The sequence below is a fragment of the Acinetobacter sp. YH12128 genome (assembly GCF_013418655.1).
GTDB classification, from domain to species: Bacteria; Pseudomonadota; Gammaproteobacteria; order Pseudomonadales; family Moraxellaceae; genus Acinetobacter; species Acinetobacter amyesii.
On record NZ_VPBO01000011.1, the window covers coordinates 1 to 41,738 of the forward strand.

Genomic DNA, 41,738 nt, shown 5'->3' on the forward strand with positions numbered 1-41,738 from the left:
TAGAGGAATTGCCACAAGATACGATAAGCTAAAACGTAACTATCAAAGCGCTGTTGCTTTAGCTTGTATATTTATATGGTTGCCTCTTTAGCTCAATTTATCGGCTGTAAATGTCAACACACCCTAAGCTTAAACCCTCCATATTTCATTAATCCAACATCTTCAAATAACCAAATTTCAATGACCTTGCCCATGCTAATCAATCTAGTTAATTCAAAATTATTTCGAATATTTGTAGTTTGGGTACGACCTGGCTTTAGATAACCTTTAAACCTATTATCTAAATTTTGTGTAGTTTTACCAATATAGAGCAATTCATTATTCTCTATAAACGCATACAGTATATTTTCTACACCAGATGAATAATTTAACTTATAAATTAATTCCTTACTGCTCCCAATATTCCAGAACCCCACATTTTTAAAACCAACATCAATAAGTTTTTGCCTAATATTCATACAACCCTTTTGATTTTATATTGTTTATTTACAATAGATTACCACGAAATAATATTTGTTTTTTTGATTAAAACATAAGCACTTTTTAAATTATATATTCATTTCCTAATAAAAAAACCCGCCTTGCGGCGGGTCTTTTTTAAATCAATTCAATCTATTATAGACGAACCAACTCAACAATTTTCTCAGCAACTTCTTCAGCAGTCTCGAATGCATAAGTCACATCAGTACCTTCAGCACTATCTGTAATCACAACCACACCTGTTTCACGTACAAGTGCAACTTGCTCTACAGTTAAACCAGCTTTCGCAATCGCAACTACACCTTGCTGAATCAACAAACTTTCGATCGCTTGCGCATTTTCAAGTGCTTTCGCAGTTACAGTTACAGCAGCAGGTTTTTGACCTAAACGTGCAGCACGCGCTTCAGCAGTTACAGGCTCGTTGTGTGCAGTCCATTCCACTGCAGACTCAACCATACCCGCACCAACAGTCACGTTGCTTAAACGGTCAATAAATATAAATGAACCTGTGTAACGGCTGTCTTTATAACGGTCAAATACCACTGGCGCATCAAACTCAATCGTTACATCTGCAATCGCATTCAGTTCAAGCTGTTCAACTTCCGTTTTTTCCAATGTGTTTACATTGGTACGGTAGTTGATTTTCGCAACTTTCGCAGGAATGGTTTGTGTACCAAACTTCACGTTATACAGTTTACCAACCACTAAAGGCGCATCTGTCATCCATACCACAGAGGCACGTGCAGAACGTGAAATTAATGGCTGTTCGCCTGCTTTAACTAAAACGTTACCACGTGAAATATCAATTTCATCATTTAGCGTAAGTGTTACCGCTTGACCTGCAACAGCATGGTCTAAGTTACCGTCAAAAGTCACGATTTCTTTAACAGTCGAAGACTTACCAGATGGTAATGCAGTAATGGTATCGCCAACTTTCACTTCACCAAGTGCAATCGTACCGCAGAAGCCACGGAAATCGAGGTTCGGACGGTTGACATATTGAACTGGGAAACGGAATTCGTGCTTGCTCGTATCATGCGAAATTTCAACAGTTTCCAAAGTCTCCATTAAAGTCTGACCTTGGTACCACGGTGTATTTGGCGATTTGTTTACAACGTTATCACCATTCAACGCAGAAATAGGCGTGAAGATAATGTTCGCAGGTTTACGGTCGCCCAATTGGTTTACGAACTCATTGTACTCTGCTTGAATTTCATTGAAGCGCGCTTCAGAGAATTCAACCAAGTCCATTTTGTTCACTGCAACCACGATATTACGAATACCCAAAAGACTCGCAATAAATGAGTGACGACGAGTCTGGGTTTGAACGCCATAACGCGCATCAATCAAGATGATCGCTAAATCGGCAGTCGACGCACCAGTTGCCATGTTACGTGTGTACTGCTCATGCCCCGGGGTGTCAGCAATGATGAACTTACGTTTTTCAGTAGAGAAATAACGGTAAGCCACGTCAATGGTAATACCCTGCTCACGTTCCGCTTGCAGACCATCTACAAGTAAAGCCAAGTCAGGCGCATCACCCGTAGTACCGACTTTTTTAGAGTCACGAGTCACGGCTTGCAATTGATCTTCATAAATCAATTTTGAATCGTAAAGCAAACGGCCGATTAAAGTCGATTTACCGTCATCAACGTTACCGCAAGTGAGGAAACGTAGAAGGTCTTTATTTTCGTGTTGTTTTAAATACGCCAAGATGTCTTGGCTAATTAAATCTGATTGATGAGACATTGCTCAAAGCTCCACATATTCTTTTGAAATCGGTTTCTGAATCTTTTTAATCCCTCTAAATCTCCCTTTAAGAAAGGGAGACTTTGCTCCGTTATTTCTCGGGAGTTCCCCCTCTTTCGTAAAGAGGGTGAGCAGCACTGCTGCGCAAGGGAGATTATGAGATTCTTAGAAGTAACCTTCCTGCTTTTTCTTTTCCATCGAACCTGCTTCGTCATGGTCGATCATACGGCCTTGACGTTCAGATGTTGTGGCTAAAAGCATCTCTTGGATAATTTCCGGTAAAGTTGTTGCAGTTGATTCAACCGCACCTGTAAGTGGGTAACAACCTAAGGTACGGAAACGCACCGATTTCATTTGTGGTACTTCACCTTCGTTCAAACGCATACGCTCATCATCAACCATGATCAGAGTACCGTTACGCTCAACCACTGGACGTTCAGCAGCCAAGTACAAAGGAACCAATTTAATATTTTCAAGGTAGATGTATTGCCAAATATCCAACTCAGTCCAGTTAGACAATGGGAACACACGAATACTTTCGCCTTTGTTCACTTTACCGTTGTAAAGATTCCAAAGTTCAGGACGTTGGTTTTTAGGGTCCCAACGGTGTTTAGTATCACGGAATGAGTAAACACGCTCTTTGGCACGAGATTTCTCTTCGTCACGGCGCGCACCACCGAAAGCCGCATCAAACTGATATTTATCAAGCGCTTGTTTTAAGCCTTGAGTTTTCATAATGTCAGTATATTTTGAGCTACCGTAATCGAACGGATTCACGCCTGCGTCTTTACCTTCTTTGTTTTGATGCACGATCAAATCAAAGCCATGCTCTTTTGCCATGTTGTCACGGAAATTAATCATGTCTTTAAATTTCCAACCCGTGTCTACATGCAGTAGTGGGAATGGAAGTTTGGCAGGATAGAATGCTTTTAAAGCAAGATGCAGCATGACCGCTGAATCTTTACCGATTGAATACAGCATGACTGGGTTTTCGAACTCAGCAGCAACTTCACGGATGATATGAATACTCTCAGCTTCAAGCTGTTTAAGATGAGTAAGTCTTTCCTCATTTAATGACATGGACAACACCAGCTTAGAATATGTGTACTTATTACACTTTTAAAGATATATATACATTATAGTGATTAAGCTTTCATAACGATTGCTTGTTTTGTGATATTGATATTCTTATTCGTCATATACAAATTGTCTGATACTGCTTATCAATTTTAATTAATTTAATACGATAGACTTATCAATTTCATTATTATTCTAGTCCGAGATCCCTAAGTTTACGCAATTTTTTATCAATTAACTAATCGCTAAATCCTCTAAACAATCGGTATTCAAACTCGCTCAAAGTACCTAAAGTAGCTATATCACTCTCCAATAGTTATTGATATGCCATATAGTCACTATACGCTTGAAACCTTAAAGTCGCTGATTGAAGCAGCAGGTCTTGCTGGCTATATTTATCAGCATTCTTCACACATGCTCGTGCTCCAAGAAGCCTTGAATGATGACGGCAGCCCACTGAATAACTTTATCCAACATGAGCTGAGTGCAGACCAAATTGGCCTTCAGTTCGGCCTACGACTTTTGGACAATAAACTCGAGTTTTTGATTGGGGTGACTCACAGTAACCAAGATCGCGGCTACGAAATTGGCGCTGGCAATTTAAAGGCCGATCAACGTGCATTTAATCTGCTCTATGCTTTTTATAATTTCCCCAAAGCATTTCACTTAATCCACTTCCCGCTGGCAGCCAATAGCACCCAGTTAGAAGAAGAAATCGAAAAACAACTGTTCCAACTTGAAAGCATGGGCTTTTTAGACACCGCGATTAAAACCAATCCGATGGGCGAACAAGTGAAGTGGATGAAAACCTTTATTGTTCAAGCGGTATTAGATATGAAAGTACGCATTCAAACTTCATTGTTATAAAAACGGTTAAAGCCACCTAAAAAGCGCTCTATTGAACGCCAGTTCAAATCTCCATATGACATCGAAAGTCACGGCAAAGCCCTCAGCACTGCCGTGACGCTTATAAATTTACATTACCTAACATTGTTTTCTGTGCCCTTTAACAGGCCATTTCTCTCCCTTGAGCACGACCACTTATATATCTGCAATTAGATTTAAAATTTGATTGATCACAATGACTTAAATCTTAAATGTATAAACGTAGATGCGCCATCCTCTTTGGATTTAGTTCATCCAAATTAACTGATAAACTATTTTTGAAGAAAAACTTAGTAATAGCTCACATAAAAGCCGACTTTTTGTTAATCTGATCTGTAATTTTTTTACACAATTTCGACAGATAATGTTATTTTATTTACTGAAAAAAATTCAGCCAGAATTATTTTTTTTGATTTTTTATAAGCATAAATATAGAGATAAATATAATGTGGGAATTGTTTACTCACCCGTCTAATATCGTGTTTAGCATCAGTCTCTGCTTAATGTTCTTGTTTGGACTTTTTGAGATTGTGTTAACAATTTTAGGGGGTGGTTCTCAAGGCTTCTTAGATCAATTCCTACCTGAGGATGTTGGTCATAATGCAGAGCTAGGTGTAGATGCCGATGCAGGTATCGTGACACGTGTGCTCGATTGGTTGTATTTGGGTCGTATTCCACTGTTTGTATGGCTCATCATTTTCTTATGTGTCTATAGTTTGTTGGGCTTTGCTATTCAAGCCATCGTTAACCAAATGACCAGTATGATGTTCAGTGCATGGATTATTGCACCAGCCTGTATTTTTCTGTGCATGCCCTTCGTACGTTTTAGCGCAATGCTCATTGCCCGTATTTTACCGCAAGATGAAACAACCGCCATTTATAGTGATGAATTGATCGGTAGAACGGCCACGATCATTTTGGGTGATGCACGACCACAGTCTCCTGCTCAAGCCAAAGTCAAAGATCAACACGGATTGACCCATTATATTTTGGTTGAACCTGAACAAGATGAAATTTTCAGCCAAGGTCAATCAGTGGTTTTAACCCAAAAAACAAATGTAGGCTTTCAAGCCACCATGCTCTAAATTTTGAATGAATTGATGCTCGATCAGTTCTTTTAACACCATATAAATACATTTAACGCGTCATACGTTCAGCAAATCTCGAAGTCATGATGAGTCAACAAAATACTGATTTTTAAACCAAACTTGTTAGCACTTTAGAGGGTTAACTTGAACTACAACAAAAGAGATAAACGTCCATGTTAGACATTATTCCAAGCGGTATCCTTGTTTCAGTCGGGATAATTTTTGCCGCACTTATTTTTATTGGTTTTATTATTGCTCGACTTTATCGTCGCTCAAGTAAAGAAATTTCATTTGTGCGTACAGGCTTCGGCGGTGAAAAAGTGATTTTAGGTGGCGGTGCTATTGTGCTTCCGGTGCTGCATGAAATTATCCCTGTCAATATGAACACCCTACGTCTTGAAGTTCGCCGTGCAGATGACCAAGCGCTGATTACACGTGACCGTATGCGTGTCGACGTGATGGCGGAGTTCTATGTCCGTGTGAAACCAACCGCAGATTCGATTGCTACAGCAGCACAAACGTTAGGTCAAAAGACCATGTCACCAAATGAGCTTAAAAATTTGGTCGAAGGTAAATTCGTTGACTCTCTACGTGCAGTTGCCGCAGAAATGGCGATGGAAGAATTGCATGAAAAACGTGTCGACTTCGTTCAAAAAGTTCAGCAAGTGGTGTCTGAAGATTTACATAAAAACGGTTTGGAACTTGAAACCGTTTCATTAACTGGCTTAGACCAAACAGGCTTTAAATACTTCAACCCACAAAATGCGTTCGATGCTGAAGGTTTAACTAAACTGACAGAAACCATTGAAGACCGTCGTCGTAAACGTAATGCGATTGAGCAAGATGCAGATCTTGCAATCAAGACCAAGAACTTAGAAGCAGAACAAGCACGTCTACAAATTTTGCGTGAAGAAGAATATGCAAAACTGCAACAAGAACGTGAAATTTCAGTTCGTCGTGCAGAACAGCTTGCAGAAATTGCATCACAAGAAGCTTCGAAAAAACGTGAAGCCGAAGAAGCGCGTATTGCTGCTGAACGTGAAGTTGACTTAAAGCGTATTACTGCTGCACGTGACGTTGAAAATCAAAATATTCAAAAGTCACAAATTATTCAGCAAGCCCAAGTGGAACAAAAGAAAACCATTGAACTCGCTGAGCAAGACCGTGCTATTGCCATTGCTGAAAAATCTCGTGCTGAATCTGAAGCTAAAGCGCATGCCGATCAAGCCCGTGCTCAAGCGGTAAAAGCCGAAGAAGAAGTAATTACCGTGCGTCAAATCCAACAAGCTGAACGTCAAAAAGCTGTTGAATTGGTTTCTGCGAAAGAAAAAGCAGAGAAAGATGCGATTGCCATTACTGTCGCGGCTGAAGCGGGTAAACAAGCAGCAGCAGATGATGCAGAAGCTATCCGTATTGCAGCTGAAGCCGAAGCTGAAAAAGTTCGCTTAAAAGCCAAAGGTGAAGCTGACGCAAAAGTTCTCTTGGCTCAAGCGATGGAAAAACAATACCAAGTTGATGCTGAAGGTACACGTGCAGTGAACGAAGCAAACAACGTATTGTCATCTGAACAGGTTGAAATGCAAATTCGTTTAGCGATGCTGAAATACTTACCTGAAATCATTCGCGAAAGTGTGAAACCAATGGAAAACATTGATGACATTAAGATTTTGCAAGTGAATGGCCTAAATGGTGGTCATGCAGGTTCTTGCCAAGGTGATGCTCACCACGAAGGCAGCGGCAATGTTGCCTTGTCAGACCAAGTGGTGAATAGTGCCCTACGCTACCGCAGCCAGGCCCCACTGATTGATAGCTTGATGAGTGAGCTTGGTATCCAAGGTGGCGATATTAACGGTTTAACTCAGAGCTTAAAAACCAGCAAAAACTAAGTTTTTGATTGAGATAGGGCTCCATCAAATCTCTTTATTCAGAAGTGATTGCTTGAGCAACACATTCTAAATGAATTAAAAAAGCAGTGTCCGCACTGCTTTTTTTTATGGCTTAGATACTTGTACTTATGGGCATACAATCTCCCAAAGAAATGAACAACATTTTCTGTCTTATCAGAGCGCTTTTAATGGTTTCTGACATTTATATTTCGCATCACAGCCTGATGTTAAATCAATGAACAAATGGCGTATTTCATAAAAATACTCATTTAGAAGCTATAGAGCAAACAGCATAAAATTATGAAACAAAATATTTAAAATCAATTAATTGATATATCCTTCTCATCTTACAGAATAAGATATTTACTTCTATATATTCAGCTCGATAACATTTTGTTCTATCTATTGTTTTTATAAAACTTGGAAATTGCTTATTAAATTGAAAATAGGGCCTAACAAGGTTTTTGCACTTCAAACCATCAACTAAAAAATAATAGCTGACTATAGATGTATATGCTCATGTAGATTTTCTTAAAAAAATTTCATCACTGAGATAGCAAATTTCACCAATTTTAAAGCTCCCCCTTCTCATATTCCTGATCTACCATCCTTTGTATAAGGCTTGAGAAAATTACAAATAAAATAATTTCTATTGAAAATATTAGGCTTCATCCAAGTAAAAAAGCTCTTTGATGATAAAGATCCATTAAAAATCTCAATTAAATTAGTTATTTTCCCTAAAATCAATATACTGCACGCTATACGAAATTATTTTTAAAAATCATAAACCTATGACCATCCCCGCAATCATCACATATTCGGATTATTATGTGTTCTTTACATTTCATAGTTATTGAACAACCAATATTCCATCCGTTTATGCAGCGTCACTGCACCCCAAAGCAGAACACATAGCCATGCCCTTATGGCTTTTGCATAGCGGCTGAAATACGCTTTTTTTTGCGTAAAAAAAAAAAGAGAATCCGAAGATTCTCTTTTGATGTTTAAGTATGGCGATTAAACCAAACCTTTGCCTTTCAGCACTTCGTACATGGTCGAACCTAATTCAGCAGGACTACGGGTATAGGCCATACCGGCTTTTTCAAAAGCAGCAAATTTCTCTTCTGCTGTACCTTTACCGCCCGAAATGATCGCGCCTGCATGTCCCATACGTTTACCTTTAGGTGCAGTCACACCCGCGATATAACCGACAACAGGCTTAGTTACATTCGACTGGATATATTCAGCCGCTTCTTCTTCTGCTGTACCACCAATCTCACCAATCATGATGATCGCTTCAGTTTGCGGGTCGTCTTGGAACAGCTTTAAGCAATCAATTTGGTTCATGCCCGGAATTGGATCTCCCCCAATACCGATACACGTCGACTGACCTAGACCCAGCTTGGTGGTTTGCGCTACAGCTTCATAGGTCAGAGTCCCTGATCGCGAGATAATGCCGATTTTACCCGGCTGATGAATATGCCCCGGCATAATACCGATCTTACATTCACCCGGAGTAATAATCCCTGGACAGTTCGGACCAATTAGACGTGCATTATTACCATAGGTTTCTAGGTAACGTTTAGCTTTTAGCATATCGAGTGTAGGCACACCTTCCGTAATCACAACGATCAGCTCAACACCTGAATCAATCGATTCAATAATTGAATCTAGGACAAATGGTGCCGGTACATAAATCGAGGTTGCTGTTGCACCCGTTTCACGTACAGCTTCTTTCATGGTATTAAATACGGGCAGATTCAAATGTTGTGTGCCGCCTTTGCCCGGAGTCACCCCACCGACCACTTTTGTGCCGTAAGCAATTGACTGTTCAGAATGGAATGTGCCGTTTTTACCGGTAAAACCTTGTACCAATACTTTGGTGTCTTTATTAACTAATACGCTCATGATCTCTACTCCCTTAGCCTTTTACCGCAGCAACAATTTTTTCTGCAGCATCAGCCAAGCCATTTGCAGAAATCAATTTCAAACCTGATTCATCAAGTAATTTTGCACCCAACTCTGCATTGTTCCCTTCTAGACGAACAACCACAGGTACAGTCACATTTACTTCTTGAACCGCTGCAATAATTGCTTCAGCAATCATGTCACAACGTACAATTCCGCCAAAAATATTAATTAATACACCCTGCACAAAACTATCCGCCAAAATGATTTTAAAGGCTTCAATTACGCGTTCTTTGGTCGCGCCGCCTCCTACATCTAGGAAGTTTGCAGGTTGACCACCATATAGCTTGATGATGTCCATGGTTGCCATCGCTAGGCCAGCACCATTGACCATACAACCAATATTGCCTTCTAAGGCAACATAGTTCAGATCAAACTCAGAGGCTTTCAGCTCACGCTCATTTTCTTGCGTTTTATCGCGTAGTGCTGCGATTTCTGGTAAGCGATATAAAGCATTTGAGTCGATACCAATTTTTGCATCCACACATAAAATCTCGCCATTTTCACGTACGGATAACGGGTTAATTTCAAATAAAGCAAAATCATTTTCAATGAATGCTTGATAAGCCGCAGACATGATTTTGACAAATTGATTCACTTGACCATCTTTTAGGTTTAAAGCAAACGCCACTTCACGTGCTTGGAATGGTAACAATCCCACTAGAGGATCTACTTCAACTTTAATAATTTTTTCAGGCGTTTCTTCTGCAACTTTCTCAATTTCAACACCGCCTTCAGTCGATGCCATAAAGGTCACACGACGGCTAGAACGGTCAACTACAGCACCTAGGTACAATTCACGCTCTACTGGATAAACATCTTCAGATACCAAAATACCGCTGACGGGTTGACCTAATGCATCTGTTTGATAAGTGACTAAGCGTGAGCCGACCATTTGGTTCACATAATCAGTGGCTTCTTGTGCAGATTTTACGACTTTAACGCCGCCCGCTTTACCACGACCACCTGCATGGACTTGGGCTTTTAAAACTGCAAACTTACCACCCAATTGCTCAAAAGCTTTGACTGCTTCTTCTGCGGTTGTTACAAATACGCCTTCTTGGACTGGCATACCATATTTTTTTAATAACGCTTTAGCTTGATATTCGTGTAGATTCATTGAACAACCTTTTACTCTTTTTTCGCTTTGTTATGACCCATTAAAGCCCAGACATCCGTCAAAGCAGCTTTAACCTTTTTAAATCTTAAAATATTTCTTATCTTTATTTTTAGATGATTATTCAAATTAAAACAACCATCTGAAACAAAAAAGAGCGGCCTAAGCCGCTCTTTTTACATCTTATTTACGTTTACGCTGAATCGCGTGAATTGCACGTCCATCGACTGCAAGTGCAGCTTCGTGAACGACTTCGGAGAATGTCGGGTGACCGAAAGTCATTAACTGTAGGTCTTCAACACTTGATACAAACTCAAGTGCGATCATACCTTGGTGTACGATGTCAGACGCTGCAGGTCCAATCACGTGCATACCGAGTAGACGATCTGTCTTCGCATCAGCAACAAACTTAACAAAGCCTGCGTTTTCACCAGCAGCCATTGCACGACCATTTGCAGCGAAACCAAATTGACCTGTTTTAACTTCGTGGCCTTTTTCTTTCGCTTGCTCTTCTGTTAAACCAACCCACGCCGCTTCTGGGTGTGTGTAAATTACAGAGATAATAGTGTCATAGTTCACTTGAGCTGCATGACCGTGGATACGCTCAACAGCCATTACGCCTTCTTCCATTGCTTTATGTGCAAGCATTGGACCACGTACCAAGTCACCAATTGCGTATACGCCTTCAACTGAAGTTGCACACCAATCGTTTACTTCAACTAGACCGCGCTCAGTGAGTTTAATGCCTGAATCTTCAGCCAATAAACCTTCTGCATATGCTTTACGGCCCACACAAACGATCAATTTATCGAAAGTTTGAGTTTTATCTTCGCCACCTTGCGTGTACTTAACAGTAACTTCACGGCCATTGACTTCTGTACCAGCAACTTTAGCGCCAACACGGATATCAAGGCCTTGTTTAGTCAATACTTTTTGGTAGTCTTTTGCCAAAGCTTTATCAGCCATTGGCAAGAATGCATCCATTGCTTCAAATACAACAACTTCAGAACCAAGACGACGCCATACTGAACCAAGTTCAAGACCAATTACACCCGCGCCGATTACTCCAAGACGTTTAGGCACTTCTGGGAACTCAAGCGCACCAGTAGAGTCAACAATAATGTCTTGGTCTACAGGAGCAACTGGAATATTGACTGGCACAGAACCCGATGCAAGGATTACATATTTAGGTTCTAAAATTTGAGTTTCACCTTCGTGAGATACAAACTCAACTTTCTTACCTGCAAGTAATTTACCTGTACCTTTTAACCATTCGATACCATTGCCTTTAAGTAGGCCATCGATACCCATTGTGAGTTGGTTAACAATTTTGTCTTTACGATCAAGCAGTTTTGCAAGATCAAATTTCACTTCACCAGTCGTAATACCGTGGTCATCTAAGTGATGAACGGTATCTTCATAGCGGTGAGATGAATCAAGTAATGCTTTAGATGGGATACAACCCACGTTTAAGCAAGTACCACCTAAAGATGGTTTACCTTTATGAATACGTTTTTCAATACAAGCTACTTTAAAGCCTAATTGAGCAGCGCGGATAGCAGCTTCATAACCACCAGGACCGCCACCAATAACAACTAAATCAAATTGAGACATGTGTATCTCCAAAAATGGGCTTAAGAGGATCGCTCTAAGCCCATTGCATTATTCTGAAGTATTAAAGATCAAGGATTAGCTTAGCTGGTTCTTCTAACAATTCTTTGATTGTTACAAGGAAGCCTACTGCTTCTTTACCATCGATTAGACGGTGGTCATAAGAAAGCGCTAAGTACATCATTGGCAAGATTTCAACTTGACCATTTACAGCCATAGGACGTTCTTGGATTTTATGCATACCCAAAATCGCAGTTTGTGGCGTATTTAAGATAGGTGTAGAAAGCAAAGAACCGAAAGTACCACCATTAGTAATAGTGAATGTACCGCCAGTCATATCTTCGATACCCAATTTACCATCACGCGCTTTACCAGCGTATGCACGGATACCATTTTCAACTTCAGCATAGTTCATGCGGTCAGTATCACGAAGAACTGGAACTACTAGACCACGGTCGCTTGATACAGCAACACCGATGTCGTAGAAACCGTGGTAAACGATGTCATTGCCATCAATCGAAGCGTTTACAGCTGGGTAGCGTTTAAGTGCTTCAGTTGCTGCTTTAACGAAGAATGACATGAAGCCAAGACGTGCACCATGACGCTTTTCAAAAGCATCTTTGTATTGCGCACGCATTTCCATGATTGGTTTCATGTTTACTTCGTTGAACGTAGTCAACATTGCAGTTTCTTGAGTTGCAGCAAGTAGACGTTCAGCAACACGCTTACGAAGACGAGTCATAGGAACACGTTTTTCGATACGTTCACCAACAGCAACGCTTAATGGCGCAGCAGCAGGAGCAGCTGGTTTAGCTTGATGGTTTGCAACATCTTCTTTAGTGATGCGACCGCCACGGCCAGTGCCAGCAACGTCAGCAGCAGCAATGCCAGACTCAGTCAATGCTTTACGCACTGCAGGAGCTTGATCAGCAACAGGTTGAGCACGTTCAACAACAGGAGCAGCGCCCGCTTGAGTTTGCGCAGCAGCTTGTTCTACTTTCTCTTCTGATTGAACAGCTTGAGTTTGAGCAGCGCCAGAAGCAGCACCTTCTTCAAAAGTCGCAATCACTTCGTTCGATAAAACTGTATCGCCTTCGTTTTTAACGATTGCAGAAATCGTACCGTCAGCAGGAGCTACAACTTCTAAAACAACTTTATCTGTTTCAATATCACAAATCACTTCGTCACGTGATACTGCTTCACCTGGTTGTTTGTGCCAAGTTGCAACTGTACCGTCAGCAACTGACTCTGGGAATACCGGTGCTTTAATTTCGGTTGCCATTATTAAGAATCTCCTGTTATTCAGCTACGATAGCTAAAGCATCATTTACGAGCTGAGCTTGTTGTTTTGCGTGCAAATATGGTGAACCACAAGCCGGTGCAGCAGAAGCTTCACGACCTGCATAACTAATACGAACTTGTTTGCCCGCTTTCATCACGTCGTCATAAAGACGCGGAGCGATGAATAACCATGCACCTTGGTTCTTCGGTTCTTCTTGAGCCCAAACCAATTCTTTAACGTTTGGATATTGTGCCAGAACTTCAGCAAGACGTGCTTCTGGATACGGATACAATTGTTCAATACGAACGATTGCTGTGTTGTTCAATTCTTTTTCACGACGTTTTTCAAGTAAGTCGTAGTAAACCTTACCACCACAAAGCACTAGACGAGTTACGTCTGACTTGTTGATATTGTCGATTTCATCAATCACAGTTTGGAATGTACCATTTGCAAGTTCTTCTAATGTAGACGTTGCGAGTTTGTGACGAAGAAGAGACTTCGGTGAAGTCACGATCATTGGTTTACGGATTGGACGAAGTGCTTGACGACGCATCGCATGGTAAATCTGCGCTGGTGTAGTCGGTGTGATCACTTGCATGTTTTCTTCAGCACATAGCTGTAAGAAACGCTCTAAACGAGCTGATGAATGCTCAGGACCTTGACCTTCAAAGCCGTGTGGAAGAAGCATAGTCAAACCGCATACACGTTCCCACTTAGTTTCGCCAGACGCGATGAACTGATCGATTACAACTTGTGCACAGTTTGCGAAGTCACCAAATTGCGCTTCCCAAATCACAAGGCTCTTTGGAAGAGTCGTTGCATAACCGTATTCGAATGCAAGAACCGCCATTTCTGACAATAATGAGTCATAAATAGCTGTACGTGGTTGGTTTTCTTTCAAGTTACATAATGGAATGTAAGTTGAACCGTCTACTTGGTTATGAAGTTTTGCATGACGGTGTGAGAATGTACCACGACCTACGTCTTCACCTGTTAAACGAACAAGGAAACCTTCATCTAGAAGAGACGCGTAAGCTAATGTTTCAGCAGCACCCCAGTTCAATGGCATTTCACCAGTCTGCATTTTCAGACGGTCATCAATCACTTTAGCAACCTGACGTTGCATCACGAAGCCTTCTGGAAGCTCGCGCATTTTCGCACCAAGCTCTTTTAGACGTTCGATTGGGAAAGTGGTATCCCATTTGTCTGTGTATTCGTGGCCTAGGTAAGGTTTCCAGTCCACAAACATTTTTGTATTTGGCTCAAGTACCAACGCATTTGCAACGTGTTTACCTGCTTCAAGGTCAGAACGATACTGTTCAACCATTGCATCAGCAGAAGCACGATCAAGAACACCTTCTTGTACAAGCTTGTCAGCATAAAGCGTACGTGTAGTCGCTTTTTTATTGATGATTTGATACATCATTGGCTGAGTTGCAGCTGGCTCGTCGGCTTCGTTATGACCACGACGACGGTAGCAGAACATATCGATTACAACGTCTTTACGGAATGTATGACGGAAATCGTGTGCCAATTGAGAAACAAATAATACAGATTCAGGATCATCACCGTTCACATGGAAGATCGGTGCTTGGATCATTTTCGCGATGTCAGTACAGTATTCTGTAGAACGCGCATCACGTGGGTCAGACGTTGTGAAACCAACTTGGTTGTTCACGACGATATGAACTGTACCACCCACGGTATAACCGCGAGTTTGTGACATTTGGAAGGTTTCTTGGTTTACACCTTGACCTGCAAATGCAGCATCACCGTGAACGATGATTGGTAATACATCATCACCACCGATATCTTTACGACGTACTTGACGTGCGCGTACAGAACCTTCTACTACAGGTCCAACGATTTCTAAGTGTGATGGGTTAAACGCTAATGCCAAGTGAACTTCGCCACCCGGAGTCATGACGTTTGAAGAGAAACCTTGGTGGTATTTAACGTCACCAGAGCCTTTTTTATGCAGAGATTTGCCTTCGAACTCACCAAATAGATCAGCTGGGTTTTTACCCATGATGTTTACAAGAAGGTTTAAACGGCCACGGTGAGGCATACCGATAACCACTTCTTTACAACCTACCGAACCCGCACGTTGAATAAGTTCATTCACCATAGGAATGAAAGATTCACCACCTTCAACACCGAAACGTTTCGCACCAACGAATTTGTTACCAAGGTATTTTTCTAGGCCTTCAGCTGCAGTTAGACGTTCAAGGATATGTTTTTTCTGGTCTGCAGTGTAGCCAAATTGACCACGAGTACCTTCAAGGCGTTGTTGAATCCAACGTTTTTCTTTTGTATCAACAATGTGCATGTATTCAACACCAATCGAAGCAGTATAAGTTGCTTCCATTGCTTGAACCATTTCACCAAGTGTTGCTTCAGATTTACCGATTGCAAGGTTACCTGTATTAAATACAGTGTCTAAGTCAGACTGAGTTAAACCATGCGCAGCAAGATCTAGATCAGGCACGATTTCACGTTTTGCAAGACCTAGTGGATCTAATTTTGCGTTTTGATGACCACGGTTACGGTATGCAGCGATCAACTGTAATACACCGATTTGACGGCGTTCATGCTCAGAACTTACTGCACTTTGCACTACAGGCTGAACACGGCTTGAATTACGGCCTAATAATAGGAATTGCTCACGTACATTGCTGTGTGGTTGATCACCTTTCGGGAATTTATCGAAGTATTCACGCCAATCAGCCTCTACTGAGTCTGGAGCCGTTAGATACTGCTCATAAAGTTCTTCAATATACGCTGCACTGTCAGCGCTAAGTTCAGTGTCAAGACGCAGTGCGTCAGCAACTTCTTGCATTTGTGGACCCATTTCCTATTGCAAAACATTTCAGGATGCTTTTTAAGCGAACCCATGATTAGTAATGTCAAATTGGTAATATGACATTAGTCCCCATTAGGCTTAAGCCTTGAGGCGTTATCACTACATTAGGATTACCCAATGTGATTAATGAACAATAACGCCCTCAGCGGCATCATTACTCATTGAGAAATACCCGACATAAATCGGGCAATTTTTGCAAATCATCTTAGAAAAAATAAATTTTTCGCAATTATCTTTTCTAAAGCGACTTTATTAACATTTATATACCGTCTACAGCGCTTAAATTGTAGAAAAAATGTACCCAATTCAAAGTCATTTTTTACATATAGTGATACTTTAAATGCTAACACGTTCGAGCATTTTCAATTGATTTTTTTGACACATACCTCTCATAAATTAGCGAAATACACTGTTTGTATTTTCATCTATGATATGGTGCTACATATAAAATGATCTTTCAATTAAGACAAAAGTCTACGTTCGATTTTTACCTCATCTCATATACAAAAACAAAAGAGAGCTGACATTCCTATCCTCTCTCTTTTTACTACGTTACATAATAACATCTTCTAATCCTTTTGACAGACTTGAACGAGCGTTTCATCAATAAATAACCATTTATCTATCACTTTATACTTTTAATTCACTACGTTTCTATGAAATCCATTTATAGCACTCTGCAATGACAGCGAATAACTTTCACTATCATCATTTTTATATATGACAAAAAAAGCGCACCCAATGGTGCGCTTTTTTTTACTGCTAAATCTATTAACCAAGATCTAAAAGCATATTACGGATGTGACCGATTGCTTTAGTTGGGTTAAGACCCTTAGGACATACAGATACACAGTTCATGATACCTTTACAACGGAACAATGAGAATGGGTCGTCAAGACGAGCCAAACGCTCTTGAGTTGCTGTATCACGAGAGTCAATGATGAAGCGATATGCGTTCAACAATGCTGAAGGACCCAAGAACTTGTCTGGGTTCCACCAGAATGATGGACATGAAGTTGAACAACATGCACAAAGAATACATTCGTACAAACCATCTAAATGTTCACGCTCTTCAGGAGACTGCAAACGCTCTTTAGGAGGCGCAGGCTGATTGTTGATTAGGAACGGATGGATTTTGTTGTACTGATCGTAGAACTGATTCATATCTACAACCAAGTCTTTAATAACTGGAAGACCTGGAAGTGGACGAATTGTAATCACTTCTGGTAAGTCGTTTAGGTTCCAAAGACACGCTAAACCATTTTTACCATTGATGTTTACACCATCAGAACCACAAATACCTTCACGACATGAACGACGGAATGTTAATGATTCGTCTTGTACTTTTAATGCTAGAAGCGCATCAAGCAACATACGGTGCTTGTCAGTCAACTCTAGTTTAAAAGTTTGCATGTACGGAGCTGCATCCTTATCAGGATCGTAGCGGTAGATATTAAATGTACGAGTACCTCTACTCATCTTACTTCTCCCAATTAGAATGTACGTGGTTTAGGTGGAATAGCATCTACAGATAAAGGCTTGTAACGTACTGGTTTGTACTCAAGACGGTTATCTACAGAGAACCATAAAGTGTGTTTCATCCACTCATCATCACGACGGCCGTATGGGTAGTCAGCATGATCAGGTGGTAATTCGAAATCTACCACTGTATGCGCACCACGACATTCTTTACGTGCAGCTGCAGAAATTAATGTCGCTTTTGCAACTTCATACAAGTTTTCAACTTCTAGAGCTTCAACACGTGCTGTGTTAAATACTTTAGATTTGTCTTTCAAGTGAATGTTGCGTACACGTGGTTCGATCGCAAGAATCTGTTTCACACCTTCTTCAAGAAGTGCAGATGTACGGAATACACCAGCATGGTCTTGAACGATGTCACGGATTGCATCAGCAACTTCTTGAGCATTTTCACCAGAAGTAGATTCATCAAGATGACGAACACGATTCAAAGTGTTTTCAAGAACAGTTGTAGGTAATGGAGCGTATTCATCACCATGGTGTTTAGTTACGTAGTCAACAATATGTTCACCAGCAGCTTTACCAAATACAACCAAGTCAAGCAATGAGTTTGTACCTAGACGGTTTGCACCATGTACAGATACACATGAACATTCACCGATTGCATAAAAACCTTTCACTGGTTTAGTGAAATCACGGTCGCCCGCGTTGTGTGAGTACACATCAGTTTCTTTGTTGTAGTTCGCAACCAAAGCTTCAGTTTCACGAGAAACAGGAACAACCACTTGACCATGAATGTTTGTAGGAATACCACCCATTTGGTAATGGATTGTAGGTACTACAGGAATTGGCTCTTTAGTGATGTCAACGTTCGCGAATTTCTTACCAATCTCGAATACAGATGGAAGACGTTTCATGATTGTTTCAGCACCAAGATGCGTCATATCAAGCAAGATGTAGTCTTTCTTAGGACCACAGCCACGACCTTCTTTAATTTCTTGGTCCATAGAGCGTGATACGAAGTCACGAGGTGCCAAGTCTTTAAGTGTCGGAGCATAACGTTCCATGAACGGCTCACCAGCATCGTTACGAAGGATCGCACCTTCACCACGACAACCTTCTGTCAACAATACGCCTGCGCCCGCAACACCTGTTGGGTGGAATTGCCAGAATTCCATATCTTGTAATGGAATACCTGCACGAGCTGCCATACCAAGACCGTCACCAGTGTTGATATAAGCGTTAGTAGATGCACGGTAAACTCGACCAGCACCACCAGTAGCAAACAATGTAGCTTTACCTTGGAATACTGCAATTTTACCCGTTTCTTGGTCAATTGCTGTCACACCAAGTACATCGCCTGCTTCGTTACGGATCAAATCAAGTGCGATCCATTCTACGAAGAATTGAGTACCCATTTTCACGTTGCTTTGATAAAGCGTGTGAAGAAGTGCGTGACCTGTACGGTCGGCAGCAGCACATGCACGTGGAACTGGCTTTTCACCATAGTTCGCAGCATGACCACCAAACGGACGTTGGTAAATTGTACCGTCAGCGTTACGGTCAAATGGCATGCCTAAGTGTTCAAGTTCATATACAACTTGAGGCGCTTCACGAGTCATGAACTCAATTGCGTCTTGGTCACCTAACCAGTCAGAACCTTTAACTGTGTCGTAGAAGTGGTAGTGCCAGTTATCTTCTTGCATGTTACCAAGAGATGCACCAATACCACCCTGCGCTGCAACAGTGTGCGAACGAGTTGGGAATACTTTAGTCAGTACAGCAACTTTCAAACCAGCTTGAGCAAGTTGGTAAGAAGCACGCATACCTGAACCACCACCACCAACGATGACTGCATCGAAAGTTTGGTGTGGAATATTTGTGTAATCTTCTTTAGGGGTTATAGCGCCCATGATATCTTCCTATCAATTTGCCCAAAAAATCTGGATCGCCCAGATCGCGTATGCAAATACTGCAACAATCACTGCAGAAGTCAGCACTAAACGCAGACCGTTTGCTGAAGGACCCATTTGACGAGTAGTCACATAGTCAGTGAATACTTGCCACATACCAATCCAAGCATGCGCAACAAGAGATAAGACAGACAATAAAGATAAAATCTTCATTGGTGTTGTCATCATAAAGCCATACCATTGCTCAAAAGTGAATCCGCTATTGCAAAGGATCCAGCCCAGTACAACAATAGTATAAACAGCCAATACAACGGCACTTACACGTTGGATAAACCAATCGCGTGAACCTGATCCTGTTAAACCTGTAGCACTTTTCATTAGAGAACAATCCATACAAATGCTGCAACAATACCGATTGCAGACAAGATCAATGAAATAGTAGCTGCGATACGACCACTTTGAAGTTCTTCAGCAACGCCAAGATCTGCAAATAGATGCTTGATACCACCGATAAGGTGATAAATTAAGCCGGCTACAAATACCCATACGACAAAACGCACAATAAAGCTATCAAACACAGCTTGAACTTGCGCAAAACCTTCAGGTGAAGATAGAGATTTGTCTAAAATCCAAAGAAGGACCGGTACGAGTAAAAATACGATAACACCTGATAGACGGTGTAAAATTGATGCAATAGCCACAGGGGATTTTAAGTTTACGTCTAAAACTTGACCCATGGACAAATTGACAGGTCTGTTGCTTTTCACAGCGGGCATCCTGTAAGTAAAAACTCCATCCGGAGTTTGTTGGAATTAATTCGTAGGAAAGCTAGCATAGTCAGACATTACAATATAATAAACTCTGCAGCTGTCTGATCTTATAAACGACGGGGAATTATAAAACGTGAACTTTCAAAACACAAACGAAGACAATTAGGAATTTTGCAAAATATCCTTAAATAAGAATCATTAATAATAACTTTTCTAAAAACAAATACCTTATTTATCTAAGAAAATCAGACTATCTTGTTGGTTTTAATCAGTTAAATGTAAATTTAACTTATTGTTTTTGTGTGTATATAGCGATTTAAACTTTTAGACTAAAGATGAACAAATCTAAATCTTTCTTTTCCCACTACATTTTAAAATCTTCCAACACATTCGCCAAGCCATAATCATAAAAATAAATGTGCATCATTTTCTCAAATGATAAAACTCAAAGATCATGAAACGAAATAAGAACTTAGTCTGTGCATAAAAATCTCAGCAACAGCAAATCTGTTTAATAAAACGCCATTTTTTACCTTTCAAATGACAAAAATGATCATTTATTAAGCTTTTAAAGGCGTTTAATTAACTATTTTTTAACCAAACGAACTTTTTTTTAAGGGCGATTAAGTCGTTTTAATTATGAATAAGAAAACAGCAATTTAGAGCCACAGATGTGTGTAAGTTACGAAAATTATAATAATTTAATGAAATAGCGGTCTTGTAATTCATATTTGTTTCAGAGTTTTTAAGAATTAAAAATTGCTTACAATTAAGGCAATAGGCTTTTTTTAATCTGCACCTCCCCTGCAATTTGACTTATTATACTGCGTCGGCACTGTGATTTTACTCATTTTTTAAGCGGATGAATTGTGCTTCATTCCAAGGAATGATCCTCAATTTATATCCATAAGTATAATTGACAAAATTTCAGTTCCCTCTAATCTTAGAGCAAATTTTTGATCTGTCTGATTCTCGCATTAAAAGATTAGTACTGAGTCAGATAAAACATTCACCAGGACAGGAGATCTATTGAATGTCTGAAGCAACTGGCAAAAAAGCCGTTTTACAGCTTGATGGCAAAGAAATTGACTTACCAATTTACAGTGGCACTCTAGGCCCAGATGTAATTGACGTTAAAGATGTGTTGGCCGCAGGTCACTTTACTTTTGATCCTGGTTTTGTCTCAACGGCTGCTTGTGAATCTAAAATCACTTTCATTGACGGCGGTAAAGGTGTTCTTCTACACCGTGGCTACCCAATCGACCAGCTTGCTACTAAAGCAGACTACTTAGAAACTTGCTACCTTCTTTTGAACGGCGAGCTTCCTACTGCTGAACAAAAACAAGAATTCGATGCTAAAGTTCGTAACCACACTATGGTTCACGATCAAGTTGGCCGTTTCTTCAATGGTTTCCGTCGTGACGCTCACCCTATGGCGATCATGTGTGGTGTTGTTGGTGCGCTTTCTGCGTTCTATCACAACGGTTTCGATGTTGAAAACATTGACCACCGCGAAATCACTGCTATTCGCTTAATCGCTAAAGTTCCTACTTTAGCTGCTTGGACTTACAAATACACAGTAGGCCAACCATTCGTTTACCCACGTAACGACTTAAGCTACGCAGAAAACTTCTTGTACATGATGTTTGCTACTCCTGCAGACCGTGATTACAAAGTTGACCCTATTCTTGCTAAAGCAATGGACCGTATCTTCACGCTTCATGCTGACCACGAACAAAACGCGTCTACTTCTACAGTACGTCTTGCTGGTTCTACTGGCGCTAACCCATACGCATGTATCGCTGCGGGTATCGCGGCTCTATGGGGACCTGCTCATGGCGGCGCGAACGAAGCTGTTCTTAAGATGCTTGATGAAATCGGCACTGTAGAAAACGTTGCTCCGTTCATGGAAAAAGTGAAAACTAAAGAAGTTAAACTTATGGGCTTCGGTCACCGAGTTTACAAAAACTTCGATCCACGTGCGAAAGTAATGAAAGAGACTTGTGACGAAGTGTTAACTGCACTTGGTATCAACGATCCACAACTTGCTTTGGCTATGGAACTTGAACGTATTGCGCTTTCTGACGAATACTTCATCAAACGTAACCTATACCCTAACGTAGACTTCTACTCAGGTATCATCCTTAAAGCGATTGGTATCCCAACAGAAATGTTTACAGTAATCTTCGCTCTTGCACGTACTGTTGGTTGGATCAGCCACTGGTTAGAAATGCACAGCGCACCTTACAAAATCGGTCGTCCTCGTCAGCTTTACACTGGCGAAACTCAACGCGATATCCAAGGTCGTTAATTCGAAAGAATTGTGCGAATCTAAAAACCGTCCCTTTGGGGCGGTTTTTTTATGCAGCTAGATTTATTTTGCACTTTAAAACAGCCCCATCTGACTGATTTTTCAACTCAATCATTAGATAAAACGATGTCTCACAAGTTATAAAGTATGCTGTTTATTGCTGAGTGTATTTTAAATCGCCATTTTCTAGAAAATCTCACACTGCTTCATCAGATATCGTCATAAAAAAGCCTAATTCCACGTAGAAATTAGGCTGTAAACAAAAGGTTTAAATATTGATGATGCTTTATTTTAGCTTATTAAGTTAAGTAACTTTTATTAAGCAACCTTCTCTAAGCAACCGACTCATAGTCTGTCAAGTCCACCTGTTTAAGACGCTGCTTTAACTGTTTCAGTGACCACGGCCAAGCTACAAAATTGCGTCCATTGGCATCTAAGTAATAGCTCTTACAGCCGCCACTATTAAAGACTGTAGTCTGTAAATGTGTCTGTACTTTTGCATTGTGATAGGCCAATACATTTGGCTTAATTTCAAGCCGTTGTATCTTCTCTTGTTTCATTTTTACCAAAGCATCAACGATATACCCAACCTGTGCTTCTACAATCCCAATGAATGGGTCATAAACCAAAATATTTGGCCCGAGCACCAAGAAGGCGTTGGGTACTTGCGCAATACTGGTACCCAAAAACGCTTCAGGAGAACTATTTTTCCAAAGTTCTGACAATAACGCCCCATTGGCATTTTTTACACGTTGTCCAATCGGCGGATGAGAAACTTCAAAACCTGTGCCCTAATAATGACATTGACTTCATGACGTTCACCATTTGCAGCGATGACAGTATTACCTTCTATTTCCACTAAACCATGTGGCACAAGTTCAACATTGGCTTGCTGCAAAGCAGGATAATAGTTATTGGCAAATAAAAGACGCTTACAACCAATAGAAAAGTTTGGTGTAACTTTTTCACGTAATTCAGCATCTTGAATTTGTGTTTTTAACAACTGACGACCCAAATAATTCACAGGCTCTAATAGTGAAGGATTACGCAGGCCTAAATTAATACTATTTAATATACCGGCCACACTTTTTCGCCAAGTTTCCTGAACGCTCGGAAAGCGGGTAATCACGCCTTTTGCACGGTCATTCAGTGGTAAATCTGCTTTTGGTAATACCCATGGTGCGGTCCGTTGAAACACCACCACATTTTTGGCAATAGGTTGAATCTGAGGAATAAACTGAATCGCAGATGCTCCCGTACCAATTACTGCAATACGTTTATCTTTTAAGTCATAGGCATGGTTCCATCGCGCAGAATGGAACATTTCACCTTCAAAGCTTTCAATACCTTTAATTTTTGGAATTTGAGGTTCAGTAATCGGCCCAGTGGAAAAAATCACCGTTCTCGCCGCATATTTACCTTTGCTCGTCTCTAATTGCCATTGCTTTAATTGCTCATTCCATTCCGCTGCAATTAATTCACAGTTGAACTGAATGTTGCGATACAGCGCATGCTGCTCCGCAACATCTTCTAAATAGTTCAGAATCTCAGGTTGCTTGGCAAATAAATGACTCCATTTATGACTCGGCGCAAATGAAAACGAATATAAAGCCGAAGGAACATCACATCCACAGCCTGGATAAGTGTTGTCGCGCCATGTTCCTCCCACGCGATTGGCTTTTTCTAAAACTACATAATCGGTATACCCTCGTTCATTCATTTGATGAACTGCGGCTAAACCTGATATCCCTGCACCAATCACAATGGTATCGTAGACACGAACTGGTTTTTCTAGACTTGGTTCTGACTTGGTTCTGACTCGGTTTGCCCTGATTGGTTTTGTTCCGCTTTTTTAGCTTTTGCAGAAGACGATGCAGAACGTCGCGCATTGGTTTTATTGCTTGTTGGCTTTTTAGTTTGAGTTTTCTCTTGATCCAAGGCTTTTACATCTTCGTCATGTAATTGTGTCGGCATGTTCATGCTTTTGCTCCCGACTTTTTAATATAGTTGTTAAATATGGGATAACCCACCCCCAATAAGCGGGTATAGGTTTGCGGGGATAAACGCTTTAACCACCAAAATAATTTGGCATCAGGTTGCGGAATGGTGTACAACTTCCCTACATCTAAATTATTCAAGGTCAAATTGACCACATCGTGACTCGTCGTAAATGCATGATTCATCAGCAATTGATCAGCCAAGCCTGAATAGCGATTGGGCAAGCGTCCATTTTTCATAATATTGGTCGGCACCAAGGTTGGGCACAGTACATTCACACGGATATTTGCCGATCGCAGCTCTGCCGATAAAGTTTCAGACAATGCCAACACACTCGACTTCGTCACGTTATATGCTGTCATTTCTGGTGCAGCAGTATATGCTGCAGCAGAAGCAACATTAATAATCGCGCCGCCCTGCTTATTTTGCTTCAGCTTGGGTACAAAATAATGGCAGCCATGCACCACACCCCACAAATTGACATGCATACACCACTGCCAGTCATCTAAACTCAGCTCATCAAATTTACCACCCAGCCCGACGCCTGCATTGTTGATCACCAAGGTCACAGCATGTCCCATCAACTGCTCAGCTTGCTCTGACAATGCTTTTACTTCTTCAGCTTTACCTACATCACACTGCACCGCATAAGCATTTGATGAGGTCATGGATTGAATTTGATCCACCGTTTCTTGCGCTGCTTCTAGATGAATATCGGCACAGACCACTGTCCCACCACGACGTGCCAACTCCAAAGCAAAGCTTCTTCCTATACCACTGCCTGCACCAGTAACCACCGCGTAGGCATTTTCACTTGGCTTATCCTTTTTTCCAAATAGACCCATGGTTGTGTCCTTTTATCGTTTTAATGCTGGGGTAAATTCTTTGACAAAATAAGGTGTTAACACGCCATCAACAGGGTTCAGCAAACGCTTTTTGTAATATTCAAGAAATGCAGAAGTGTCATGATCATTCGGGTGAAAACTTGGTCGTAGATAGTCAAAAATATGCCCGAGGCTGCTGCCATAAACACCATCTTTTAACCCAAAAATCAGCTGGAAACTGCGCGGAACATCCTTCCAGTAACTTAGGCTAATCAAATTCGACGGTTTTCTGTAGAAAGGGACAATCGAAGCACCAATTGAAATCAAACCCAAAATGGTAATTAATGCAGGGAAAAAACCAGCAATACGTAAGGCATAATTACCTGATAATTCTTGATAAACATCATAGGCAATGTCTTTGTGTTCTGACTCTTCCAACATATGCCACATCCAAATGGCGCGTTGCTTTTCATCAATTGAACTAAAGAAAATTTCTTCATGATTCATCATGTATTCCGCAAGCACTGCGGTGAAATGCTCAATTGCCGCCATTAAAGATAATTTCATTGGCTGTGGCATACGTTCAAAACCATAGGCAAAGACGTAGTGTTCTAACTTTCTAAAAAATTGCACAGGCAGATTTCTTGCGCGATACGCTTCATTCATTTCTTCATGCATACGTGAATGAATAACCTCTTGCCCAATCAACGACGTGACACGTTGTCTTAATACAGGATCTTGAATAAAGTCGCGATGATATCGAGCAGTATCAATCACCAAATCTTCGCCACGGGTTAAGAAAATAGATAAAGATGCAAAATAGGCACTGGCCAATTCTGCATTCATATAAAATTTTGGATCAATTTTTTCTGGTTCAAAATCAAATTTCATATGACGAATAGGAACAACGGCAGACTGTTTTGTTGGGTCAAAGACAGGGCCTGCAAATACGCGTGCTAAAGTTTTTTTTATCGGTTGAAAAGCGCTCATGATTTTGCTCTCAATTTGGGTGTTTCCCCTTCATTGACTTCATGTCGATTGAAGTAAAAACACATAGATTGAGGATCAAATTAAGTGAGATAGATCACTAGGCCATTAGCAAAACCGACCTCTCGATTTGCAAAAATGCTCAAATATTTTCTTTGTCAGACAATCTTTAAAACATCGGTGTTGTATGGCTCAAAAGCTTGTCATTAAAGGTCATGGCGTATTTTTTGTGAGGGACGATTATTAGATTTTTTGCACTTCGCCAGTCGCAGATTGATAGACCCATTGATGATCAAACAGGCTGTCGTCTAAATGATCCAGTTTAAAATTACCGATAGCCACAGCATAGAATCCATTGCCCTGCTGCTTAAAATGTATGATCTCTTGCATGAGTTCTTCAGTCAGTTGACCCATAATAAAGTCGGAAATCACTACCACATCGGCATGTACAAAATTCGGTTGTTTCAGCATGTCCAGGGCATGATTCATCGCAGGGATAATATCTGTTCCCCCATGAAATGACTGCCCTAAAAAGTGAATGACATCATCCAAAGCACTATTATGTTGTAAATTCAGCGCGGTTAAATTGGTCGAGAAATTTACCAAATACATCGCTCGCTTTTCTTTTAACGCTCGAATGGATAAATATAGACAAATCGCTTTGGAAATCAGTTCAGGTTGTCCATTCATTGAGCCACTGGTATCTAAGCAAACAATCATCGGGCCTTTTTGTCCGACTCGACGCTGCGTATGGCGTTGGTCTTCGATCACCCGTCCCTGTTGCTGACCTTGTCGATTAAAACTCATCAGGTTAGATTCTAAATATTTCAAATCAAATAAAACCTGCAAGTCTGGATCGGCTAACAGCGCCAACTCGCTAGGTAAAGCCATACTGAGTTCTTGTGCCAATTTAATTCCAGTAATTTCCTCTTGCGCCATCGGGGTGTGAATAAGCTGCTGTGGCTCTTGTTCTAACTGAGCAGAAATCCGCTTACGTGGCATATTCGGCTGTGCGCTTCCGATCATTTGACATAAACGTTTAAGCGCCCGATCTTGCTCGAGATAATTCGCCCATTGCTCAAAGTTCTGTACATCATGCTCAGTTAATTGCCCTTTGGAATAGTCCAGAAAAATCCCGGTTTCAAACCCGACACTGTCATGGTGCTTGACCATTTTCGACAATGTCGCGAGAAAATCTTTGATTTCATCTAAAAAGGCATCTCGTTGTAAACGGAGTTGCTCAAACTCCCAATGCGCAATAGCTTCAGTCAATTTGCGCTGCCATTTACCTTTGAATAGCTCTATTTGTAATTGACGCTGCTGCTTGGTCAGCAATGGCTGTTGGCTCTGTTGCCACATTTCAGTGAATTCTGGAATCCCCAAGGTTTGCATGAAGGCGGCATATTCAGTGTGGAATTGAACAAAATCGCCCTGTTCCCAATGCTTTATCGCAAGCCAATGTTCCAATTGCTGCCGCGCCATTGCATAGGGATGCTGCTGATCTAAACTCGACTTTGCCTGAAAGGCCCATTCCTGAATTTTTTGATCGAGCTTTTTTGCAACTTTATGATCTTCCAACCAATGTTTTAAACTGGATTGTTTTAATTCATCATATAGTTGTGAACTTAATTCATCGAGTGCCGATTGAGTTTGATGTCGTGTCAGTTTTAATTGCGACATAACTGTTCCAAGCGCTCACAATCTTGTAACTGCAACTGATATCTCGCCAATTGCTGCTCAATAGATTGAATTAATTGTTGAATATCCTGTTCAGTGACAAAGACCGATTTAAACTGATGTTTTTGACTGTTAAAGCGTTCCGTCAACAGATCCAATTCTGTTTGAAACAGTGCTTTGAGCTGTTGAACTTCGTGTAACAGCTCATATTGGCTTTGTGCTGAAAGAGAGCTGCGTGGACTACCTTTGGTATGTTTTATATACGGCGTCACCACTTCTTCTAAGCCGTAATAACCACCTTTTAACGTACATACTCTTGAACCATTAAAATTACATACAATGCCACGCACTTCTTCACCAGTATCATCTAAGGCAAAGAAGTCCTTTTTCGTATCCATTTTATCCAGTTCGAGATACAACAGTTTATCTTTATAGTGTCGATCTAGATTGGTCACTGCACGCAAGTAATCAGTGCCATGAATTAAATAACTCTCATACACATCATCGGTATAATAAAAATGATTGAGCACCCGCTGTTCAAGTGCATCCTTCTCTGCCACATGTTGTTCGAATTGCAAACCGTAATTTAAGCCATTTTCAGCCAATACTTCATCTATCTGCTGCGAAACAAAAGCAATGTCTTCAGGCTGATTCCATAAGCAATGTTTTAAAATTAATAGATCACTCAAAATCACTGATGGACGATCATTTAAAAATGCACAGGCTTTGACTAAATAAGCCACACGTTGCCAACGACGGTCAGAGACATAGACCACGTGATCTTCAAAGTTATGGTTGAGTCGAGTTTTAAGTTGATCAAACAGATTTAAAATCGAAGCGGGTAATTCCACCTGATATATCTGTTCCCGCCAATCTTGCAACTCGGCTTTTTTTATTTTTAAGGTCGCATCGACTTCAACACTGACTTGACTCGGCTTGGCCTGTAATAGTGCATGAAAGTTTTCTGCAACAGCAATCGGCGGCACTTCTAAGCGCAAAATAAAACGATCATACAAGGCATCTAGACCTTGATTTGGTTCGGGAATTTCATTCGATGCACTGACCAAAACATTCAATGGAACTTTTTGGACAATGTCACCATTTTTAAAACTCCGCTCATTCACCAAGGTCAGTAAAGTATTTAAAATCGCAGGGCTGGCTTTCCAAATTTCATCTAAAAATGCAAAATCTGCCCGTGGTAAATAATGTTCTGTTTTACGAATGTATTGATCTTCTTTTAAGGCTTTGATCGATACCGGTCCAAAAATTTCTTCCGGCGTACTGAAACGATTCATCAAATATTCAAAATAGTCATGGACTTCAAAAGCAGAAGCGATTCGACGTGAAATCAAACTTTTTGCTGTGCCGGGCAAACCATATAAAAAGGTATTCATGCCCGCAACACCAGCCAACAAACTCAAAGCAATAATCTGCTCACGTTCATACATATTTTTGCTAATTTCAGAAATTAAAGTATTGATCCGTGCTTGCATCTGACTATCTGTTTGACCGAAAACTAAATTGTAACGCCCTGACCGATTTTTCGCTGTAGCAGATGCAAAAATATCGCTTTTTAAATACAGCGCAACAGCGTGATATTATATTTTCAGGTTATAGTAAAACTACACATCCCTTAGGAACAATAATCACTTTTCATCATGTTGCCTTTCTTTCCCACACTCATTCGGCTGCTAAAACTTGAAGGTTTTAAATATCGATCACTCACGGCAGGTGAAATATCCATGTGTCGCAGTGTGTTTGGGGATTTGATTCAATATGAACAAGTGAAAGTGATGAATCACCCTTTTTTGCCTTGGCAATCGGCACATGTGGTCATGGCGCCGCAGGGGTATATTCATGCACGAAATTTACTGTTTAAAGCGGACTATGCCAAAGCGTCTTTAGGATATCGTGCCCTGTTTATTCATGAGATGGCCCATGTTTATCAATACCAGCAGCAGATCAATGTTTTGGGGCGGGGTGCTATTTTGCAGATGGCGTATTTCTTTAGTTTTAAAAAATATAATCCTTACCGCTATACCCTCAAAGCACACAAGGCATTTTTTGACTACAACATTGAGCAACAAGGTGACATTGCACGTGACATCTATTTAAAGCGAATTAAAAATATTATTTTATATCCTGAACTTGTTCATCAAATTGAGCTCTAAAGCGTCCATGCTCTGTAGCGAATATTTTTAGATATAATTAAATACCACCTGATCATTCCATTTCACGCTATTGCTAATCCATTGACGCCATTTTAAGTACAAAAAAACAGCATTAATATTTACTTTATGGCACATAAGCTCAGCTAGGCTTTTAAAAGCTATGAATACCTCTAGTATCTCGCTTAAATTCAGATAAAATAGGCTCACCTTATTTTTTTGCTTTGCATCAAAACAAGTGAATTATCATACGATGATGGTGTTTTGTTTTCGCCTTTCGGCAGTATTTTTCGTATCTAAATACACTCGCTGAATAATCACAATAATACAAATCAGTGTGTTAAGTGTATTCACCTATAGGAATAGGATTTAGTTGGAATGAATAGTTTTAAAATTGCACTTGCTCAGTTCTCTCCGCATATTGGTAACCTAGAATCAAACGCAGCAAAAATGCTTAAACAAGCCAATGCTGCAAAAGAACAGAACGCAGATATTATTGTTTTTCCGGAACTTTCTACAGTTGGTTATCCTGCTGAAGATTTATTATTACGTCCAAGTTTAAATAAACGTACACAGCAAGCTTTTGAACAATTAGCGAGCATTAAGGACATCGTTTTAGTCTTTGGTTTTGTGAATCAAACTGAAGATGGTCAGCGCTATAACTCTGCTGCTGTCATGAAAAATGGTCAAGTTCTCGGGATTTACAATAAACAAAATCTTCCAAACTATAGCGTTTTTGATGAAAAACGTTATTTCAGTGAAGGTCATCAACACCTAGTCTTTGAATATTTAGGTCATAAGTTTGGTGTATTGATTTGCGAAGATGTTTGGGCTTTACCAACTGTTCAACAGCTTGCTCAGTTAAATGTTGAAACCGCTTTGGTGTTGAATGCTTCACCTTATGAAGTTGGTAAACCACAGCATCGCATTGAAACAATGGCTGCATTGACCAAACAATTGAACATCAATTTGGTTTACTGCAACCAAGTCGGCGGTCAAGACGATCTTGTCTTTGATGGCACAAGCTTTGTAATGAACAATTCAGGTGAAGTTGCATTGCAAGCACCGAGTTTTGTTGAAGATCTATATATCGCAGAATACGATGCCGAACAAAAAGCCTTTAAAACAGGTGCAATCACCCCTGTATTAAATACCATGGCTGAAATCTATCAAAGCCTTGTGATCGCAACACGTGACTACGTACAACGTTCAGGCTTCCCAGGTGTGATTTTAGGTCTATCTGGTGGTATTGACTCAGCATTAACTTTAGCGATTGCTGCCGATGCAATTGGTGCCGATAAAGTTCAAGCGGTCATGATGCCATATACTTATACTGCGCAAATCAGTGTTGAAGATGCGGCTGAACAAGCCAAGAATATGGGCGTGACTTTTGGTATTGCCGAAATCAATCCAATTGTGAATGGTTTTATGCAAACCTTGTTCCCATTCTTTGGTGATGCACCGACCGATGCGACTGAAGAAAACTTACAAGCGCGTTCTCGCGGTACATTGTTAATGGCCTTATCGAACAAGTTCGGCAATTTAGTCCTTTCTACAGGTAACAAGTCTGAATTATCTGTTGGCTACTGCACATTGTACGGTGACATGGTCGGTGGCTTTGCGGTTCTTAAAGACGTCTATAAAACGATTGTATTTGAACTAGCAAAATACCGTAACAGCATTTCAGAAACACCAGTGATTCCTGAACGTGTAATTACTCGCCCACCTTCTGCGGAACTTCGTCCAGATCAGAAAGACCAAGACTCATTACCTGAATACGAAGTATTGGATGCCATCTTGTATGCGTATATCGAAGAAGACATGAGCCAAGATGACATCATTACCAAAGGTTTTGATGCTGAAGTTGTGAAAAAAGTCATCCGTTTGGTTGATCTAAACGAATACAAACGTCGCCAAGGCGCGATCGGTCCACGTATCAGCTCACGTGCATTTAGCCGTGAACGTCGCTATCCGATCGTGAATGGTTGGAAACCGGGTATCTAATTACTTGATTCAAATCAAAAAAGCCCAGTTATAGAACTGGGCTTTTTTATAGGCGCAAAATACGCAGCAGTAAAAGTACACAATAACTGAGATGTTCCTATTAAAAGTTAAGCTATCAATTCAAATATTAAAGATTTGAGTTCTCTTTTATTTCTACATAGACATCGTGAATAGATCATTTTATTAGTGCTGTAATTATTTCAATTTATTTGACTTTTTCTAGGCACAAAAAAAGAGACCAAGCTGAGAGCTTGGTCTATAAAAATGGTGGCTATGACGAGACTTGAACTTGTGACCCCCGCATTATGAGTGCGGTGCTCTAACCAACTGAGCTACATAGCCGTAAACTGTGGTGGCATTATCTAGATTTCACACATTATCGTCAAGCATTTTTGTTTGCAATTGTTCAGAGTTTAAACAAGCAAAGTTCAAGATGTTACTATTTAAGCAAATCATGCTATTTTTAGCCCTAATTACTATATTTTTTGATTAAAAATTAGAGTTTTATCATGCAATTCAATTCGATAAAAAAAACCTGTCTGACCCTCAGCCTTGCTGTCATGACATTAACGGGCTGCCAAATCGTCTCGCCTATTTTTGTTGACTACAATGGCGTGCGACGTGATGTGGCGACTTGGATTAATAAACAGCCCTTATTAAGCATGCAACAAAAACGCAGCATGGCTCAACTTAGCCGAGCACAGCAACCAATCATTCGTCTCGACTTCAATGATCAGGAGAAATTAGTCAGCGTTGCCCGCACCAATGAAGCTGCGATGTATTGTGCCAATCAGCATTTATCAGCGCGACAAATTCAACGACTGCAAAAACAGATCTTCCCAGAAGACGCTTTACATAAATTAAACTTGCTTGAGCAACAGGCTTTGCATATTACCCTTACAGAGCAAGAGAAACAGTGTGATTAATCAATTCACACCGTTGGGTTCATGCATCTAGACTCAATTTTTTCAGCACCAAATTGTCTTACAATCTAGACATAGCTGCTTACATTATTGAGCATTTTTGCTATCGCAAAGCGAGGTGAAAACAAGTCCATATTTTTACAAACTTTTTATCGCAATACTCACAACATCCTTATGAATTTACTTGGTTTTATTCCAAAATAAAAAAGCGTATGATGAAACTATGATCAATGTAATAGCGCTTTTTTTCAGGTTTTTCCATCCAAATTCAATTGATCAGATAAGGAGAAATAAGATGGCTTTAAATAATATTTTAGTTCCAGTGGACGGTTCAGAAACTTCTTATGCTGCGGTGGCTAAAGCTGTCGAGTTTGCAAAAACTTTTGGCAGTAAAATTACTGTGGTTCAAGTACTGACGCTCGATCCATATATTGCTGCAGAGTATATTTCAGCAGCACAAACCAATGATTTAATTGAACGTGCTCGTGCATCGATTTTAAATACACTTGAAGAAGCAAAAGCGAAATTTTCAACTGAAGGTGTCACTGTTGAAACTCGCCTACTTGAAGGTCAAGTGGTGCATACAGAACTGGTTAAAGCTGCAGAAGAAACACATGCGGACTTGATTATCATTGGTTCACATGGCCGTACAGGGATCAAAAAATTCTTCTTGGGCAGCGTAGCTCAAAGCATACTGGGTGCTTCAGACATTCCTGTTTTGGTTGTGCGCAAATAAGCCATTAGATTTATAGCGTGAAATAAAAAGCCTTCTGATCCTAGAGGGCTTTTTTTATTGACTGCGTCATCAATAATAAAAATAAATTTCTAAGTTTAAGGCAAGGATTTTTTAAGCTAACCATTGATATTGTTTCAATGAGATGCGTCCATTCACCACAAAGACATTTTCGGCTGCCAGCTTCAACTGCTGGATATTTTCACCTTTTTCATTGCAACGCTGCGTGCTGATTTTTCCCTGAGCATTGACCACCCGATGCCATGGGATCGTTGATGTTGCATCTAGATGCTTAAGTACATAGCCAACCAGTCGTGCATGCTTCGGTAAACCCGCTAATTTGGCAATTTGTCCATAAGTGGCAATCTTCGCCAGCGGTATCAATTGAATGACCGACAAAATTTGCGTTGCCAATTCATCACTCTGCTTCATCTGATCTCCTTTGAGCCACATAAAAAAAGAGAACCCGAAGGTTCTCTTTGATTAATACTTAATTTTGACAGATTAGTACAGTAATTGGTTGTGATCGATTAAGTCTTGCAAAGTCACATCGGTATTTTTCAAAGTGAGTAATTCAACTTTATCGCCAAATTTAGACCCTGTTCCATCACGATCAATGCTGATCACGGTGTTGCCCTTGCCATCAGATTTCACCGAAACAAACTGATCAATATTCGACTGATTGGCATTTTGACCTTGTAACAAGGCTTTGATATTCACTTTATCGCCTTCAGACGCATTAAAGTCATTCCAAGTATCATGTCCATTGCCACCCGTTGCATCTGCTTGATCCAATACTTTATAAATAACCGTATCAATGCCCGCTTTGGTGGTGAATTGATCATTGCCCGCAGTACTGGTGATTTCATCGTTACCGACACTTCCTGTGAAGTTCACACCTGCTTTAATGGTCAATGTTGCCGCTGAAATATCACCGTTTGGTGCAACCAGTTTATACGTAAACTGTTCTGCTGCACCTGAGGCAAGATTCATATCTTTAAGGGTATAGGTGTAACTACCATCTGATTTCACCACCATTTCGCCATATTTCGCCGTAATGGTTGTACCCGTCGAACTCACTTGGGTAAAGGTTAAGCCACCATCTTTAGACACATACAAATCTGTATATTTTGAAGCGACAGTATCAACACCAAATCCATCATTATCGGTTAATAAATTGCCTGTGGTTGCAGCATTCGCAGCAAATTTTACGGTAAAGCTATCAAGGTCAATAATGCTCCGTGAAATGACCGCCGATACACTGCCGCCCAAGCTTATGCCTTTATTGGTTACGGCTTGAATCGTATAGGTTCCTGCTTTCAATCCAGTGACCGTGACAGAATTACCATTTGGTAGTAGACCAATAACATCCACTACTGTTGAAGCTCCCGAAGTCGCAACTAATTTACCTTTTTCGTCGTAGACGTTAATCGTGGTATTACCCAGTAATGAAACCAGTTGTGAAGAACCAAAGTCAACTTTGATGTTCTCTACCGTACCGTCTGCAACGGTGATTTTGGTCGAACCTGCTTTCGTCCCACCAAATCCAATCGACCAACTGTAGCTAATTGAATTTGATTGACCTGTAGATACGGTATTCGATGCATCAAAACCGATCATGTCAACATTGTTAGTAGCAACAACTGTACTTGCATGATCTTTTGGCTCCGCTGCATTCCAATTCAATGCCAAATCGCTTTGCGTTCCAATGTGAATTATCAGGTCAGCACTACTTGCTTTGCCCGAAACTGGATCAACCACGGAATAGCTAAACACTTCTGCCTTACCAATCGCTGTGACATCAGCTTTCGGTTTATAGCTATACGAGCCATCTTGATGAATGGTGAATGTGCCATAGTTCCCTTTGACTGTGGTCGTACCATTGATCAATTGGCCATTGATACTGTTGACGATTGAACCTGCAGGAACAGCATCTTGACCATAAAGTGCATCATGATCTGTGATGACATTTCCTTTTGCTTCTTCTACATGGCTCACTTCAGGTTCTACTGAAGTATCAAACACTTTCAACGATAGATTTGCACTGACCGATGTTGCAAGGCCAATAGCCGAACCGCCGACAAACTCAAACTTATATTCACCAGATTGTAAGTTTTTCGCGCGTACAGCCGTTTCTTCGCCAAAGATGCCGATAAAATCTAATAAACCATAGTCTTTATTCGACGCGATCAGCTTCCAGCTCCCATCGGTATTTTTCACAAATAGTCGCATTTCTGCTTTATCAAACAGGTTGATCAATGAACCTGTATGTACACTGATCGTTGCCTCACCAACTTCTTGATCCCCGATAGAGAAGTAACCTGTGTGTACTTTTGAACCAATATTAATCAGATCAAAAACGTTGAATAGTTTATTGGTACGAACTTCTTCAACTGGATATTCAAAGTTGATGTTGGCATTAACCAAATTATCTGCTGCATGAATGCTAACAGTTGGCGCGATTAATTCTTGAGGTGCAGACTCACCACCATCATCTTTCGCAGTCACTAAAATGCGCTGGCCATCTGTCACTGCTGGCTGTAAGACAACTTTGAAATTGCCTTCAAGATCAGCAATTGCTGTGCCTAGAATGGTTTTAGCATCGGCGGCATACACAGTGATATCTGAACCCGCTTCAGCATGACCTGTGACCACAGCACCTTGACTATCTAAAGTTGCAAATGGTGTTGCTGGTGCGTACAAGTCTGGTGCCAATGCTGGTGTAGCTAAGGATTCGCCACCTGCATCTTTTGCGGTCACTTTCACTTGCTCGCCATCCACAAGTGCAGGTACAAGTGCAATTTGATAATGACCATTGGCATCCGCAGTCGCTGTACCCAATGGGGTTGTGCCTTTGCTACCACCGTACACGGTAACAATGGCAAAAGCTTCGGTCACGCCTTCCACAGCAGATCCTGTTGCATTGACTTTCGCTGTCGGTGCATCAGGGGCAAATAGATCTGGAGCTTGCGCTGTGATTACTGGTGATTCACCGCCTACATCTTTCGCCGTGACTTTTACTTGCTCACCATCCACCAAAGCAGGTTGAAGTTGAACGCTATAAGTCCCATTTGCATCGGCTACAGCCGTCCCAAGCTTTTGCTTCGCATCAGATGTATATACCGTCACTTCTGAACCCGGTTGAGCTTTACCAAAGACAGTAGAGCCATCTTTATGGTTCACTTCCGCAGTTGGAATTACCGGCACAGTTGCATCTATTAAATCATCTGATGCAGAACCTTGATTTCCTGCTTGATCTGTAGCAGTCGCTGTATATGTGCCTTCTGCTGCTGTTGCAGGAACTTGTGCGATGAAATGACCATTGGCATCGACAGTGACATCAATATTTTTGCCTTGTGGATCAGCTATAGAAACTTTCGCACCTGATTCAGTTTTACCTGTAATGGTTGCAGAGCCATCTGGATTTGATAAGACTTTAAAATCATCGATTTGCGGCGCAAGTTGGTCATCTAGATCTGCCGTTGCAGAACCTTGATTTCCAGCATTATCAGTTGCTGTAGCGGTATAAGTTCCTTCCGCAGCAGGTGATGGAATCGTTGCTGTGAATTGACCATTGGCATCTACACTTGCAGGATAGGTTTGACCGTCTGGCGTAGTGATTTCAACTTTTGCACCCGGTTCAGTTTTACCTGTTATCGTTGCAGAACCATCGGCATTTGCATCGACTTCTAGATCAGTAATCTGCGGCGCAACGTGGTCATCTAGATCTGCTGTTGCAGAACCTTGATTTCCTGCTTGATCAGTTGCTGTTGCGGTATATGTGCCTTCTGCGGCAGGGGTTGGAATCGTTGCTGTGAAATGACCGTTGGCATCCACGCTTGCAGGATAGGTTTGACCGTCTGGCGTGGTGATTTCAACACTTGCACCCGGTTCAGTTTTACCTGTCACCGTTGCAGAACCATCGGCATTTGCATCGACTTCTAGATCAGTAATCTGCGGCGCAACGTGGTCATCTAGATCTGCTGTTGCAGAACCTTGATTTCCTGCTTGATCAGTTGCTGTTGCGGTATATGTGCCTTCTGCGGCAGGGGTTGGAATCGTTGCTGTGAAATGACCGTTGGCATCCACACTTGCAGGATAGGTTTGACTGTCTGGCGTAGTGATTTCAACGCTTGCACCCGGTTCAGTTTTACCTGTCACCGTTGCAGAACCATCGGCATTTGCATCAACTTCTAGATCATCGATTTGCGGTGCAATTTGGTCATCTAGATCTGCCGTTGCAGAACCTTGATTTCCAGCATTATCCGTTGCCGTTGCAGTATATGTACCTTCCGCAGCAGGTGTTGGAATCGTTGCTGTAAACTGGCCGTTGGCATCTACACTTGCAGGATAGGTATGACCATCTGGCGTAGTGATTTCAACTTTTGCACCCGGTTCAGTTTTACCTGTCACCGTTGCAGAACCATCGGCATTTGCCTGAACGTCAATGCTGACATCAGCAGTACTATCAATTGTCGTACTTGTCGTTGCTTTTTGACTTGAATTACCAGCCGCATCTTTCGCAATCGCCTCAATATGATAGAGACCATTTGTCAGGTTTGATTTTGCTTGGTAACTCCAGTTTCCTTGAGCATCAACAAGTGCCTGTCCTGTTTCGACAACATTTCCGAGTTGATCTTTCACACTTACGCTAACAGTTACGCCTTTTTCAGTTTTTCCACTAAAACTTGGAGATGGATCTGTAATAACACCAACATCATGAATATCAATAAGTGGTGGAATAGTATCAACAATAAATTGTTTCGTTGACGGCGCACTGATATTACCAGCGATATCTTTCGATATGGCTTCTAGGGTTAATAATCCCTCAGGTAAAGCAACCGATGGTGTATACGTCCACTTACCTGTTGCCGTATCGAGTTTCGCTAAGCCTGAATCCAATAAATTATTTTCAGCATCATAAATATTGATCTGAACTTCAGTACTCTTGCTCGATGTGCCCGAGAAGGTCTGTTTATTGTTGTTGGTCTGTGGAATAGACGGTGTGGATAACGTCGTCGCTCGCATAGCAAATGTAGCGAGTGGAGCCACTGCTGGAGCTGCAAAGAAATCAAAATCATCAATATCAACAGTTGGCGGAGTCGTATCGATTTCAAATCGATCATTTGCTTCAGCTGTGTTACCTGCTTTGTCCGTTGCAATCGCAACAGCCGTATATTCGCCATCATCTAAATTACGAGGAGGTGTAAATGTCCATGCGCCATCTGCAAATACACTTGCTTGGCCTTCAAATTTCACCACGCCTGCAAAGTCTTTAATATATACATAGACCGATGCACCCGGCTCGGTTTCTCCGCTGACCGTTGGCGTTTGATCATTTGTAATGATTAGATCATCGATAGTGATTGTTGGTGCTGTATTATCGACACTTGCCACGCTATGCGAAGCTGTTGCTGCTTGACCGGCATTACCTGCTGTATCGCTATAACTGCCTGCAGCAATATCCAGTTTCACGGTCGCTGCACTACCATCGTTGCCATTCGCCACGACTTTAGCAGTCCAACTGCCATCAGCCTGTTGTGCTAAGTCTGTCAGTTTGCCGCCTGTGACCTGTACATCGTCTGCATCAAAGCCAACCACTTTTTCACTGAAGCTGATCTTCACATCTCCATTGTCGGCAATGCTAATCGTTGCTTTTGGTGCTGTACTATCGATACTTGCCACGCTGTGTGAAGCTGTTGCGGCTTGACCAGCATTGCCTGCCGCATCGCTATAACTGCCTGCCGCAATATCCAGTTTCACGGTCGCTGCACTACCATCGTTGCCATTTGCCACGACTTTAGCAGTCCAACTACCATCGGCTTGTTGTGCCAAGTCTTTGAGTTTGCCGCCAGTGACCTGTACATCGTCTGCATCAAAACCGACCACTTTTTCACTAAAGCTGATCTTCACATCACCATTATCGGCAATCGTAATCGTCGCTTTTGGTGCTGTGCTATCGATACTTGCCACGCTGTGCGAAACTGTCGCTGCTTGACCGGCATTGCCTGCCGCATCGCTATAACTGCCTGCCGCAATATCGAGTTTAACGGTCGCAGCACTACCATCGTTGCCATTCGCCACGACTTTAGCAGTCCAACTACCATCGGCTTGTTGTGCTAAGTCGTTGAGTTTGCCACCAGAAACTTGAACATCGTCTGCATCAAAGCCAACGACTTTTTCACTGAAGCTGATTTTCACATCACCATTATCGGCAATCGTAATCGTCGCTTTTGGTGCTGTGCTATCGATACTTGCCACGCTGTGCGAAACTGTCGCTGCTTGACCGGCATTGCCTGCCGCATCGCTATAACTGCCTGCCGCAATATCGAGTTTAACGGTCGCTGCACTACCGTCGTTGCCATTCGCCACAACTTGAGCAGTCCAACTACCATCGGCTTGTTGTGCCAAGTCTTTGAGTTTGCCACCAGAAACTTGTATATCGTCTGCATCAAAACCGACCACTTTTTCACTGAAGCTGATTTTCACATCGCCATTATCCGCAATCGTAATCGTCGCTTTTGGTGCTGTGCTATCCACAGTCACTTGGGTATTCACATCATCACTGATGTTGCCAGCTTTGTCTTTTGCATTAGCAGTAACTTGGTATGCACCATCCGTTAAATTTGCCTTAACGCTATAGCTCCAATCACCTTTCGCATCCACTGTCGCGGTACCAGTCTCGATAACATCTCCGTTCGGCTTTTTAACTGTAACCGTCACGGTAGAACCAATTTCAGTTTTGCCTTTTACATCAGGAGTTACATCACTGGTGAGTACTGCATTTTGGATTTCAATTACTGGATCAGTGATATCAATCACGAAGGTTTTAGATGCTGGGCTACTGATATTACCGGCTGCATCTTTAGATACAGCTTCAAGTACATAATAGCCTTCGAGCAATTCATTCGCTGGCGTGTAGGTCCATTTACCTGTAGCGGTGTCGAGTTTCGCTAGTCCTGAATCGATAACTTTATTATTGGCATCGCGCAGGTAAACCGTCACTTCTACACTTTTGGTCGAAGTTCCTGAGAATGTTGGCTTCGTTTGATTGGTCTGCGGAACGTTTGCAGGCACGCTTAATGTGCTGACACGAGAAAATGCTGCAGCAAAATTCGATGTACCAAATAAATCATCAATATCGACCGTCGGTAAAGTGGTATTAACCGTTCCAGTTTCTATCTGTTGATTACCCGCAGCATCAGTTGCAGTCACAGTCACTGTATAATCAGCTTCGGCAACAGGTGAATCTGGAGTAAATGTCCAAGCACCATCTTTTACCGTTGTCGTACCAGGAATATCCTTGCCATTTGAATCTTGTACTTGGACTTGAAGATTCGCATCTTCATTCACTGTACCTGTAAAATTAGGTTCTTTAAAATCGTCAATCGTGACAATTGGCGCTGTAGCATCTATTGTAAATGATGTGTCTGTGGCACGACCGGTATTACCAGCAGCATCTGTAGCAATGGCCTCAACTGAGTATTCTCCATCAATCAGGGTTTTATCAGCACGATAACTCCACTGATCACCGATGACCTTAGCATCGCCTTGATCAACAATTTTTCCATTATTATCTCTGATAACAACGCTAACGTCAGTGCCAACTTCTGTTTTACCTTTAAATGTAGGCATTGAATCCTGAGTTAAAGTTGTATCTTCAATAGATATTTCAGGATTAATCGTATCTTTTGCACCAATCACGGTTGTTGGATCAGAAGTATTTCCTGCTGCATCCTTCGCTGTCACTTTGGCAGTTTCACCATCGGTCACTGCTGGTGATACGTTGATTTCAAACTCCCCGAGACTGTTTGCATTTCCTGAACCAATTAATTTGCCATTTTCATCACGAACTTCAACTTTTGCACCTGGCTCAGTTTTACCCGTTACTACCGTGCCATCTGCATTTAATGTTGCATTAGGTGCATCGGGCTTCGTAGTATCT

At 41.2% G+C, this 41,738-nt stretch carries 27 protein-coding genes, 1 tRNA gene and 2 pseudogenes; 9 read left to right on the plus strand and 21 right to left on the minus strand.

Annotated features, from left to right (window positions below):
- Positions 1–91: pseudogene (locus tag FTU64_RS07510) on the plus strand (IS5/IS1182 family transposase); the annotation flags it as partial.
- A gap of 22 nt (positions 92–113) precedes the next feature.
- On the opposite strand, the gene FTU64_RS07515 reads toward FTU64_RS07510, so the two are convergent.
- The 3 genes from FTU64_RS07515 to cysD all read right to left on the minus strand — a co-directional run bounded on the left by FTU64_RS07515 (position 114) and on the right by cysD (position 3,309).
- Positions 114–458, minus strand: a complete 345-nt coding sequence (locus tag FTU64_RS07515) for a GIY-YIG nuclease family protein (protein WP_180059497.1) — start codon at positions 456–458, stop codon at positions 114–116.
- Between the two features lie 157 nt (positions 459–615).
- Positions 616–2,229 carry a sulfate adenylyltransferase subunit CysN gene (gene cysN, locus FTU64_RS07520; protein WP_180059498.1) on the minus strand — a complete coding sequence of 538 codons (1,614 nt, stop codon included), beginning with the start codon at positions 2,227–2,229 and terminating at the stop codon, positions 616–618.
- A gap of 165 nt (positions 2,230–2,394) precedes the next feature.
- Positions 2,395–3,309, minus strand: coding sequence for a sulfate adenylyltransferase subunit CysD (gene cysD, locus FTU64_RS07525; protein WP_180059499.1), 915 nt, complete (start codon positions 3,307–3,309; stop codon positions 2,395–2,397).
- Positions 3,310–3,630: 321 nt separating this feature from the next.
- On the opposite strand from cysD, the gene FTU64_RS07530 reads away from it, so the two are divergent.
- The 3 genes from FTU64_RS07530 to FTU64_RS07540 all read left to right on the plus strand — a co-directional run bounded on the left by FTU64_RS07530 (position 3,631) and on the right by FTU64_RS07540 (position 7,165).
- Positions 3,631–4,173 carry a hypothetical protein gene (locus FTU64_RS07530; RefSeq protein ID WP_180059500.1) on the plus strand — a complete coding sequence of 181 codons (543 nt, stop codon included), beginning with the start codon at positions 3,631–3,633 and terminating at the stop codon, positions 4,171–4,173.
- A gap of 464 nt (positions 4,174–4,637) precedes the next feature.
- Complete coding sequence (locus tag FTU64_RS07535) at positions 4,638–5,276, plus strand: YqiJ family protein (protein ID WP_180007473.1); 639 nt, start codon at positions 4,638–4,640, stop codon at positions 5,274–5,276.
- A 176-nt stretch (positions 5,277–5,452) separates the two neighbouring features.
- Positions 5,453–7,165, plus strand: coding sequence for a flotillin family protein (locus FTU64_RS07540; RefSeq protein WP_180011015.1), 1,713 nt, complete (start codon positions 5,453–5,455; stop codon positions 7,163–7,165).
- Between the two features lie 1,017 nt (positions 7,166–8,182).
- Here the strand turns inward: FTU64_RS07540 and sucD are convergent.
- The 9 genes from sucD to sdhC all read right to left on the minus strand — a co-directional run bounded on the left by sucD (position 8,183) and on the right by sdhC (position 20,174).
- A complete protein-coding gene (gene sucD / locus FTU64_RS07545) occupies positions 8,183–9,073 on the minus strand; it encodes a succinate--CoA ligase subunit alpha (RefSeq protein ID WP_168379215.1) in 891 nt (296 codons plus the stop codon).
- A gap of 13 nt (positions 9,074–9,086) precedes the next feature.
- Positions 9,087–10,253 carry an ADP-forming succinate--CoA ligase subunit beta gene (gene sucC / locus FTU64_RS07550; protein WP_180059501.1) on the minus strand — a complete coding sequence of 389 codons (1,167 nt, stop codon included), beginning with the start codon at positions 10,251–10,253 and terminating at the stop codon, positions 9,087–9,089.
- A 180-nt stretch (positions 10,254–10,433) separates the two neighbouring features.
- A complete protein-coding gene (gene lpdA / locus FTU64_RS07555) occupies positions 10,434–11,864 on the minus strand; it encodes a dihydrolipoyl dehydrogenase (RefSeq protein WP_168379217.1) in 1,431 nt (476 codons plus the stop codon).
- 61 nt (positions 11,865–11,925) lie between these two features.
- Entirely contained in the window at positions 11,926–13,143 is a 1,218-nt protein-coding gene (gene odhB, locus FTU64_RS07560; protein WP_078192990.1) for a 2-oxoglutarate dehydrogenase complex dihydrolipoyllysine-residue succinyltransferase, read from the minus strand.
- A gap of 16 nt (positions 13,144–13,159) precedes the next feature.
- A complete protein-coding gene (locus FTU64_RS07565) occupies positions 13,160–15,982 on the minus strand; it encodes a 2-oxoglutarate dehydrogenase E1 component (RefSeq protein ID WP_180059506.1) in 2,823 nt (940 codons plus the stop codon).
- 795 nt (positions 15,983–16,777) lie between these two features.
- The gene (locus FTU64_RS07570) at positions 16,778–17,485 is read right to left on the minus strand and encodes a succinate dehydrogenase iron-sulfur subunit (RefSeq protein ID WP_078189905.1); all 708 of its coding nucleotides are present in this window, start codon (positions 17,483–17,485) and stop codon (positions 16,778–16,780) included.
- Positions 17,486–17,499: 14 nt separating this feature from the next.
- On the minus strand, positions 17,500–19,398 hold the full coding sequence (locus FTU64_RS07575) for an FAD-binding protein (protein ID WP_078189906.1): 1,899 nt from the start codon (positions 19,396–19,398) through the stop codon (positions 17,500–17,502).
- A 12-nt stretch (positions 19,399–19,410) separates the two neighbouring features.
- Positions 19,411–19,776: a succinate dehydrogenase, hydrophobic membrane anchor protein gene (sdhD, locus tag FTU64_RS07580; RefSeq protein ID WP_078189907.1), complete on the minus strand. Its 366-nt coding sequence runs from the start codon at positions 19,774–19,776 to the stop codon at positions 19,411–19,413.
- Entirely contained in the window at positions 19,776–20,174 is a 399-nt protein-coding gene (sdhC, locus tag FTU64_RS07585) for a succinate dehydrogenase, cytochrome b556 subunit (protein WP_078192993.1), read from the minus strand. The genes sdhD and sdhC overlap by 1 nt, the downstream gene beginning before the upstream one ends.
- A gap of 1,027 nt (positions 20,175–21,201) precedes the next feature.
- On the opposite strand from sdhC, the gene gltA reads away from it, so the two are divergent.
- A complete protein-coding gene (gene gltA / locus FTU64_RS07590) occupies positions 21,202–22,479 on the plus strand; it encodes a citrate synthase (RefSeq protein WP_078189909.1) in 1,278 nt (425 codons plus the stop codon).
- Positions 22,480–22,811: 332 nt separating this feature from the next.
- On the opposite strand, the pseudogene FTU64_RS07595 reads toward gltA, so the two are convergent.
- From FTU64_RS07595 to FTU64_RS07620, 6 genes and pseudogenes are all read right to left on the minus strand, one after another.
- A pseudogene (locus tag FTU64_RS07595) lies at positions 22,812–24,313 on the minus strand (flavin-containing monooxygenase).
- Entirely contained in the window at positions 24,271–24,459 is a 189-nt protein-coding gene (locus FTU64_RS16340) for a hypothetical protein (protein ID WP_180055811.1), read from the minus strand. Before FTU64_RS16340 ends, FTU64_RS07595 begins: the two are co-directional and overlap by 43 nt.
- Complete coding sequence (locus tag FTU64_RS07605) at positions 24,456–25,322, minus strand: SDR family NAD(P)-dependent oxidoreductase (RefSeq protein WP_180055812.1); 867 nt, start codon at positions 25,320–25,322, stop codon at positions 24,456–24,458. Before FTU64_RS07605 ends, FTU64_RS16340 begins: the two co-directional genes overlap by 4 nt.
- Positions 25,323–25,334: 12 nt before the next feature.
- Entirely contained in the window at positions 25,335–26,291 is a 957-nt protein-coding gene (locus FTU64_RS07610; protein ID WP_180055813.1) for a metal-dependent hydrolase, read from the minus strand.
- Between the two features lie 240 nt (positions 26,292–26,531).
- A complete protein-coding gene (locus tag FTU64_RS07615; protein WP_180059502.1) occupies positions 26,532–27,968 on the minus strand; it encodes a VWA domain-containing protein in 1,437 nt (478 codons plus the stop codon).
- On the minus strand, positions 27,956–29,458 hold the full coding sequence (locus tag FTU64_RS07620) for an AAA family ATPase (RefSeq protein WP_180059503.1): 1,503 nt from the start codon (positions 29,456–29,458) through the stop codon (positions 27,956–27,958). The genes FTU64_RS07615 and FTU64_RS07620 overlap by 13 nt, the downstream gene beginning before the upstream one ends.
- A gap of 162 nt (positions 29,459–29,620) precedes the next feature.
- Here FTU64_RS07620 and FTU64_RS07625 point away from each other — a divergent pair, with 162 nt between their 5' ends.
- Positions 29,621–30,136, plus strand: coding sequence for a hypothetical protein (locus tag FTU64_RS07625; protein ID WP_180041865.1), 516 nt, complete (start codon positions 29,621–29,623; stop codon positions 30,134–30,136).
- Between the two features lie 375 nt (positions 30,137–30,511).
- Entirely contained in the window at positions 30,512–32,137 is a 1,626-nt protein-coding gene (locus FTU64_RS07630; RefSeq protein ID WP_180059504.1) for an NAD+ synthase, read from the plus strand.
- A 265-nt stretch (positions 32,138–32,402) separates the two neighbouring features.
- Here FTU64_RS07630 and FTU64_RS07635 read toward each other — a convergent pair.
- Positions 32,403–32,479: transfer RNA gene (locus FTU64_RS07635), tRNA-Met, on the minus strand.
- A gap of 167 nt (positions 32,480–32,646) precedes the next feature.
- Between FTU64_RS07635 and FTU64_RS07640 the strand changes: the two genes are divergently transcribed.
- Positions 32,647–33,063, plus strand: a complete 417-nt coding sequence (locus FTU64_RS07640; RefSeq protein ID WP_218950851.1) for a hypothetical protein — start codon at positions 32,647–32,649, stop codon at positions 33,061–33,063.
- Positions 33,064–33,355: 292 nt separating this feature from the next.
- Complete coding sequence (locus FTU64_RS07645; protein ID WP_180041863.1) at positions 33,356–33,796, plus strand: universal stress protein; 441 nt, start codon at positions 33,356–33,358, stop codon at positions 33,794–33,796.
- Between the two features lie 111 nt (positions 33,797–33,907).
- On the opposite strand, the gene FTU64_RS07650 is transcribed toward FTU64_RS07645, so the two are convergent.
- Together FTU64_RS07650 and FTU64_RS07655 are read right to left on the minus strand one after the other, a co-directional pair.
- A complete protein-coding gene (locus FTU64_RS07650; protein ID WP_180055818.1) occupies positions 33,908–34,225 on the minus strand; it encodes an MGMT family protein in 318 nt (105 codons plus the stop codon).
- Positions 34,226–34,297: 72 nt separating this feature from the next.
- The coding region (locus FTU64_RS07655; RefSeq protein WP_180059505.1) for a BapA/Bap/LapF family large adhesin at positions 34,298–41,738 on the minus strand (7,441 nt) is incomplete at its 5' end.

What these genes read in the sequence shown, in the direction of transcription:
- FTU64_RS07565 (WP_180059506.1), bottom strand. Translation starts at nt 15,982, where the DNA reads ATGCAAGAAGTTGCTGACGCACTGCGTCTTGACACTGAACTTAGCGCT.
- cysN (WP_180059498.1), bottom strand. Translation starts at nt 2,229, where the DNA reads ATGTCTCATCAATCAGATTTAATTAGCCAAGACATCTTGGCGTATTTA.
- FTU64_RS07615 (WP_180059502.1), bottom strand. Translation starts at nt 27,968, where the DNA reads ATGTCGCAATTAAAACTGACACGACATCAAACTCAATCGGCACTCGAT.
- FTU64_RS07650 (WP_180055818.1), bottom strand. Translation starts at nt 34,225, where the DNA reads ATGAAGCAGAGTGATGAATTGGCAACGCAAATTTTGTCGGTCATTCAA.
- FTU64_RS07640 (WP_218950851.1), top strand. Translation starts at nt 32,647, where the DNA reads ATGCAATTCAATTCGATAAAAAAAACCTGTCTGACCCTCAGCCTTGCT.
- FTU64_RS07570 (WP_078189905.1), bottom strand. Translation starts at nt 17,485, where the DNA reads ATGAGTAGAGGTACTCGTACATTTAATATCTACCGCTACGATCCTGAT.
- cysD (WP_180059499.1), bottom strand. Translation starts at nt 3,309, where the DNA reads ATGTCATTAAATGAGGAAAGACTTACTCATCTTAAACAGCTTGAAGCT.
- sdhD (WP_078189907.1), bottom strand. Translation starts at nt 19,776, where the DNA reads ATGAAAAGTGCTACAGGTTTAACAGGATCAGGTTCACGCGATTGGTTT.
- FTU64_RS07645 (WP_180041863.1), top strand. Translation starts at nt 33,356, where the DNA reads ATGGCTTTAAATAATATTTTAGTTCCAGTGGACGGTTCAGAAACTTCT.
- lpdA (WP_168379217.1), bottom strand. Translation starts at nt 11,864, where the DNA reads ATGTCTCAATTTGATTTAGTTGTTATTGGTGGCGGTCCTGGTGGTTAT.
- sucD (WP_168379215.1), bottom strand. Translation starts at nt 9,073, where the DNA reads ATGAGCGTATTAGTTAATAAAGACACCAAAGTATTGGTACAAGGTTTT.
- odhB (WP_078192990.1), bottom strand. Translation starts at nt 13,143, where the DNA reads ATGGCAACCGAAATTAAAGCACCGGTATTCCCAGAGTCAGTTGCTGAC.
- sdhC (WP_078192993.1), bottom strand. Translation starts at nt 20,174, where the DNA reads ATGCCCGCTGTGAAAAGCAACAGACCTGTCAATTTGTCCATGGGTCAA.
- FTU64_RS07575 (WP_078189906.1), bottom strand. Translation starts at nt 19,398, where the DNA reads ATGGGCGCTATAACCCCTAAAGAAGATTACACAAATATTCCACACCAA.
- FTU64_RS07535 (WP_180007473.1), top strand. Translation starts at nt 4,638, where the DNA reads ATGTGGGAATTGTTTACTCACCCGTCTAATATCGTGTTTAGCATCAGT.
- sucC (WP_180059501.1), bottom strand. Translation starts at nt 10,253, where the DNA reads ATGAATCTACACGAATATCAAGCTAAAGCGTTATTAAAAAAATATGGT.
- FTU64_RS07620 (WP_180059503.1), bottom strand. Translation starts at nt 29,458, where the DNA reads ATGCAAGCACGGATCAATACTTTAATTTCTGAAATTAGCAAAAATATG.
- gltA (WP_078189909.1), top strand. Translation starts at nt 21,202, where the DNA reads ATGTCTGAAGCAACTGGCAAAAAAGCCGTTTTACAGCTTGATGGCAAA.
- FTU64_RS07530 (WP_180059500.1), top strand. Translation starts at nt 3,631, where the DNA reads ATGCCATATAGTCACTATACGCTTGAAACCTTAAAGTCGCTGATTGAA.
- FTU64_RS07605 (WP_180055812.1), bottom strand. Translation starts at nt 25,322, where the DNA reads ATGGGTCTATTTGGAAAAAAGGATAAGCCAAGTGAAAATGCCTACGCG.
- FTU64_RS16340 (WP_180055811.1), bottom strand. Translation starts at nt 24,459, where the DNA reads ATGAACATGCCGACACAATTACATGACGAAGATGTAAAAGCCTTGGAT.
- FTU64_RS07610 (WP_180055813.1), bottom strand. Translation starts at nt 26,291, where the DNA reads ATGAGCGCTTTTCAACCGATAAAAAAAACTTTAGCACGCGTATTTGCA.
- FTU64_RS07540 (WP_180011015.1), top strand. Translation starts at nt 5,453, where the DNA reads ATGTTAGACATTATTCCAAGCGGTATCCTTGTTTCAGTCGGGATAATT.
- FTU64_RS07630 (WP_180059504.1), top strand. Translation starts at nt 30,512, where the DNA reads ATGAATAGTTTTAAAATTGCACTTGCTCAGTTCTCTCCGCATATTGGT.
- FTU64_RS07515 (WP_180059497.1), bottom strand. Translation starts at nt 458, where the DNA reads ATGAATATTAGGCAAAAACTTATTGATGTTGGTTTTAAAAATGTGGGG.